Raw genomic sequence first — 57,671 nt, forward strand, 5'->3', positions numbered from 1 at the left:
TGTATTAGGCACGCCGCCAGCGTTCGTCCTGAGCCAGGATCAAACTCTCCATTAAAGACCAACCGAAGTTGGTATATAGAAAGAGCGATATGCTCATTTTGAAACTGACGAGATAAAATATCTCTTTTACACTCCGATTTCATACAACCTTGCGGTATGCACCGAAATCTTCGCAGTTGATTTTGCGAACAAAATCATTTACTCACTCGTTGTTCAGTTTTCAAAGATCAAACCTACATGATGTCTTGCTTTCGCCTTACTTCGTTTCACCACCGCATCTCAGCGGCGACTTAAATAATATATCATGTTTTCCAAAGCTTTGCAACACTTTTTTTCAAGAGAATTTTTTAAACATTTTCATTCTGCTTTGTGTTGCTAACCATCTCAGAAAAGACAGCTATAAGAATATATCATATTATGCTTATACTTAGCAACACCTTTTTTAAATTGGTTTCCTGTACCCAAATTCGCTTGCTGCTAATCGAAAAAAAGACCGTCATTCCGTTTCTAAGGAATAACAGTCTCTCTATTTTATCATTTCACTCTTTTAGGTTAATCATAGGCTGATTTCCCCTTCATAAAGGTTATCTCTACTTTTAAATTCCCTTTTGTCAGTCCTTAATCCAGGGATTTCTGCGAGAGTGGGAACTGCTGGTCGAAGAATGGGAAGCTGCCGCTACCGTCTTGCGGGACTTTTGATTTTTAGCAGTACCATTTTTACCCGAAACCTTGACTTTGGATGTCTCTTCTTTGGCCGTACTGCCCGAGGTGTCTTTTCCCTTGCCTTTACGCACGTTGCTATCTTTATGCTTGGCAGAAGCAGAATTAGCTTCGTTTTGGGTTCCGATATTCAGACTTTTTCCATCTCCCTGCGTTCCCGAGAATGCTGGTACTGACTCCACATTCCCCTCCCGGCAACCACAGTCAGGCAAAAACATATAAGGGGTGGTATATCCCTCTAAAGGATACACAGGTGCATTCTCATGGGCGAACGAATGATGCGGTAGATTCGCCGACTGTTGTCCTTGTAGCTGGCTATAGTCGGATATATACCCACCTGTAGGTAGACCGTGTTGAGGTGGTCCCCATTCATGTCCCCACTGACTACCTTGGACTGCGCTCTCAGGATGCTGCGGGTAACCTTGATGGATAAATGGAGGATAGACAGGATAGGATGCATTCTCAGCCGCTTCATAGCTTGGATGATACCCCGGGGATGTGCAGTCCGGATAAACAGGATATGGTGTCGGTTGGACATTTATAGGCGCTGTTTGTACAGATCCCCAACTCCATGGGTGTTCACAGTCATGCTGATATCCCTGGTTAGGGGCTACGGAAGAAGACCATTGCTCTACAAAGGAAGTATTTACTGGAGCATTCTCCCATGGCTGGGCAGCCCCGATGCCCGGGTACCATGAGTTTGGTCCCGTACTTGCTGGTGAGTTGTAATCATGCGTCGGCTGTTGTACTGACCATTGGGAATTGGTCGCTACTGATTCCGAGTTCGTGCAACCGCAAAATTTTTCAGCTACAGGCTTTAGCTCAACATTTGCAGGCAACTGGGGCTTGGGCTGAACCGGTTGGTAAGCTACAGGTTGAGGTGGAGCAGGATTCACAGGTGCCACAGGCATAGGTACCTCGGGTAGCTTTAATTCGGGAAGCTTGGGAGGATTCACGGTTTCATTAGGCTGCGTCCACTGCTCGTTAGGCTTAGGCACGTTTTCCATATTCGGCTGAGTTAGTTGCTCTTTTGGTTGAGTGAGTTGTTGTTTGTTTGACGGCTCTGCTGGTGACTCGTGCTTTGGTTGCATCATCTCTTGTTTGACTCCGGTATTTTTTTTGTCTGTAGCAGGACTGGATGATTCCCCTTTGTATTGAGGAATATTGACGGTTTCTCCGACCAGTAGAGCGTTCGGGTTTTTAAGTTGGGAATTGGCATCAATAATTAGCTTGAGCGGGACTCCCCATGCCTTGGACAACTTCCACAACGAATCACCCTGCTTGACTTTGTGCTGATAAACCGTTGATGGCTGTTCTTGCATCGCAACAGGGTCTGCCGGAATTTTGATTTTCTCGCCGATACTTAACTGATTCGGGTCAGCCAATTGGGGATTGGCCGCAATCACTTTTTCGAGTGACACATTATATTTCTGGGCAAGCAAGTACAGTGTGTCGCCTTTCTTGACGATGTGTATTTTCACAGGTCACAAACCTCCTAGACATTCGTTCGGGCAGGATAGGTAAACGCCCGGCTTCTGTTATTACATCCTATGCACTTCCCGGGCGAATGACCCCATACAAACAAAAAAATCCTCTCAACCGGATTCCCTTGCGGGCATCCAGTCAAAAGGATCCACTATTTTTAGTCCTGCCACACTTTATAACCGTCTTGATCCACGATCTTGCGGAACTCGGCCAATAGCTCCAAAGTCACCGGACCCGCAACGCCGGAACCAATCGTACGACCATCTACTTCATAAGCAGCAATAACTTCTGCTGCAGTTCCCGTAAAGAACACCTCATCAGCGACATACACATCATGCAGCGTAAAAGGCTGTTCCTTGAGCGCATAACCAAGCTCGGCGCACAAGTCGATAATAGCATTGCGCGTGATACCCTCAAGCGCTCCCAGATAGCAAGGCGGCGTATACAACACTCCGTTTTTGACGATAAAAATGTTGTCTGCGGAACCTTCCGTCACATAGCCTTGGGAATTTAGCATAATAGCCTCCCCCACACCAGCATAGTTAGACTGGATTTTCACCAGGATGTTGTTGAGGTAATTCAACGATTTGATTTTCGGATTCAAAGCATCTGGAATGTTGCGACGCTGAGAGACGGAAATCGTCTTAAGCCCGGTCAGATAAGCTTCCTCGGGGTAGATGGCGAGTTGCTCCACGATAATGATAATACTTGCTTTCGGACAGCGAAGAGGATCAAGCCCAAGATTTCCAGCACCACGCGATACAACCAGACGAATGTATCCATTACGCATCTCGTTAAGACGGATCGTTTCCGCCATCGCTTCCAGCATTTCATCAGGAGACAGCGGAATGTTTAACTGAATTGATTTTGCAGAATCGTACAGACGGTCCAAGTGCTCTTTGCATTTAAAAATATTACCATTGTAAATGCGAATGCCTTCAAATATCCCGTCCCCGTACAAAAACCCATGATCATATACCGAAACCTTTGCATTTTCCTTAGTTACATGCTGTCCATCTAGATAAATCCATTGCTCTGCCATTAAGAACTGCACCTCCGATTATTGTTCTTCTAAAATAGGTTCGATCGCTGCTTCAACATACTTGTAGCTTGGATAGGAACCAAGGATACGCACATGACATCCCAAAGCCTCAATCTCTGCAAATGCTGCGGGAAGCAGGACGGAATCCAGAGATTCCAAAATTTCAATGTAAAAATAGTAGTTCCCCAGTTGCTTTTTGGTCGGGCGCGATTCAATCCGTGACAGATTCAACCTGCGCCACGCAAATGCAGATAATACCTGATGCAACGCCCCTGGAAAATCCTGCGGTGGTGTCACCAAAATACTGGTCCGTTGACCTTCAGGTTTACGCGGGAGGCTGATAGGCTGATGGCCGATCAGGACAAAGCGGGTAAAGTTATTATCGTGATCCGTCACCTTGCTGGCCAAAATATCCAATCCGTGCTTGGAAGCCGCAAGCTTGGTTCCCAAAGCAGTCCAGCCTTTGCCCGGGTTATGTTTAACAATTTCGACGGCTTCCGCCGTACTTCCTGCACTCTCCAGCTCAGCCTGAGCAGCCGTAGTCTGTATGAACTCCTTACACTGGGGAATCGCCACGGGATGAGACATAATTTTGACCACTTTGCTCAAATCCAGCTCGCCCCGGTCATTGGTAAATTCATTGCGATATCCAATGAGGTTTTGAATAGAAGGGTACACCCATTCCGCCTGCATCTGAATGTTCACTTCATGTACAAGCCAATCCATATGCAGACTTACAGAGCCATCAATTGTATTCTCAATCGGAATTACACTGTAGTCAGCCTTTCCCTTGTCCACAGCCTGAAATACATCTGCTATATACTTATAAAACAGCAATTCATAGGGCGTATCCCCTATCAGATAACGAATCGCTTCATGGGAAACGGTCCCCTCCGGAAGAAGTGCAATTCGTTTCATATCGTAATTTCCCCTTTAATCATGTCCATAAAAGGAATCTCTTTCTCATCAGTATATACTTTAACGCCTTCGCTCTCTGGGCGCAATTTTAAAATAGATGCAGTGATTCCTTCCTTGCTCATCGTTTCGGTTAAATACTGTTCCAGTTCCGCTCTCCGATTCTCCCGGCGATCCGCCAATGCCAACAATGTCGGTCCGGCTCCGCTAAGAGCCACCCCCAAAGCACCATAATGATGTGCATCCTGCAAAATCTCTGCCATACCCGGCACAAGAGCCGCCCGATAAGGCTGGTGAAGCCGATCCTGCATCGCCTCGGCGATCAAATCGGTTCGGCCTGATGCCAATGCCGCTACGAGCATCGAAGCATGGCTCACATTGTATACGGCATCTTTCAAGGATACATGCGCGGGTAGAACCTCTCTGGCCTTGGAGGTAGACAATTGGTAATCCGGAATGATTACCAGAACCTCCAGATTTGCATCCGGCTCAAGCCGTAAATGCTTGGCATGTTTGCCATCCCACATCGCTGTAATAATGCCGCCAAACAAGGAGGCTCCCACATTGTCAGGATGCTTTTCAATAGCACTTGCCATGTCAAACAACTTGGAGTCTGACAAAGGTGAGCCAATCAGCGTATTTGCAGCCACAAGCGCACCCACAATGGCTGAAGCACTACTACCTAAACCGCGGGTAAGTGGAATATCCGAATACATCGAAATATCCAGTTCAGGAACTGATACCCCGGCCTCCCGAAAAACCATTTGTGCTACTTTATAAATCAGATTCGTTTTATCCTGGGAAATACCGTTCATTTCATCCCCGTATAAATGGAAAGCCGTCTGTCCGGCCTCTTTCAATTCAACCCATGCATACAAGGACAACGCCATGCCCAGTGTATCAAAACCGGGGCCTAAATTGGCGGTACTTGCAGGCACACGCACTCTTGCAGTTTTCAAAACGGTCATACAGACAATTCCCCCTGCTTTTTTGAACTATCCCTCTACCCGATACACACTCTTGATACCGCGAATGACATCCAGAGATTCAAAATGCTCCAGAACCTTTTTCATACTTGCCTTACTGGCCAAATGGGTTACGATAATAATTTCAGCATCTGGATTGACCTCATTTGGTTGCTGCACCACAGATGCCAGACTGACGTCGAATTCAGCAAATACCTGTGTGATCTGCGCCAATACTCCGGCCTTATCATCTACATGCAGAAGTACGAAGTTTTTGAAATACACGTCCTCGTCACTGCTGATTTTTTTAGGGTTATAAGGTACGATGGCCTTAAGCCCATTCACGCCGAGCTTGAGGTTCTTCACTACAGCCACCAGATCGGCCACAACCGATGTAGCTGTTGGCATTTCTCCTGCACCCGCACCGTAGAACATGGTTTCACCCACGGCTTCACCGTGTACATAAACTGCGTTGAATACCCCGTTCACCGAGGCCAAAGGATGCTGCTTGCGTACCATCGTCGGCTGAACATTGATCGTAAATTCATCACCCTGACGCTCCGCAATGCCAAGCAGCTTCATTTCATAGCCCAGTGTTTTGGCAAAAGCGATATCTTCACTGGATACCTTTGTAATACCAGTAACGCTTACGTCCTTAAGCTCTACATCCGAACGGAAGCCGAGCGTACCGAGGATAGCCATTTTACGGGCAGCATCCAGTCCCTCCACGTCTGAAGTCGGATCAGATTCCGCGTATCCAAGCTCCTGCGCTTCCTTGAGAACTTCCTCGTAAGAAGCCCCCTCCTGACTCATTTTGGTTAAAATGAAATTGGTTGTACCGTTCACAATCCCCATAATGCGAGTAATGCGATCGGAGGAGAAGCCTTCAATCAGCGTACGAATAATCGGAATACCGCCCGCTACACTTGCTTCATAAAAAATATCACACTGCTTTTCCTGCGCCTTCGCCAGTACTTCAGAGCCGTGCAGAGCCATTAAGTCCTTGTTCGCTGTTACGATATGCTTGCCGCGCTCCAGCGCTTCCAGAATGTACTTCTTCGTCTGATCCACGCCACCCATGACTTCGATAATAACATCAATCTCTGGATCACGGATGACCTCCCACGGGTCCTCTGTAAGCTTGGCGGGATCGACTTCAATGGAACGATATTTCTCTATATTTTTAACAGCTATTTTTTCAATAATGATCGGCGAACCGACTTGTCTGCTCAAATCTTCTTGATTTCCTTCCACGATTCGAACGACTCCCGTTCCTACCGTTCCTAATCCTAACAATCCTACTTTGACCGGTTTCATCCATTCCCCTCCTGCTAACTTATATCTAATGAGCTTTATAGCTCTTTAACCTTGCCCGATCAGGCGAACGCGCTTCACACCGGAGATGGTTTCCAGGCCCTCCAGCAGAACCCCAAGCTCTTCACTAAGTCTGGACATTTCTACCGAAATGACTACGTTAGCTCTGCCTTGCAGCGGAATGCTCTGCTGGATCGTTAGCACATTGCCTCCGTAATCTGCCACCCTGCCAAGTACTCTGGACAGCATGCCGGATTGATGCTCCAAATCAATGGAGATATTGACAATTCGCTCACGCTCCAGTTGGTTTACCAAATGAATGCCATCCTTATATTTATAAAAGGCGCTTCGACTTAGCCCGACTTGCTCCACGGCGTCATGCACGGTTTTAACATCTCCCGAAGCAAGCAGCAGCTTAACCTGGATCGTCTTAACGATAGCTTCAGGCAAAATATCTTCCCGTACCAAGTAATAGCGCTCTTTCACGAACGTCCTCTCCTCAAAGACTTATGTTTTTATATAGAGGACATTATATCGAAACTCCTGACAATCGGCAAGCTAACGGTACAAAAAAACGGCTACTGCCGTCTATAGAGTATCCTATAGCGTAGTAACCGTCCATACTTCAGACAAGTATTTCATTTTTAGTAATAGCTGCTGCCTTCCACGAATTCAAACTCGAAATCGGCAATGCGTACAGGCGTTCCATCAACAGCACCACGCTTGCGCAGCTCAGCATCCACACCCATGTGGCGCAATGTTCTTGCTAACTTTAAAATCGCATCGTGCGAATTCAGCTGCATACGCTTCATCATGCGCTCGATTTTGACACTGTGCACCACGAATGTATCGTTTTCACGTACAATGGTGAAACCTTCATCCTCTGCCTTATCCAGCTTAAACACCTTACGTTCATTCACTTCCGCTACTTCCTCAACAACTGGCTCGTCCGGTATTTGATCCAACAGATCAGCAGCCCGATAGAGCAGTTCCTTTACGCCTTGACGTGTCAACGAGGAAATGGGCATAATTTCGAGATCTGGACGAACAGAAGCGATTTGTTCCTTGAATTGAGCCAGATTTTCTTCCGATTCCGGCATATCCATTTTATTCGCCGCCACAATTTGTGGACGCTCGGCTAATGCCGCGTTATATTGCTTTAATTCGTCGTTAATTTTAGTCCAATCTTCAAACGGATCACGACCCTCAGAGCCCGCCATATCCACGACGTGGATAATGATACGTGTCCGTTCAATGTGCCGCAGGAATTCATGTCCCAGTCCTATGCCTTCATGAGCTCCTTCAATCAATCCAGGCAGATCGGCCATAACAAAGTTACGATGGTCGCCTACATCCACAACACCCAAATTAGGCGTAATCGTTGTAAAATGGTAGGCACCAATCTTCGGTTTTGCGGAAGATACTACCGACAGCAATGTGGACTTCCCTACGCTAGGAAAACCAACCAGGCCTACGTCAGCCATTACTTTAAGCTCAAGGGTAATATAACGTTCCTGTCCCTCTCCGCCGTTCTCAGCCAGCTCAGGCGCTGGATTGTTTGGTGTGGCAAAACGGATATTTCCGCGCCCCCCACGTCCGCCTTTGGCCACAATGACCTGCTGACCATGACGTGTCATATCTGCCACTACTTCACCCGTATCATCATCCACGATGACTGTACCCGGAGGTATGCGTACGATCATATGATCCGCATTGGCTCCATGCTGGCTTTTGTTGCGGCCTTTTTCTCCACGTTTAGCTTTAAAATGCCGCTGGTACCGAAAATCCATTAGGGTACGCAAGCCTTCATCGACGCGGAAGATCACGTCTCCACCGTTACCTCCGTCACCGCCACCAGGGCCGCCTTCAGGAACGTATTTCTCACGGCGAAACGCAATCAGCCCGTCTCCACCGTCGCCGCCCTTAACAAAAATCTTCGCTTTATCTACAAACATGGTTACACCTTCCTTATGTCTGACACTGCATCCGAATTTGAAGCATTTCTCCCGTAGGAAGCTTCTCTGTTCGAATGCGTTCACTTCCGTGTCCGGATCTGACCTGCTTTAACAAATTCAAATCAGCAGGTACGTCACTGCCTTCAAACCGGACGATAACATCATTCTCATCCATACCGAAATAAAGTGTTAATCTGCGCACTTCTCCCCAGGACGACCGGCCCCCGCCATATTGATACGCACGTACCGTTTCTATGACGGCCGAGGCAAGCGACTCGCCGTCTTCGGGAGACATGACAGCGTCCAACTTTAAGTGCTCCTCAACCTGAACCGACAACTGTAAATTTCCGGCGTTCACGCGAAAAGACTGCAAATAAAACACCAGCGAGGGAATACCCAGCTTGGATATTTTACTGTCCTCTGCTACCCGCCCTTTTATTGTTTCCACATAAGCAGCCGATTTATCATGCTTATTCATACGAATATAGCCATAAAGCACCTGCAAGTCATTCATCCAGTCATGCCGGTGATGATTGAGAGCTGCGATAGCTGTACGCTCCAAAGAACGCAAAGCAGCTTTCCGCTCAGCTTCAACCCGTCTCTGTATATACCACATGCTAAAACAGGCGGCAATAACAGACCACACGGCTAATATGATAATCGTTAGTGCTGCAGGATAGAGCAGTGAAAAAACCAAAGGAATCAGAATGGAACCCAACGCCAGATGAGGCGCTCTTATCCGCTGGAACATAGCTTCTCTCCGTTCTGCGATAATTAAAATGGATTAATAAAGAACCTTAATCCAGTATAGCACAGACTGACTTTCCAGTTCATTACCATCATACAAAAAAGCCTCCGACAAAATTGCCGGAGGCTTTTCAGCGTGTCTAAGCCGCTATTAAGCTTCTACAGTAGCTGCTACTGGAGCAACGTCGATCGGGTAGATGCTCACCTTTTTGCGATCACGGCCCCAACGTTCGAACTTCACAACGCCGTCCACTTTCGCGAACAGAGTGTCGTCCTTACCGATGCCCACGTTCGTGCCCGGGTGAATTTTCGTTCCGCGTTGACGAACCAGGATGCTACCGCCGGTAACTGCTTGACCGTCAGCACGTTTCACGCCAAGACGTTTCGATTGACTGTCACGTCCGTTTTTTGTGGAACCCACACCTTTTTTCGATGCGAATAATTGAAGATCCAATGTCAATTTCAACATGATGTCTACCTCCTTCTTTGTTTATTTTCTATTTGAATATACTTACCGTATGATTCAGCAATGCTTGTCAGCATAATTACCATGGATTCCAGCAACAGTTGTACCTGTGCGTTCGCCTCATGATGAATTTCAGGGGGAAGATACGCGCTCAAAAAGCCGTTTTCCATTTCCGATTCCATATCAACGTTTGTAAGAGCTCCAATCGAATTGACCGTGCCTACAGTTACCGCTGATACGCCAGCACATACGATATCCTCGCCAGATTTGGCGTAATTCGCATGACCTTTAATGGAAAATCCCTGTATGCTGCCATCCTCCAGTCGTGTAATACGCACGATAATCACTTATCGCACCCTCTTACGCTTGGATTTTTCCAATCGTCACTTTCGTGTACGGTTGACGATGACCTTGCTTCACATGGTAGTTCTTTTTAGGTTTGTATTTGTATACAATGACCTTTTGGCCTTGACCATGTTTCTCAACTGTAGCTGTTACAGTAGCTCCGGAAAGAAGCGGTGTACCTGTAGTCAAGCCATTGTCGCTAGATACTGCCAGAACACGGTTGAACGTTACAGTTTCACCATCGGTAGCTTCCAACTTCTCGATGAACAATACATCGCCCTCTTGAACTTTGTATTGCTTACCACCTGTTTCAATAATTGCGTACATTTGCTTGCACCTCCTTATGTCTCAGACTCGCCTAATCGCAGGTGACAACTTCCCTGAGGATGCTGTACTTCAGTACCTGATTGGAGCGGTTACAGCATGTGCAGCCAATCTTACGCATGACACATACTAAAAGATTGTAGCATAAGCTTCGTCCACATTCAACCTCTAGTTTAAAATGATTTTGGAAACGCAGTGCCTTATAAAATCGTCTTTTCCTCGCGTACCTTTTTTCGAGTCATCTCCAGAAGTCCTAGCCGTGTCCAGCCAACGACATATGATTTGGTTCGGTCTTTTTTCAGCCTAGACTCCAGCACAGAGGACACTTCACGTCGGTTCTCCTCTTGTTCCATGTCAATAAAATCAATAATGATAATGCCCCCGATATCACGCACACGCACCAGTCGGGCAATCTCTTCAGCCGCTTCGACGTTAGTCCGAGTCACCGTCTCTTCCAGATTGCTACCCCCCGTAAATTTCCCTGTGTTCACATCAATGACGGTTAGTGCCTCAGTATGGTCAATGACGATATATCCGCCGCCCTGGAGCCATACTTTTCGCGCAAAATCACGTTCCAGTTGCTCATGGATGCCATAGGCTTTAAATATGGTCTCTTCTGCACCACGAAATATGCTCACATGAGCCTTCTCCGGACTGATCTGACGCAGTAATATTTCCGCTTCCTTGGCCTGCTCCTCACTGTCAATAACCAGCTCATCCTGCTCCGGTGTAAACACATCCCGAATCAGACGCTGTACAATGCTCAAATCCCGGTGCAGCTCACATGGAGCCGAGTGTTCAGCAGCTTTACACTGAATGACTTCCCATTGCTGACGCAACTGGTTCAGGTCATTTTCAATCGCTTCTCTGCTCATTTCCTCCGAAACTGTACGGATAATGACTCCTTCTTCACCTGTTCGAAGCTGCTCTCCCATCGCTTTCAGACGAGCCCGTTCCCCCTCACGCTCGATCTTTTTGGATACAGCCACATAATCGGCGCGAGGCATGTATACGATCCAGCGACCCGGAAGTGAAAAATGAGTGGTTACTCTGGCCCCTTTGCTACCCACGGCCTCTTTCAACACCTGCACTACAATTTCCTGCCCCACCTTCAACAGCTCGGAAATGGAGGGCTTTACCTCAGGTTGCTTGTCCAAATGGGCGTGAAGTACGTCATCCACATATAAAAAGGCATTCTTTCGCTGTCCAATGTCAACAAAGGCGGCTTGCATTCCCGGCAGTACATTGACGACTCTGGCTTTGAAAAAGGAACCAAGAATTCCCCGCTTTCGCGGCAATTCAGCTGCATATTCTACCAATCGTCCCTCTTCCAGCAGTGCCATTTGGGTCATCTGCTGCTGGCATTGTACAATCATTTGCTTCATGGTTTTTCAACCTCTCTGGATACAGCCTCTTTCCTCAACTCATAAAAAACTGCTACTTTTCTATTTAGGTTTGGATTTTCCTCCATCCGGCGGGCGCGCTGCAAAATAAGAGCGAATAAGGCGTTGCTCTGGCAATACCGCTACAATCCGTCCCTGCTCATTCATGACATAAACCATATGGTATCGGTCCCTTTTGAAAAGACGCAAAACAGGCTCCAAATGTTTCATAGGCAAGGATACAATTGGCAAGGCAATACTTCCCTTAGCTGCCTCCCGGTAAAAGAGCTCGTCCCTTCCCAGCAAAAAACGTATAAAACGATAAGGGATATTCCGATAATCCACAATATTAGAATAAAGCAAAAAAATCCCTACCGCCAGCAGATTTAAATGCACAGGTCCATTTTGCCTTAATAACGGCGAAATACCATAGATACAAAATAGCAGGCTGGTCACGATGCTAGCTCGAAAAGTCCAAACAAGAGTACGGTGATACGGGATGGATAAGCTCATCAGCGCCTGCATTATTTTTCCGCCGTCCAGTGGTAAAATCGGGAGCAGATTAAACAGTGCAATGACCGCATTTCCCTGAATCATATAATTTATATATTCATGCTCCCCCCCGCTCACATTTCTCAGCAATAGAAGGATGACAATCATAATTCCGTTTTGCAGAGGGCCAGCCAGCGCAATGACAATCTCCTTCCACGCGTTGAGCTTTCCCTGATCGTCAATGACGGCCACTCCTCCAAAGGGTAGCATCTGTATGGTCAGCACCCGCGCCCCCAACAACGTGGCTGCTGTTGCATGCCCCAATTCATGAATGAACACCAGCGTAAACAAAGTCATGATCTCGATAAAATGTCCTGTCAACACAGAGGTTAGCATCACCAGTACAAACAGTGGATGCAGAGACAAAGTCACGCCCCGGACATTAATCAAGGGCTACCACTTCCGCCGGATCAATATACTGACTTCCTCTCTGCACCGCAAAAAACAGAGTCGCTGCCTCACTGCCACTATGGCCTGCTGGTAGCACACCGACCTCGTCCCCCTCCTGGACCCAATCGTTCACCTTTAAGGTAGAGCGGGATAGACGTCCGTACGTTACCGTGATACCGCCAGTGTGACGAATCGTAATTGTAATTCCACTTTCTGGGTGATTGAATATGTCCAGCACACGTCCAGCATCTATACTTTTGACAGCGATTGCCCCATTACCAGCAGCTTTGGGTGCAATTTCCACTCCTTTGAGGCTTAGCGCAAATGGCTGTGTTATATTCCCTTGAATTGGCGGAGTGCCCTTGCGGACTGCGTTCACCTTGTGTGTTTCAGGCTCCTCTCCAAAGATCGGTAAAAAGGATGGGGTCCCATCAAAATAAGTTTCATACCATTGTCCGGCGGCTGCAAAATCCATATCCTTATTTAAGGCATCCGCGATAAACATTCTCAAATTGACCGCATAGGGAACATCCCAGCGAAATAATCCCCACACCAGTCCAAACAGCACAGTAGCAAACACAGACCTGCGCCAAAAAGAAACCCAAAAAGACGGACCCCGGTTCTCCCCAAAAGATTGCTGCCAGCGTTGTCGTTCATTTTTCCATTCGGTTTCCGGGTCTCTGGGCCGGATCACTGCTGGCACCGGCTTCATTTCCCTGTTCCCGTGCCTGTCCTGATGCATGCCTGAGAAATATTCTTCAGCTTTGTTTCTCGCGATCAGCTGCTGTATGCGTTCTTCTCTGCGCTGCTTGATTCCGGAGTTTTTATTCATCCTGTTTCAGCCCCCCAGCGAGGTATGTTTGGTACATCTTATGAGGACGGGCTTCAACTTATGTTGTTCGGTTCGGGATTACGTATCTGAAAATGAAAAAAACCGGCGCAAGCGCACCGGATGTGATTGAATATATAGCAGCTATGTAGTGAGCCTTATATTAAGAACTAGGAATTATAGAAGTTAAAAAGACAAGCCAAAAACACTTAAATAAGTTTATTACTTATTTAAGTGTTCGTAATTAAGATGAAAGGACTAAGAAGTTTTAAAAAAGCATGCAATTCTTCGTACGTATCTTTCCTCTACATCCATTCTCTTACTTAAAAACAGTTTAGGAATTTGCGCAGGCAGTAGCGAAGCGGGTGATTTGAATCTGAAGAAATGAAGCGTTCGCCTTTGCCATGGGATTCTTACCACTAAATGTTTTACAAATAAAAGAATCCCGTGGCAACAGCGATCGTAAGATCAAATTACACGCGGAGCCGTCTACCAGCCATAACTCACTGTTTTCTTCATCCACCCATACCAAAAAATTTCTTAAACCGTGTCATCACGCTTTTCTTTTGATCCAGTTGCATGAGTGGTACTGTATCACCCAGAATCCGTCTAGCAATGTTACGGTAGGCAATCGCTGCCTGTGAATCCGGATTCATGACGGTAGGCTCTCCTGTATTGGCTGCCTTGATTACCATTTCATCGTCCGGCACAATCCCGATAAGGTCTATGCTAAGCACTTGTAAAATGCCGTCAATATCCAGCATATCCCCGGATTTGACCATGCTGTTGCGGATACGATTAACCACCAGTTTTGGTGAAATCACATGCGAGCTTTCCAGCAATCCGATAACCCGGTCAGCATCGCGCACAGCAGCATTTTCCGGTGTCGTTACGACAATCGCCTGATCCGCTCCAGCAATAGCATTTTTGAAGCCCTGCTCAATACCCGCAGGACAATCAATCAATATATATTCAAAATCCTTTTTAAGCTCCAAAATAATATCCTTAACCTGCTCCGGCGTTACGGCACTCTTGTCCTTGGTTTGAGCAGCAGGCAGCATATACAGCTCCTCAAAGCGCTTATCCTTGACCAAAGCCTGATTTAAACGGCAACGACCTTCCGCTACATCGACCAGATCATAGATAATCCGGTTTTCCAAACCCATAACAACATCCAGATTACGCAAGCCTATATCCGTATCCACTAAGCACACCTTTTTGCCGAGCAGTGCCAGCGCTGTTCCTATATTGGCTGACGTCGTCGTTTTGCCGACGCCGCCTTTTCCTGAAGTGACGACGATAGCCTCTCCCATGTGCTACACCCCTTTGAACACGTTAAAATCGCGGCCCAGACGCACAATATTACTCATTTTATCTATTTGCATGGCGCCGTCCTTGAGATACGCAAATTCCATTCCGGATTCACGCGTCTCCCATTCATCGGGCGGACGACTGATCATTTCGGAAATTCGCAGCTGTGTTGGTGCAAAATAGGAGGCCGCGATAATTGCCTCGCCATTTCCCTCCATCCCCGCATGCGCCATACCCCGCAGGGCACCAAGCACGTAGATATCACCAGTACACGTTATAATCCCACCGGGGTTCACATCTCCCAAAAAGAGTAAATTCCCGTTATGATGAAGCACCTGGCCTGAACGGATAATCCCTGTCACGGTGTGAATGGGAGCTTTTCCCTGCACCTCCGAAGGCAGTCCGGGCGATTCGACGGACCGTATGAGCAGATTCCCCTTCTGTCTCAAAATATCCAGAATACTTTCCTTTTGTTCCTCCGTCACTTCCCGGCTTCCCAGCTTAATATCCACATGAATAATCGGTCCGGTTAAAATATTTTGATGACTGTGCTCCAGCTTGAAACGCAGCTCGCCCAGCAAATCCTCAAACTCACATTGATCGTCCAGAAGGAATACCAGGCCGTCTTTGATGCCTTTAATCGTGACATGATTCGATTTCACCGCCATTAGCCTGTCCCTCCTATCTCAATCATTTCGTCCCCGGAACGTGAAATCCCTGCTAACCCGGACAAAATGTGTGTAAAAAGACCTAGACTTTCTCTTCCTTTTTCACACGAATACCCAAACGCTGCAATTGCTTGCGAACGGGGACGTAAATGATGAGGGCGAACAGAAAATGGATAAATAAATCAGGGATCATATATTGAGCCAACGCCCAGTCGAAAGTCTGATGGTTCAACTGGAACAGATGATCAATGGCAAAAAGCATCGAATCCAGCAGAAAACTGCCGATCAGCACAGCTCCCATCATAATAGGCATCGGCGCACGTCGAGCTGTAAATACCAGCCCCAGCAAATAAGCCGACAATCCCATTGCAAAAGAGTAAGGTCCGATAATAAACCCGTAATACACAACGTCATGAATAAGTCCAAGAACAATTCCCAGTACCAATGCCGTATGGCGACTATAATACACGGATACAAACAAAATGACGACATACACGAGATTCGGAACCATTCTTGGATGCCAACTATCCGGAAGAAGCCACGGAAGAATCGTTCCTTCAGCTATAAACAGTACAAACAGCAGCAGTATTAAAACCTGACCGCGTATCTTCATTATTCCGGTACCTCAGGAGTGTAAAGAACGAGCAATTCTTTCCAATCCACGAAGCTGGCTGCGGGTTTGATAATCGCTGTACGTGTTTGTCCGAACTCGCCAACCTGGATTTTTTCCACCGTACCGATCAACAGATTTTTACGGAACTTCCCGCCTGCTCCAGACGTAATGATCTGATCACCTTTTGCGATTGGATCATTTTCCTCAATGCGAGTCATTTGAAATCTGTTCGTAGCCGGATCATAGCTTTCAATCATACCGAACGAATTATTTTCCTTGCCCAGTGCTGTCGCTGCGATAGCATAAGAATTTGGATTTTTAGGGTCTAATGTAGTCAATAGCGTAACCGTAGAAGTGAAGTTCGCTGTGCGACTAATAACCCCCACAAACCCTTCAAGTGATCTGACTTCCTGACCAACCTTGGCCCCGTCCTTTTCACCAATATCAATGACAAGCGTTTTGGAATCATTACTGACGCTATTTACCTGTGCAATACGATAATCATATTGATTTTTGGACTTTTGCGTTTGGGTGAATTTCAGTTCTTGCTCAAGTCTGGCGTTTGTCTCTTTCAAGTTAGAAGTCTGAATCTGCTCAGCGGTTAACTGCGCTACGGCAATTTTCAACCGTTCATTTTCACTATAAATGCTCCGCATATTCCCGATATCTTCAAAGAAGCCCGCTATTGCTGAAGCGGGCCTGTAGAAGATACCTTGCACAAAGCCAATTGAATCTCTGGCGAACTTTTCCGGCCAGGTTAAGGAATTTCTCTGTCCAAGTGTGATCCCCATAAGGGCAATAAACAGAACGATTCCGATCAATAGAATAAATAGTCTTTTATTGCCGAACAGCTTAAACAGTTCCTACACCCCCGATTCAACGTCTGGAACGGACGGCGGAACTGCTGCGCGATTTGAACAAATGAATATTTTCCAGCGCTCTGCCTGTACCGATTGCCACGCAATCCAGAGGATTTTCCGCTACGATAACCGGCATCCCGGTTTCAGCCGCCAACAACTTGTCCAAGTTGCGCAAAAGTGCTCCGCCACCAGTCAATACGATACCTCTGTCCATAATGTCCGCCGCCAGCTCGGGAGGGCATTTTTCCAGTGTTACTTTGACTGCTTCCACAATTGCATTCACTGTATCAGACAACGCTTCACTGATTTCATCCGAAGTAATCGTAATCGTCTTCGGCAAACCTGTTACCAGATCACGTCCACGAATTTCCGACGTCTCCACTTGTTCCAGCGGCATTGCGGACCCGACTTCCATTTTCAACTGTTCTGAAGTCCGCTCACCAATCATCAGATTATATTGACGCTTCACGTATTGGATGATGGACTCGTCCATTTCATCACCAGCCACACGCACGGAACGGCTCGTCACAATCCCGCCCAGAGAAATAACCGCTACCTCGGTTGTACCTCCGCCGATATCGACAACCATACTACCCGTTGGCTCCCATACGGGAAGATCAGCGCCGATTGCAGCTGCAAAGGGCTCCTCAATCGTGTACGCTTCCCGCGCGCCCGCTTGCTTTGTTGCATCTTCAACAGCACGCTGCTCCACCGCAGTAATACCTGAAGGCACACAGACCATCACGTTCGGATGACGTGGAAACCAAGAACGTTGAGCTTGCGCCTGACGGATAAAATATTTGATCATCGTTGCAGTCGTGTCAAAATCCGCAATAACGCCATCCTTCATCGGACGGATCGCACGGATATTTCCCGGTGTGCGACCGATCATTTTTTTTGCAGATTCACCAACAGCTTCAATGGTTTTTGTGTCTGTACGTAATGCGACTACAGAAGGTTCACGAACCACAATCCCTTTTCCTCTTACGTATACCAGCGTGTTTGCCGTCCCCAAGTCAATTCCTAAATCTTTTGTAAAGCCACCCAGCATGATGTTAATCTCCTTTTCTCTTCCCTGAAATCTGTTATCCATGTATAAACGGTTTATTCAGGCCGGCCTAGCCGGTCGGATTTAAATGTTTGATTTAAATAGTATATTATATCAGACCTTGTTCCTTCAAACTTACGAAGGTTCCGTCCCCGATCACGATATGATCGAGCACGTCGATGCCCACGATGTTGCCCGCTTCCATCAGGCGACGGGTCAACTGGACATCCTCCGGGCTTGGCTTCGGATCACCGCTCGGATGGTTATGAGCGCAAATAATCGAAGCACTGCTGCATTTGATCGCTGCCCGAAATACTTCACGAGGATGTACGATGGCGGAATTCAGGCTGCCCATGGATAGCGTTTCCTGGGCAATGACATGATTTTTAGTATTCAGGAACAGGCATACAAAATGCTCCTTCTGCAAATAACGAAGCTGCTCAAACAGCAAATCTGCCACGTCCCGTGGACAACTGATCACCGGGGTCTCCAAATGGCGTGACAATGCCAACCGTCGCCCCAGTTCGATACCCGCTTTGAGCTGTATCGCCTTGGCATTGCCAATGCCTTTAATCTGGGTCAATTCGGTCATACTCATATCCACCAGTTGGCGCAAGTTCCCCGCCTGCTGCAAAATACGCTGCGCTAAATGCACCGATGACTCATTTTGTGTTCCCGTACGCAGCAATATTGCAAGCAACTCCGCGTTGCTTAAAGCTTCCGCCCCATATGTCATCATGCGCTCTCTTGGTCGTTCTTCATGAGGGAGGTCGCGAAGCATCAGTGTTGGCGACTCTAACATATGTTTATCCCCTTTAAGGTTGCAGCACGCTCACTCCGAATTCGGACAACATGTCCGACAGCAGGGAAAGCGGCAATCCTACGACGTTAAAATAACAACCCTGAATAGATTCCACCAGCGTAGCACCCAAACCCTGAATGCCGTACGCTCCCGCTTTGTCAGACGGTTCGCCCGTATTCGCATATGCCACAATTTGCTCATGGCTCAAAGGCTTCATCGTAACCTCCGTTTGGCGGTGTCTGACAAGCGTTTTGCCGGTTACGGTATGTATGCAGGCCACCCCGGTGAATACACGGTGGGTTCTTCCCTGCAATGCTGTCAGCATGCGAACCGCGTCCGCATGGTCGGCAGGCTTACCCAGTACCAAACCATCCAGCACGACTATGGTATCACTGCCAATTACCAATCCATCTTCTTCGGACTGGCTGGCAATGTTCACGACCGCTTCGGCTTTGCGTACCGCAAGGGCCTCCACAATTTGCTGAGGCGTCCAGCTCTCAGGCGTGCTTTCATCCGCATGACTCGGCATCACGTCAAAGGGCAGTCTAAGAAATGAAAGCAATTCCTTCCTTCTCGGTGAAGTCGATGCCAGAATAATGCGGGGCGTAATTTTCCCGTCCATAAGGGAAGCTCCTTTTCATCAGTTAGAGCCTGCGGTACAGCCAGAACGCGGCGATGATGCCGATCAGACTAAGCAGGCTCAATTCAAAATTTATCGTTATGTTGTAGCTGATAATATCCAGATCCGCTCTCGGCGACCAGGATATCGTAGTGGGGTGGGTCAGAAAGGAAAGGAATTTGATCGATTGAAGAGCTTTGGCAATCCATGCACCCAAGAGCCAACCGAGCAACAAAAACAGTATAAGCATTCCTACATTTTTTTTCATCCTGATCTTCCCTCGCCATTTTTTGACACCTTCATTATTATACGGTGATTTCAACCGCAATACAAACAGAAATCCGGCATGGGGAACTATTTCCAGTTCCTTGCCGGAAAACATTGAGAATCTATTGTTTTATGAATTGTATAAATTCCTTCTCATGTAAAACATATTCCATCATCGAAGACTGAATTTCCCAAATGTGCTCCTTGGCTGTGTTCTTGTTATATTCTCCAAGTGCCGAGACTGCACTGTTCATCGCCTTTTCCAGCATGGATACGGAAGCAGCCGCTTCCTTCGGCAGGCCGGAGGGAAGCGCAGCGATATTTTGCGTCCACTGCTGGTGCAGATCGTTCAGTTCCTTCATTTCGGCGGCATTCGCCTTACCTGATCCGCCTGCTTCAAGCAAGGATGAGGAAAGCCCGCTCAGCTTGCCGACCAATGTGCTGCTTAGCTGAAAAAAGGTAGTGAGCTTTTCGCCTTCGCCCCCATAAGCTGCTTTTTCGAATCCAGGTAGTTGAAGCTCACGGACATACAACTCGACTCCTTGTGTTTTCAGTTGATTGCTGAGCAACTTGGCCTGTTCCCTGTCCGGCGATATCCCTGCATAGACTCGGTTCTGATCCTCTGTGTCCCCACCAGCGGCAATGCCTGCCTTCAACAGCTCTTCCTTTGCTTGCAAAGCCCGTTCAGGGGTACTGAATACTCCGTATTGCAGCAGGTAATAGGTTTGGGAAGGGACCTGAGCCGCTACAACTGTGACAGGAGCAGAATTCTCTTTTACAGATGGTGTGTCTGTACTAACAGATTCTTTAAAGACCGGAATAGCCTCCTCTGTTGACGGAACTGATCCCGGGACAGCTCCACCTCCGTTAAAAAGCAGCAACATGATATATCCAAACATTCCCCCGGTCATCAACGCACTGGCTACTGAGCCAATCAGCTTCCATCTGGAGGGATGGGGCGGGCGCTTTCGGTACTCTTGACTGGAACGATGAGTTTCTTCTTCATCCTCTTCCGTACCATCTGGCAGAAAATCCGTATCTGACCAGGAAGCTGCTGACCGCCCAAACGGATCATCCCATCCTTCCTGCACGATGGGAGCGGGAGCAAAACGTCGCCTCGTGCCAGGTCTATTCACGCCCGGTGGCTCGTTAATTTCTGAAATTCGTTCAGTCTCGCTGTTTGCACCTATGCCGCTAATTCTTTCTGTTCTTTCATGCTGGTTAGCAGCTTGAGGATGTTTCTCGCTTTCATACCGTTCCGCTTTTTTATTTGTTTCACGCTGCTGGCTAGTTATCGGCCCGGTTTTGTACGGAAGCACCTGTAGCCTTTCCTCTCGGCTTGCCTCCGACGTCTGTTGATCGAACCGGAATGTCATCTTTGCCTTGTTCACGGATGCACTCCCTCCTTGTCCCATACTTCCTCATAGTCTGTTGTATGAGTCAGGAAGTGAAAATATGCCCCGGGCACTACAAAAAAGGGTATCCCGAGGACACGTTTCGTGTTCGGGATACCCTTGAATGGTTGTATTTCATAGGCATAACGCCTTATAGATACTTATTAGACTTGCCGTTCGCGCAGAAGGCGTGCCAGTGTGTCGCCCACTCTCCAGATATCTCCCGCGCCCATTGTCAGCACAAGATCACCCGGCTGAAGGCGATCCTTCAACTCGTCGATGACAGCTTCCTTGGTTGGCAGATAAATGGCATTCGCGTTGCTGTTCTGGACAATTAAATCCACGAGCTTGGAAGAATGCACACCTTCAATTTGTTTTTCTCCCGCCGGAGAATAAATGTCGGTAATAATGACTTCATTCGCCTCGCTGAAAGCACGACTAAACGCATCCAGCAGGAAAAAAGTACGGCTGTAGCGTTGCGGCTGGAACACGGCAATAATACGCTTTCCAGTCACTGTAGCTGCACTAATCGTAGCCTCAATCTCTGTTGGATGATGGGCATAATCATCAATAACAAGAATGTCATTGCTTTCGCCAAGCACCTGAAAACGACGCTTTGCTCCGTGAAACTCCACAATAGCCGCAGCAATTTGCTCAAATGGGATACCTGCTTCCAAGCAAGAAATCACACTAGCCATAGCGTTGTACAGATTATGTTTACCCGGTACAGACAATTCGATGGTTCCAAGCGCCGTCCCTTTGCGGTTCATGGTAAAGCTTAATCGACGGTCACCCAACTGGATATCCGTTGCCGTATAATCTGCTTCATGCTCGACTCCATAGGTAATGACTCGAGTCTGAATCTGAGGCAGCATTTCCCGTACGTTCTGATCATCAGCACATACGATAGCCGCGCCATCCGGCCGGATTTGACTCAAGAACTGTACATAGGCACTTTTCAGACGATTAAAGTCGCCATCATAGTTTTCCAAATGGTCGGCTTCAATGTTGGTCACGATACCTTGCCAAGGATGATATTGCAGGAAAGAACCATCGCTCTCATCCGCCTCGGCAACGACAAACTCGCTTTTGCCTGCTTTGGCATTCGTCCCCAAATTCGTGATTTCGCCGCCAATAATGTATGTTGGATCGACATTACATCTCTCCATGACCAGAGCGATCATCGAGGAGGTTGTCGTTTTCCCATGTGCTCCCGCAACAGCTACTCCCTTACGCTCGTTAAGCAACCTTGCGAGCATCTGGGAACGATGCAGGGTCGGAATATTCAATTCCTCTGCTGCCACCCGCTCCACATTGTCACGGGACAGTGCCGTCGAATAAACGACGATGTCCGCCCCTGTAACGTGCTCAGGCGTGTGCCCGAGGTATATTTTTGCGCCTTTCGCCGCCAGTTTTTCTGTCAGCTCCTGTGATGCCACATCTGAGCCTGTCACGGTATATCCCATCTCCAGCATGACCCGAGCAATCGCGCTCATCCCGTAACCGCCGATACCGATAAAATGAACATGTTCCGAAGTAATCAACAAATTTCACCAACCTTTTTCCGAATCGGTTTGATACATAAGGGTAGCCCGTACATCCGCAATGAGATACAGTGTTCCGGACACCACCCCCAGATCTTCCGCTTCCGTATGTGACTGAAGCAAGCGAAGAGCCTTTTTCCAATCACCTTCTACAATAATTTTCAAATCCGTTTTGGCATAGGACGGCCGCAGCTTCTCCACGAGATGAGCCAGTTCAGCGGCATTCATTTTGCGGCGAAAATCGGGCTCGGTCAGGATAAGCGTATCCACTAGTGGCAGTATATGCTGCAAGTATGCTTCATGATGCTTGTTTGACAGCATACCCATCATTAAAACCATTTTTCGGTACGAATACAGTTGGGGAAGACTCTTTGCCAGCGTCTGCGCCCCTTCTGGATTATGAGCACCGTCAATAACAATTCGCGGCGAACTGCTGACCTGTTCCAGACGACCTGCCCAGGCCGCTTCTCTAAAGCCCTCCAGTAGTTCAGCGTCATCCAGCACAAAAGCCATATACTGACGAAGCACCTCAAGTGTCATCAGAGCTCCTGCCGCATTAGCACATTGATGCTCGCCTAACAACGTGATGCCGATTTCCATGTGTCGGAAAGGTCCCGCAAACGAAAAAGTCTGTCCTGTTTCGTCCCCATTCAGCCGTTCATACGTAAACTGTTCTCCTGCCAGATACAAGGTAGCTCCCTGCTTTGCCGCCGTTTCCCGTATAACCTGAATAGCCTCTGGCTGAGATACACAGCTAACAACAGGTACGCCTGGCTTGATAATTCCAGCCTTTTCGCCTGCGATCTGTTCGAGTGTATCCCCTAAAATATCCGTATGGTCATAGCCTACATTCGTAATGACCGAGACGATAGGGCTCACGATATTAGTTACATCCATCCTTCCCCCGAGGCCCGTCTCCCATACCACAACATCTGGAAAAGCCACCGTTGCATAATATAAAATAGCCAACGCTGTCGATACCTCGAACATCGTGGGTGATCCCAAATCACTGGCCGCGATTTCCTTGACCAACGGATACAAACGATTGGCAAGCAAGACCAGTGTATCATCGGGAATATCTGTCCCGTTGAATTGGAATCGGTTCGTAAACCGGGTGATATACGGAGACGTAAAGGTTCCCACATCATAACCGCATTTCAGCAGGACAGAGGTCAAGAAAGCACAGGTCGAGCCCTTGCCGTTGGTTCCCGCAATATGCACAAATTTAAGATGCCGTTGCGGATCACCCAACATGTTCATTAACTGCTCAATCCGTTCCAGTCCGGGTCTGATTCCGAACGGAATCAGACCGTTAATCCATTCCACTGCTTCATCATAGCTTTGTAAAGGAGCCGCTCCCCCGCCCCTGATCGTATCTGACATCCTCTTCACCTTCAGGTCATTTTATAGTTAGTGGAATTATCCCTTGAGTTCTTCAATCCGTGCGATAACTTTGGCGCGCTTATCCGAATAATCGGCTTGCTTGGCCTTCTCTTCCTCGATGACTTTGGCTGGTGCCTTCGCCACGAAGCCTTGGTTGGACAGCTTTTTCTCCACGCGCTCCACTTCACCGTTCAAATGCTGAAGCTCTTTTTCGAGTCTGCTAATTTCCTGGGCAATATCAAGCAGCCCGGCTAACGGCAGGTATAGCTCTGCTCCGCTGACTACAGAAGTCATGGCTTTATCTGGAACAGATAACTCCAATCCCGCGTCAAATTCAGACGTATTACAGAATCGACGTACATATTCCCCATTGCGGCTAATGATATCGAGAACGGCTTGATCGCCGGGTTTTACGAGCAATTCGATCTTTTTACTCATCGGCACGTTCACTTCAGCCCGGATATTCCGCACAGCGCGAATCACGTCGATCAGCAAATTCATTTCAGCTACCGCATCCTTGTCCTCGAAAGCCGGATCATAGACAGGCCAAGCGGCCAGTGTAATCGTTTCGCCTTCATGCGGAAGATGCTGCCATATTTCCTCGGAGATAAACGGCATGAACGGATGAATCATGCGCAGTGTCCGGTCCAGCACATACGCCAGTACGGACTGTGTTTTCTTTTTCGCCTCTGCGTTTTCACCATACAGGGAAAGCTTCGCAAACTCGATGTACCAGTCGCACAAGTCATCCCAAATAAAGTTATACAGAAGGCGGCCTGTCTCGCCAAATTCATAAGCATCTATTAGACGCGTGATATCGCGTGAAGTTTCGTTCAAACGGTGTAGGATCCAGCGGTCAACTGTGCTCAAGTCACCAGTAATGTCGATATCCGTCGCAGTAACCCCTTCCAGATTCATCAGCGCAAAGCGTGACGCATTCCAGATTTTATTGGCAAAGTTACGTGCCTGCTCTACCCGTTCCCAACGGAAACGAAGGTCCTGTCCAGGCGTGCTGCCTGTAGAAACCATATAACGCATGGCGTCCGTACCGTATTTGTCGATTACGTCGAGCGGATCTACACCATTGCCGAGGGATTTGGACATTTTCTTTCCATCCGCATCACGAACCAGTCCGTGCATCAACACATCCTTGAACGGAATTTCCTCTGTGAACTCCAGGGCTGTAAAAATCATCCGCGACACCCAGAAATAAATAATGTCATAGCCTGTAACCAAGACATTGGTCGGGTAGTAGCGTTTGAGATCCTCAGTCTGCTCAGGCCAGCCCAGTGTCGAAAACGGCCACAAGCCAGAGCTGAACCATGTATCCAGCACGTCCTCATCCTGTTTCAGCTTTCTGCCAGCATATTCAGGCAAGGTTGTAGGGTCCTCCACCGATACAATAACTTCTCCGGTTTCTTCATCGTACCAGGCAGGAATACGATGTCCCCACCACAATTGACGGGAAATACACCAGTCACGCACATTTTCAATCCAGTGCAGATAAGTACGCTCAAAGCGATCCGGGACAAAGTTTACGCCATTGCCAGCCTTCTGCACTTCAATCGCTTTGGCTGCCAGAGGCTTCATTTCCACGAACCATTGTGTAGACAGATAAGGCTCTACAACCGCACCTGTACGTTCGCTGTGGCCCACCTGATGCACATGCTCCTCGATACGGATCAGGACGCCCTGCTCTTTCAGATCAGCGACGATTTGCTTGCGGCAATCACTGCGGTCAAGGCCCTGATATTTGCCTGCTTCGGCATTCATCGTACCTGTTTCATCCATAACAGTAATCTGTGGCAACTGGTGACGTTGGCCCATTTCAAAGTCATTCGGATCGTGAGCAGGTGTAATTTTAACCGCACCGCTACCGAAGTCTTTTTCTACGTAGTCGTCCGCAATAACCGGAATTTCTCGTCCGATAATCGGAAGTACAAGTGTTTTGCCGATCATATGCTTGTAACGTTCATCCTCAGGATGTACGGCTACTGCTGTATCGCCCAGCATGGTTTCAGGACGCGTGGTGGCTACAGTGATAAACCCGCTGCCATCTTGAAGCGGATATTGCAGGTGATACAGATTGCCGTTTACCTCTTTGTATTCCACTTCAATATCTGACAAAGCCGTACGTGCAGCAGGATCCCAGTTAATGATGCGTTTACCGCGATAAATCAGGCCCTTCTTGTACAGCTTGACGAATACTTCGCGAACAGCTTGAGACAATCCGTCATCCAGCGTAAAACGTTCACGTGAATAATCGAGGGAGAAGCCCATTTTTTCCCATTGATTATGGATATTGTCCAGGTATAGATCCTTCCATTCCCAAACCTTCTCCAAAAATTTCTCGCGTCCCAGATCGTAGCGCGTCAAGCCTTCCTCACGCAGCTTCTGCTCTACCTTCGTCTGGGTGGCAATGCCCGCATGGTCTGCTCCTGGCAGCCACAATGCGTCATAGCCCTGCATCCGCTTGGTGCGAATAATAATGTCCTGCAAAGTAAAATCAAGAGCATGTCCAATGTGCAGCATGCCTGTAACATTCGGCGGTGGAATAACGATCGTAAAAGGTTCTGCCTCTGGAAGTCGCCCAGCGCGGAAATACCCTTTCTCCATCCACGTTTTGTACCATTTTTTCTCTGTCGATTTTGGATCGTACGTTGTCGGCATTTCCAAGGTTGTCTTGTTGTCTTGTTCTGACATATCAGGATACCTCCATGATTTTTCAATTGGCAAATAAAAAAAGCCCTTCATCCTCAAAGGACGAAAGGCTGTTCTCTCGCGGTACCACCTTTGTTTCACCCCTAGTGTATGTATCCACTGATCCATTACACATGGTGTGACACTTATGCAGATAACGGCTGCGGACCGGCCTTATTCTACCGTGAACCTCGTACCTTCCGTTGGGATTAAATGAGGGACCGTTCGAACAGACGACTCCCGGGTGACTTCGGCCAGTAGCTTCCTGCGGAACCTCACAGCGCTGCAATTCCACTCTCTGAAGGGCTTGCTGCCTACTCTTCCCGATCTCAGTCTTTCAATAGCTATACCACATCATACATTTCCCATTGACTATAGTCAACACCCGTTGCTCATTTTCCAATGACCGGGTTAAGGGATGTACAATACCTGCCCTTCTTCCACATGTTGCTCTGCCAGCCTGTTATACAATTGAAGCTCCCGTATGCTGAGTTGGTAGCGGTCAGCGATGGTTTCCAGCGTATCTTCACGCTGCACGATGCATAGTCGGACCTTGCGGAAAGACGTTTCATCCTGTGTATGGAAAAAAAGGTTTTTCCACTTGGCATCCTCACGCTCTTCTTCGGCCTCCTGCGCCTGGCCCTGCGGTTCTTGCTCCAGTTGCTGCTGGTATTCCGCTTCCTTCACCGAACGACTGGATTGGAGCAAAGATGAGTAGACCACCTGGTCCGGCTCGTCTGCTTTTTCGTCCTTTTTGCTGTTCAACGCCACGCGCATCTCCGGCTTATCGTCGGCAACAGTATCATGGAACGCACCGTCCACCTGCTCTAATGTCTCAGGTCTAAAATCATTCACCTGACCTGCTTCAAGCTGCGGCTCCAAATAGATCTCCGACTCCGTAGCATGATGCGGTTCAGCAAGCAAAGGATCATAGACCACATCGGGAGCGGTGGAGGATATTTTCGGGTCACTTCCCGTCCATGCTTCCTCTTGCTGAAATCCCCATACTTCCGGTGTCTCATGCTCATGCTTTACCCCGGAAGTGCTATCTTCAACAGCTTTACTCGCCCAAGGCTCATAGATCCGGTTCGGGTCTACAGGAGGCTCATAACCTTGCTGTTCCGATGATGACTTCTGTTCCCCATACTCCTGTGACGGCTGTTCCCAGGAAGCGTACTCCTGCTGAGCCGGTACCCTGTATGAAGATTCAGACTCCGTCGTGTGATTGAATACAGAATCCTGGGTGGCATAAGTTTCTTCCTGACGCTGCTCTCCATTCGTGGAAAAGGGTTGAGCGGGATGTTCAGGTGCGTGCACCACCGTAAATTCCTCATCCAGCCAAACCGCTGTCTCCTCCGCATGGGAGCTTTCCACCCCGTGCAGGGAGAGAACACCAGTAATATTCAGACTACGTAATGACAGCAGGTCCACATCAAAATTCTCAATCTCAACAGAGATGTCTTCCAACCTTCCTACCCGATTCAGTGGAATCGTAATTTCCACAGGGATCAAATGATGAAGCTCGTTCGTTACCTGTTCAGGTGTGCGGTACACGCCCTCCAGCAGCAAATGCCCTCGCAAAGCGGCATGGTCGCCGTGGGTTACAACCTGAATGCGTGGCAGAAGCTCAATTTCCTCCAACTCAGCAATCCCGGCAGCTTCCTCCGTCAAATGAATGCGTTCATAAATATCAAAACGCAAGCCTTGCGGCTGATCATTCTGTTGTTTGTTCAAGGATGGCATCCTCCTTTGGGCAGCCTCCGCACATCCTCTGACTCCTGTCAGGCGCACGGAAACTCCATATTGCAAACCGTTTCTAGGTTCAAGTATATGCGCCAAAATAGAAGGCATGCCATCTTTTATAGCTGTTTATGCAGCTTTTGAAAATCATCCGGCCAAGCATCTTCCACAGTAATCGTTTCTCCGCTCAGCGGATGACGGAAGGTAAGACGCTCTCCGTGCAGCGCCTGCCTGCCAAAATCAGCAGCCCGTCCCCCGTATAATACATCCCCCAATAACGGATAGCCCGCATGGCTAAGATGAACGCGAATCTGGTGCGTTCGGCCTGTTTCCAGTGTTAAATATACGAGGCTAACCGCCTTTTGACCGCTCCCCCACACTTCACCAAGTTCCACATGGGTAACCGCGCTCTGTCCGGTCGGAGAAACACGGCGACGCTGCTTGTGATGCCTGTCCTTGCCAATCGGCCAATCCAGCGTCCGCAGTGATGAAGGGACTTCACCCCGTACCAAAGCCACATAACGGCGACCGATATCCTTGGCCCGCATCTGCTCGTCCAGCTTGAGCAACGCGAATTCATTTTTGGCATACAGCACCGGGCCTGTCGTATCCGTATCCAAACGATGCACATGCCGTACTGCCGCATGGATGTCATTCATCTCATAATACGATGCGACCGCATGATCCAACGTCAGTGGACCCTCTTTTACAGCTCCGTCCGGGTGTACCGCCATACCCGCCGGTTTGTGTACGACCAGGCAAAAATCATCCTCATACAACACCTTCAAATCGTACCAGCGAGGGGTCACGCCAAGGTCCGTAACGGGAAAAAGGGCCAGCCGCAGCCGGTCCCCCGCAAGTTCGATCTGCTTTTCGTGTCGCAGTCTGCGCCACAGCTTTTCCGGTAGCTCCAAACGGTTCAGCAACCAGCGATCTACAGCATCGGTGCGATGTTCACCCTCTGTGATTTCCCGTCCCGGTGTGACTTCCAGCCACGGTCCCCGTCTTTTCCAGCCGCCTTGCCAGCTCATAGACGTTTGAGCGCGCGATAGTTCGCTTCAATGGTAGCATCAATATCTTCCACCGTATGCACACCTGATACAAACATGCCCTCAAATTGGGATGGCGCCACACTGACTCCCTCGTTCACCAATTCGGTAAAGTAACGACGAAAGTGGTCCTGATTACTTGTTTTAGCTGTATCAAAATTGACAACCTTCTCTTCAGTGAAAAATGGACAAACCATGGAGCCTACACGGTTGATCGTGACAGGTATGCCCAGCTCACGTGCATTACGTTCAAATCCGGCCTGAAGCCTTGCTGCCCGTTCTTCCAGTCGATCATATACTTCTGGCGTCAGCAATTTAAGCGTCGAATAGCCTGCTGCCATAGCCAGCGGATTTCCGCTAAGCGTACCCGCCTGATAGATCGGACCAGAAGGTGCAATCTGTTCCATAATATCGCGACGTCCGCCATAGGCACCTACAGGCAGACCTCCGCCAATGACTTTACCCAGGCATGTGAGATCCGGGGTTACACCAAAGCGACCTTGAGCTGAATGAAGTCCTACCCGAAATCCGGTCATGACTTCATCAAAAATCAGCAGGCTTCCATACTGCCGGGTTACCTCACGCAAACCTTCCAAAAATCCAGGCTGTGGCGGTACAACTCCCATATTTCCAGCGACCGGCTCGACAATAATGGCGGCAATTTCCTCGCCAAATTTTTCAAAGGCCAGTTTCACAGAAGCCAAATCATTATAAGGAACGGTGATCGTATGTGTGGCCACGGCTTCGGGTACACCCGGACTATCGGGCAGACCCAGTGTTGCCACGCCAGAGCCTGCTTTAATCAGCAAGCTGTCCGCATGACCATGATAAGAGCCTTCAAATTTAAGGATTTTGCTGCGGCTCGTAAATCCGCGTGCAAGTCGAATCGCGCTCATCGTCGCCTCGGTTCCCGAGTTGACCATACGAACGATATCCACGGAAGGAACACGCTCACAAACGAGCTTCGCCATTTCGGTTTCCGCCAACGTTGGCGCTCCGAAGCTGGTTCCTTTGACAACTGCAGCCTGTAGAGCCTTAACGACCTCAGGATGCGCATGTCCCATAATGAGCGGTCCCCATGAACAAACATAGTCAATATAGGATTGACCGTCGATATCATATACTCGTGATCCTTCGCCACGGTCGATATATACAGGTGTAATCCCAACAGCTTTAAAAGCCCGAACCGGACTGTTTACGCCACCCGGAATATATTGCTTTGCCTCATCAAAGGCTACTTTAGAGCGCGCATCCTCGCGCACCGTTCGTTGTTCGTTGATCATTCTGACCACTCCTGTCTTCTAAAAATACACTTATTGCTTCAACCATCTTGCCGCATCCTTGGCGGAATAGGTAATAATCATATCTGCACCCGCACGCTTCATGCTTGTCAAAATCTCCAGCACCATCGCTTTTTCATCAATCCAGCCTTGAAGAGCTGCCGCCTTGACCATCGCGTATTCACCGCTGACGTTGTAAGCCACCAGAGGCAAATCAAACTGGTCTTTAATTGTACGCATCACGTCCAGATAAGAAAGGGATGGCTTCACCATCAGCATATCCGCACCTTCCAGCACATCAGATTCTGCTTCTCGCAACGCTTCACGTGCATTGGCAGGGTCCATCTGATAGGATTTGCGGTCACCAAACTGCGGCGCAGAATCTGCGGCTTCCCGGAAAGGGCCGTAAAAAGCAGACGCATATTTGACGGAATACGACATAATCGGAATATGTGAGAAGCCCTCCAGATCCAGTCCCTGCCGAATCGCCTGTACAAAACCGTCCATCATATTGGATGGCGCGATAATATCAGCGCCCGCTCTGGCTTGAGAAACGGCTGTACGGACCAGCACCTCCAGAGATTCGTCATTCAGCACTTCACCACATACCTCACCATCATGCTCATGCATGTGGACCATGCCGCAGTGCCCATGATCCGTAAACTCGCATAAACAAGTATCAGCCACAACCAGCAACTCGGGATAACGCGATTTGATCAGACGTGTAGCTTCCTGAACAATACCGTCGTCCACAAAAGCCGAAGTCCCCAAGCTATCCTTCGTCTCCGGTATGCCAAACAGGAGCACGGCAGGAATGCCAAGCTCACTAATTTCTTTCAGTTCTTCTTCCAGTTGATCCAGAGAAAAGCGGTACACACCGGGCATGGAGCTAATTTCCTGCTTCACTCCTGTACCGAATGTTACGTAGATCGGCTGGATAAAATCAGCCGGATTCAATACCGTCTCACGCACCATGCTACGGATGGCAGCAGATTGACGCAAACGGCGATGTCTGGTAAAAGGAACACTCATGATTGCAAACCTCCAGTTTTTATACATTCATTTGGTAAAATAAAATTATGATGTCACAGCATTCGATTGTTTCCAGTCACATAGCGATTGGATCAGACTTCCAATAGTTGCCTTTTCCGCCATGAAACTGACGGTCAGGCCCGCCTGGGTCGCTGTTTCTCCAGTGAGAGGGCCAATCACAGCGATCGTCACTCCCTCCAGCAGCGACAGCGGATCTTCGACTCCCATCTGCCTGAGTGCTTCCAGAAAAAAGGTGACTGTTGAGGAACTGGTAAAAGTAATCGCATGGATGGCACGTTCCTCAAGCAGCTTGAGCAGTTCATCATCCTGTGCGTTTGCGGCCAGCACGGTTCGATACAAATCGGCCTCAGTCACCTCAAGTCCCAGCTCTCTCAGCTTCTCCGGCAGCCAGGTTCGGGCAAGATCTCCTCTTGGCAGAAATACGTTCTGACCTGCCTGCAAATCCTGCTCAAACGCTTCGAGTAAGCCCTCTGCCTGAAAAGGGCCTTCGATCTGCTCCGCTTCAATTCCGTGCGTGCGAAGTGCCGCCGCTGTAGCCGGTCCGACTGCGGCAATACGCGCCTTAAATAGCGAACGAACATCCTTGCCTTGTTCCTTCAGATGAGTGAAAAAGTATTCCACTCCGTTAACGCTGGTAAAAAACACCCAGTCGTATTCAGGCAATCGTGCAAACGTCTCAGTAATTTGTCGTTTCGTTGGCTCGTCCGTTGGGACAACCGTCTGGATGACGGGAAATTCATAAGGCTCGCCGCCAAGCTCTTCAATCCGATGAACCAGACTGCTGGCCTGTGCGCGCGCACGTGTAACCAAAATCCGCTTGCCGAACAAAGGCATATCCTCAGCCCATTTTAACTGTTCACGCTGATTAACCACTTCTCCGACGACGATGACGGCGGGAGGCTGAAAATTCGCGGCTTTCACCTTGGCCTCAATATCTACCAGCGTACCCACCAGTGTATCCTGCTCCGCACGGGTTCCCCAACGGATCAAAGCAACGGGTGTGCTAGGCGGCTTGCCGTGCTTCATCAGTTGCTCACTAATATAGCCGATCTTCGCCACACCCATCATAAAGATCAGTGTGCCCGTTGCGTTCGTTACTTTATCCCAATGAATACTCTTGTCGAGCTTGTCTGGACTTTCATGACCCGTAATGATAGACAGCGATGAGGCCATATCCCGGTGTGTGACCGGAATGCCCGCATAGGCAGGTACACTGATCGCTGATGTAATGCCGGGTACGATCTCATAGGAAATACCGTGTTTGCGCAGCAGTCCGGCTTCCTCGCCGACCCGGCCAAAAATGGTGGGGTCCCCGCCTTTGAGCCGGACGACCGTTTTTCCTTCCATAGCCAGATCCACCAGCAACCGGTTTATTTCCTCTTGCTTCATGGTGTGACGATCCGGCAGCTTGCCGACATATATTTTCTGAGCACCTGGCTTCATCAAACCTAAAAGTCGAGGGCTTGCCAGTCTGTCATAGACAATCACATCACCCAGTCGAATGCATTCCCAGCCCTTGACCGTAATCAGTCTTGCGTCTCCGGGTCCTGCGCCTACTAAATATACCTTTCCCGCCATTCCATCATCCCCTCACCTGCGCCAGAATCTGTTCCGCTCCTTTGGCGATCAAGCTAGCCGCCACCGCTTCTCCCAGCTTTTGCGGATCATTTCCCTGGAGCGTTTCCTTCAAAATAACCTCGCCATCCGGCGAGCCTACCATACCCGTGAGGCGGATCTCTTGATCAACCCAGACTGCGTGGGCCCCGATCGGCACCTGGCATCCCCCGTTCAGCACGCCAAGGAAGGTTCGTTCTGCCGCAACCGTAGCCGAGGTATCCCGGTCGTTGTATAGATGCAGCAATGCGAGTAGCTCTTCATCATTGGCGCGACATTCAATACCGAGCGCTCCCTGCCCAACTGCCGGCAAACAGTCTTCCTCTGGTATATAGGACGTAATTCGGTCTTTCCAGCCCATCCGGTGCAAGCCTGCAGCCGCCAAAATGATGGCGTCAAAACCTTCAGTCTCCAGCTTTTTCAGACGGGAATCAATATTACCGCGCACAGGCTCCAATTGAAGATCAGGTCGTAATGACTTGATTTGACTGGCTCTGCGCAGGCTGCTCGTACCGACCTTTGCCCCTTGGGGCAGGTCGTCCAAGCTCTTGGACCCCAGAGTAACGAAACAATCCCGCGAGTCCTCCCGACGCGGTACCGCGCCGTTCACCAGCCCTTCGGGCAATTCTGACGGCATATCCTTCATACTATGTACTGCCATATCAATTTCACCTGCCAACATGGCCTGTTCAATTTCTTTGACAAACAGCCCTTTGCCACCCACCTTGGACAACGTTACATCCAAAATCCGGTCGCCCTTGGTCAATATTTTTTTTACGACAAACTGCATATCCAGCCCATGCTCCGCGCACAGCACGTTCAAATCCTCAATGACATGCCCGGTCTGAGTTAGCGCAAGCGCGCTCTGTCTGCTACCTACCACAATTGTTCGCATGCTATTCCTCCTGATTTTGCGCAATCCATATGTCCATCTCTTCTTGCGTCCATGCCGTAAATTCCTGACGTCGTATTTGCTCCAAAATTCCGCTGCTCGCCAAACGTCTCAGCAGTTTCGCCCTTTGCTGCGGGGAAGATATGGTACGTTTAATCGCCTGCCTCATATCGTACATGAAATCCAGATACGGCTCGTATTCGCTACCAAACAGCGTATCCAAAGCCGATGTAATTTCGGATGTTACTGCTGGACCCGCACCTGCGGTGGATACGCTGATCGTTAGCCTACCCCGTCGGATGATGCCCGGCGTTATAAAGTCCGCATCTTCCGAGCGGTCCGCCACATTTACAAGTATACCCCTTCGCACAGCCTCATGCGCAACCGTATTGTTCACTTCTCTCCGGTCGGTCGCCGCATATACAAGAAAGGCCCCCTGGAGGTCACCCTCGCGGTATACGCGATTTACCCAGTGGAGCTGCTTATGATCGGCCAGAACCTGTAAATCCGGCGTTATATTCGGACTGATGACGGTAATGAACGCCCCGCTTTCCATCAGTCCCTTTACCTTGCGTTCCGCTATCCTTCCTCCGCCCACAATACAACAGAGCTTATTTTTACAATTCAGCGAAATCGGCACAAAATGTTGCAAATGGCCATTCACTCTCCCGTCCACTGATGAAATACAGACCAGGAATTCAGCAAAAAGTTAAGAATCAATAGCGTGTAGCCCACCAATGCCCACTTCGCCATCACGAGGCCCGACTTCTGATTGAATCTTTTGCTCACTAAAAATACAATATACACGCACAGGGCTATCGCTGTCATCAATACTTTAGTATCCAGTAGCAGACGCCAGCGTTCTTCAGCAATAATAGAAATGACGGCAACTACAATGGAGACCCCAAGCAAAGGAGTACCAATCAACAGCGCCATATGGGTATACCGATCCATCATTTCCAGACTCGGCAGACGCCGGATCGTATCATTCCATTTCTTGACTTTCAATTTACGATGCAAAAACAGATAAAGCCCCGAAAATACAGCTGCTACCGTCATGGCTACAAAGCCAAGATTGGCCAAAGCGATATGGATGAGAAGCAGCCCATGCACCGTATGCCAACTTCCAAGCGGATTGTTGGTGGGCTCCATCCATATATTATTGAGCACAAGAACCGCAAAGCTAATAATGTTAAGCAGCAATACCGCAAATTCCGACCGCTGATAGCGTGAGAGAATTAAAGAAATCAGGACCAAAATAAATGAAAACAGAAATAAAAAATCGTAGGTTACAAAAATAGGAAGATGTCCTTCGTTCCAGGTTCTTATTCCCATATATACAAGCTGGAGCACAAGAACGACAGCAAGAAGCCCTGTACCTGTCCGTTTGGCACTCGCATTACGGCGAATGCCATCCGAGAATACAAACAGAAGGCTCAGGGCAAAAACGTAAATCATCGAATCATATATAAGCGTGCTTAAAGCCACGTTCACTCACCCGCCTTTACATGCCAGCCGGCGCAAACGACGCTGGCAAGGCTTGGACCTGACCAGATTTTTCATGAATACCGGCCTCCGGTTTCATTAACGCGGATGCATCGCTTTTATCTACTTTCTGAGCGGCGTCCTCCAAACGATCCTCCAGAGCAAAAATGTGGCTAAACAGTTCAAGCGCCTCATTCCCCTGCCTTTGGACAGCCAGTTCCTTCACCGAATTGATCGGATCATGCATCATCTGGTTCAGCATACTCTTCGTCAAGCGGCTAATCACTTTGCGTTGTCGTTCATCCAACTCGGGAAGCTTGTTGAACAAGCTTTCAAGCGTATCCTGATGCACGGTCTCTGCTTTTTCCTGTAAAGCACGAATCACCGGACGCACTCCCATCGTTTTTAACCATTGATAAAAGTCGCCAAGTTCTCCTTCGATCATATGCTCAATTTTGGCAGCCTCAGTACGGCGCATTTCCAAATTGCTCTCCACGATGCCTTCCAGATCATCAATATCGTAGAGAAAAACATTCTGCAATTCACCAATAGCCGGGTCCAAATCACGTGGAACCGCAATATCAATCATAAATAAAGGACGGGACCGACGACGTTTCATACTGGCTTCAACCCGCTCGCGATCCAGAATATATCCTTGTGCACCTGTGGAGCTAATGACAATGTCCACATCCGCCAACCGATTCATACCTTCCTCCATCGTGACCGGCGTTCCATGAAACTTGGAAGCCAAATCTTCCGCTCTGGATAAAGTCCGGTTCGCCACAATGACCTCGGCTGCTCCACCGCTGTACAAATGCTTAACGGTAAGCTCGCTCATTTTACCCGCGCCGAGAATCAGCACTTTTTTATCGGTAAACAACCCAAAAATTCGTTTGCCCAGTTCAACTGCTGCATAGCTGACGGATACGGCGCTTTCTCCAATGGACGTCTCAGAATGGGCACGCTTGCCCAATGTGACGGCCTGCTTAAACAGCATATTAAACCACGTTGCCGTAATTTTCTGGGATTGAGCCTGAAGAAAAGCGTTCTTCACCTGTCCCAAAATTTGTGTTTCCCCGATTACCATAGAATCCAAACCACAAGTCACACGGAACAAATGCCGGATGGCCTGCTCGTCCTCATATATATATAGATGCTGTGTAAATTGATCGCGAGGAATGCCGAACCATTGCTCCATAAAACTGCGTATAAAATAACCGCACATGTGAAGGCGGTCCACCACGACATAAATTTCAGTCCGATTGCAGGTTGCGACAATTACGCCCTCCAACACACTTTTGGTGAGTTTGAGTTGTTCCAGCGCTTTTGGTAAATCTTGTTCTGCAAATGTAAATCGCTCTCTGACTTCCACAGGCGCCGTACGATAATTCAACCCAACAACGACGATGTGCATTGCAAATTCACCTGCCTAAACTGTAATAAGAATAACCACTGTTATCATAAACTATGTTAATTATATCACAGAAGTCCGAATCTCCTCCGGCTGTTTTATGAATTGTTTATGAAAATTGGATGGCAAACTCGAACATCCAATACGTCTGTATCGTTTGATATAGTTTGAGCCATTTTTAAAGCAAATAACCATGGATTAAATCCATGGTTATTCTTCGCATATGTCTTTTCCGATAGAACGCCCTCCATGGACGTCCTTCTTCTTAGATTTCCGGTTGTTCCTCGTCTTCGTCGTTCTCAATATAGCTGGAGATGACCGACCATAGCTCATCCTTACCCATGCCTTCTTCAGATGAAAAGGGGATAAACAAACCCCCAGGAAGTATTCCGAGTTCCTGCTTGATTACTTTATAATGCTTCTCCCGCCGTGTTTTGGGGATTTTATCTGCCTTCGTGCCTACAACGCATACCGGGAGTCCGTTATGGCGTAACCAGTCATACATCATGATATCATCCTTAGACGGTGGATGACGCAAATCGACCATTTGAAGCACCAGCTTGAGCGGCTCCCGTTCCAGCAAATACGACTCAATCATTTGCCCCCAGGCTTTACGGGACGTTTTGGATACCTTTGCGTAGCCGTAACCCGGAAAATCGACGAAATAGAGATCATCATTAATTCGGTAATAATTGAGCTGCTGTGTTTTACCCGGCGTAGAACTGGTGCGCGCCAAGTTTTTACGACTAATCAACCGATTAATCAGTGACGACTTCCCTACATTGGAACGCCCCGCCAGAGCAATCTCCGGCAAAGCGTCCACAGGGAACTGATCGGGGCCAACCGCGCTAATAATAAATTCTGCTTTTGTTACTTTCATCGTGTCCTTAATTCCTCTCTAATGTACCCTTGCCTGCTCAACCAAAGCATGCTTTAGCACCTGATCCATATGGGCAACGGGAACAAATTCAACATCCTGCCTGATACTGTCGGGAATATCTTTTAGATCCCGTTCATTATCCTTGGGAAGCAGAATTTTTTTGTAGCCTGCCCGGTGGGCTGCCAGCGACTTCTCTTTTAATCCACCAATCGGCAGCACGCGGCCGCGCAGGGTAATTTCCCCCGTCATAGCCACATCTTTGGATACATGACGGTTGGTCAGCGCTGAAATCAACGCTGTAGCAATGGTAATTCCCGCCGATGGTCCATCCTTCGGAATCGCTCCCTCCGGAATGTGGATATGAATATCATTTTTCTCATAAAAGTCCGTATCAATGCCCAGCTCAACCGCTTTGGAGCGAGTGTAGCTAAATGCGGCCTGCGCGGATTCCTTCATAACGTCTCCCAGCTTACCTGTAAGAATCAGCTTACCGCTGCCGGGTACGACCGTCACTTCAATCATCAGCGTTTCACCGCCGACCTCTGTCCACGCCAAGCCTGTAACCGTACCAATCTGGTCTTCCAGCTCCGCTACACCGTAACGGAATTTGGCGACGCCTAAATAATCTTTCAGATTGTCCGGTGTAATTTGAATCGGGCCTTCTCCACCGGATACCACTGACTTCGCAGCCTTGCGGCATAAAGAAGCCATTTGCTGTTCGAGATTCCGCACGCCGGATTCACGGGTATATTCACGGATAACACGCAGCAGCGTATCCTCCCCGATGTCCAGTTGCTCCTCTTTCAAGCCGTGCTCTCTCTTCTGCTTGGGCAGGAGATAACGATTAGCGATTTCGAGCTTTTCCAGCTCGGTGTAACCCGGAATGTACAATGTCTCCATCCGGTCCATCAGCGGACGCGGAATATTATGCGCGGCATTGGCTGTCGTCACGAACATCACATTGGACAAGTCAAAGGGCAGCTCGACAAAATGGTCACTGAACGTATTGTTCTGTTCGGGATCAAGCACCTCCAGCAGTGCCGCCGAAGGGTCACCACGAAAATCCGAAGCCATTTTATCAATCTCATCCAGCAAAAAGACCGGATTAGACGTTCCAGCCGTCTTCATTCCCTGAATGATGCGACCTGGCATCGCGCCTACATAAGTCCGGCGATGACCACGAATTTCCGCTTCATCCCGCACGCCCCCAAGAGAGATGCGGACAAATTCTTTCCCCATGGACTTGGCGATGGAACGAGCCAGTGAAGTCTTGCCCACCCCCGGTGGACCTACGAGACACAGAATTGGCCCCTTAATGGTCTTCACCAGCTTGCGTACAGCCAGATACTCCAGCACCCGTTCCTTCGGCTTATCCAGTCCGTAGTGATCATCATTCAGTATCTCTTCAGCCTTGACGATATCCAGATCATCATCCGTAAACTTGTTCCATGGCAAGCTTAACAGCCAATCGACGTAATTACGGATCACCCCGCCCTCGGCAGAGCTTGCAGGCATCTTCTCCAGACGGTCAATTTCCTTCTCGACCTTCTCCTTTACAGGAGCGGGCAGTTCCAGCTCACTTAACTGATTGCGCAGCTCTTCTACTTCTCCTGCGCGACCTTCCTTCTCGCCAAGCTCTTTCTGGATCGCCTTCATTTGCTCACGCAGGTAATACTCCTTCTGCGTTTTCTCCATCTGTTTCTTCACGCGCTGGCTAATTTTCCGTTCCAGCTCAAGTACCTCACGCTCATTGTTCAAAATATCCAGAAGCTTCTCCAGACGTTGAGCTACGTCGATCGTCTCCAGTATATCCTGCTTCTCCTTGATTTTGAGCGTCAGATGACTTGTAATCACGTCAGCAAGCCGTCCGGGCTCCTCAATGTCGGATACCGCAGCGAGAGTTTCGGGGGTTACCTTTTTGGACAAGTTGATATAATGCTCGAACTGGGTCAAAACAGTACGCATGAGCGCATCCGTCTCGGGATGCACGTTTTCTGCCTCATGCAGCTCCTTTGCCAGTACCTCGTAATATTCCTCATTGTCCATATATTGAATAATCTCGGCACGTTCCAGCCCTTCCACCAGCACCCGAATCGTTCCGTTGGGAAGCTTGAGCATCTGGCGTACTTTGGCTACCGTGCCGACTCGAAAAATATCCTCTTGTGCGGGTTCTTCAATATTCACTTCTGATTGAGAACACAGGAGAATCAAATTATCTTCAACCATCGCTTTTTCCAAAGCCTTGACCGATTTTTCTCGGCCCACATCGAGATGCAGAACCATGCTCGGGTAGACCAGAAGTCCTCTTAAAGGCAGCAAAGGAAAACGACGACCTTTTGTCTTGTTGGGTCCCATCGCTTTCGCACCTCCAGTGATTCTCAAGTTCCGGATTTTACAATCCTTCAAGTTGTTATCTTTCATATTTTATCAAATGTTTTATGAAAAAACCAATGAAAGGGTAGTTCATTAGCAAGATCCTGTGTCCGATATCGTCCCGTTATGCGTCCCATCGGCCTGCAACAGGGAAGATTGGGATGGGCGAAAAGTCTCAATTGGCGTGTGTACAGGTAAATCTGACGTCAATTCCTCTCCAAATACGTGCTGGAATACTTCCGTAACCGACTGCACCGGAATGACTTTCAAGCCTTCAATGCTGTCAAAAAGAGACTGCCAGTTGTCCTGCGGGATGATCACCTTTTTAGCCCCTGCCTGAAAAGCAGCCTCAATCTTGGCTAATACGCCGCCAATCGGTTTAACACGCCCGTGAATGCTAACCTCTCCGGTCATCGCAATTTCGTGATCCACCGGAATTCCCCGCATTGCAGAAGCAATAGCTGTTGCCATAGCAATACCTGCCGACGGGCCATCTACTGGTGTTCCTCCGGGGAAATTAATATGCAAATCGTAATTCGACGGCGATAAACCGAGTGTACGCAAAACGGTCAACACATTTTCCACAGAGCCTTTGGCCATACTTTTACGCCGTAGCGTACGGGAGCCACCGCCAATCTCTTCCTCATCAACTACACCCGTAATATTATAGGTTCCCTTTCCCGCAGGAACCGGAACTGCTGTAACCTCAATCTCCAGCAGCATACCCATATTCGGGCCATATACGGCCAAACCGTTAACAAATCCGATTTGTGGCAGACCCGGTATTTTCCGGTCAGGACGCGGTTGAATTTGGCTGCTGCCTGCTACCCATTCCACATCCGAGGCGTTTAGACATTCCCGTTTCTCCGTAAGTGCCAATCCAGCAGCAAGCTGAATCATATTGACGGCCTCCCGGCCATTTGTGGCGTAACGCTGTACAACTTCAACCGCCTCCGGGCAAGGACCAAAGCCCAGCTTGTGGACGGCATCCTCAGCAATACGAGCAATTTCCTGCGGCTGGAGAGCACGGAAATAAATTTCCATGCACCGGGAACGAATGGCAGGCGGCAGCTCATGCGGCGAACGGGTCGTCGCACCTACCAAACGGAAATCGGCAGGCAAACCATTTTGAAAAATATCATGGATATAAGCAGGAGTATTCGAATCCTCCGAGTTGTAGTACGCGCTCTCCAAAAATACTTTACGATCCTCCAATACTTTCAACAACTTATTCATCTGTGTAGGGTGCAACTCACCAATTTCATCAATGAACAGCATGCCACCATGTGCCTTCGTTACAGCTCCGGGCTTGGGCTGCGGAATACCCGCCACCCCCATCGCTCCAGCACCCTGATAAATCGGATCATGCACCGAACCAATCAACGGGTCTGCAATACCCCGCTCGTCAAAACGGGCAGTCGTCGCATCAATCTCCGTGAATTTGGCGTCTCCCTTGAACGGGGAGGACAGGTTTTTCTTAGCCTCTTCCAGCACCACGCGCGCAGCAGCCGTCTTGCCCACTCCTGGTGGCCCATAAATAATAACATGCTGGGGGTTCGCACTGCATAACGCTGCCTTGAGCGCACGCAGTCCGTCCTTCTGACCGACAATATCCTGTAATGTGGCGGGACGAGTGCGTTCAGCCAGCGGTTTGGTTAATGAAATGGAACGCAGTTTGCGCAGTTTATCCAGTTCCTTGCGGGATTCCCGGTCCACTGCGCTGCGGTTCGTCTTCTGACTCCGCAAAAGATTCCAGAAATACAGACCGATGACAATCCCAAAAAACATTTGCACCAACAACAAGATCATAGTAAAGTCCATCGTATTTCCTCCGTTTCTCATCTCAGCATTTTGAAAAATGCCGCTAAAATGCCGTCTATGAAAAACAGTATTTCCTTTTCCCCAATAGCTAAACGGTAGTCTTCCAAAAGATCAGAGAGAAAATACAAAAACACCGTGAAGAACAGTTCTGTAGCAGAGCTGCCCTCCACGGCGTTTAAATGATGGCAATAGAATATGATTATGCCTCTTTATGGGAATCGATTTTGTCTATACCTTCTCGGCTGTATGACGTTCCTCGCGACCCGGAATTTTACCCGTCTCTTCATACGCCTTGACGATGATGTCAATTTCTTTTTTCAATTCGTCAACCATGTCAGCCTCGGGAACTTTGCGAATCATTTTTCCGTAACGGAACAGAAGTCCTTCCCCACGCGCTCCGGCAATACCGATATCGGCTTCCTTTGCTTCCCCCGGACCGTTCACCGCGCAACCCAGTACCGACACTTTAATCGGCACCTTGAGTTTCGCAATATAGTCTTCGACTTCGTTGGCGATAGAGAACAGATCAATATCCAGACGTCCACAAGTCGGACAGGAAATCAAAGTCGCAGCATTCGTGATCAGCCCAAAGGTTTTGAGCAGTTCCCGCGCAACCTTCACTTCTTCAACTGGATCGGCACTCAGCGAAATACGCATGGTCGAGCCAATGCCCGCTGCCAGCAAGGCACCCATTCCCGCTGCACTCTTAACGGTTCCGGTAAAAAGCGTACCCGCTTCGGTAATACCCAGGTGTAGCGGATATTTGATGATTTCGGCCGCCTTCGTATAAGCAGCAATCGCCATAGGCACATCAGATGCTTTCAGCGACACGATAATATCGTGAAAATCAAGCTCTTCCAGTATACCGATATGGTATAGTGCACTTTCTACCATCGCTTCTGGGGTAGGATAGCCGTACTTATCCAGCAAATGCTGTTCCAATGACCCGGCATTCACACCGATCCGAATCGGAATTCCCTTTTCCTTGCATGCCTTAACCACAGCTTCCACTTTTTCACGACGACCAATGTTGCCGGGATTGATACGAACCTTGTCAATTCCGTTTTCAATCGCCAGCAAGGCCAGCTTGTGGTTAAAGTGAATATCCGCTACGAGCGGAATATGGATCTGTTTTTTGATTTCCTTAATGGCTGCGGCAGCTTCCTCATTGTTGACGGTGACCCGTACAAGTTGGCAACCCGCCTCTTCCAAACGGAGAATTTCAGCGACGGTAGCTTCCACATCTGCTGTTTTGGTCGTACACATGCTTTGGATGATGACTTCATTGCTGCCGCCAATCGTCAGGTTCCCGACTTTAACGGGACGTGTGTCTTGTCTTAAGAACATGTACTTTTCTCTCCCATTAACACCAAACCTCCACCCCATAAAACCTCATATGGGTTTAGTGAAGTGGAGATCCGGCTTCTCATGTTTTAGAGATCGCGAAGTATCAATCCTTAGGCGCTCTCTTCTTGTTTTTTATCCTTATCTGTACCACCGAGTTCCGGTGCGATTTTATCTTTTACAACTTGCTCATTAATGACGCAAGTCGTGATATCATCACGGGAAGGAACCTCATACATCACATCCAGCATAATGCCTTCAATGATCGCACGAAGACCACGGGCACCCGTGTTACGCTTGATGGCTTCACGGGCAATGGCTTCCAGAGCATCTTGCTTAAACTCCAAAGTAACATTATCCAGTTCAAGCATCTTCTGATACTGCTTGACTAAAGCATTTTTCGGCTCAGACAAAATACGAACCAATGTGTTCTCATCAAGCGGCTCCAGCGTAGAAATAACCGGCAAACGTCCTACAAACTCCGGAATCAGACCGAATTTCAAAAGATCCTCAGGCAATACCATAGAAGTATATTCACCCGGTTTCAAATCCTTTTGATCTGTAGTCGCATTAAAACCAATGACTTTCTTACCAACACGACGTTTGATCATTTGCTCCAGACCGTCAAAGGCACCACCGCAAATGAACAGGATGTTCGTCGTATCAATTTGAATGAACTCTTGATGAGGATGCTTACGACCACCTTGTGGAGGCACAGAAGCAACCGTGCCTTCCAAAATTTTAAGCAATGCCTGCTGTACACCTTCACCCGATACATCACGTGTAATGGATGGGTTTTCGGATTTGCGGGCTACTTTATCAATTTCGTCGATGTAGATAATGCCACGTTCAGCTTTTTCCACATCATAATCGGCAGCTTGAATCAATTTCAGCAAAATGTTTTCAACGTCTTCGCCCACATAACCCGCTTCCGTAAGGGAAGTAGCATCTGCGATGGCAAAAGGAACGTTCAAAATTTTAGCCATGGTTTGCGCAAGCAACGTTTTACCTGAACCTGTAGGTCCGAGCATCAAGATGTTACTTTTTTGCAGTTCCACATCATCAATTTTGTTTTGCGTATTAATACGTTTGTAGTGGTTATACACCGCTACGGACAATGATTTTTTCGCTTGATCCTGACCAATTACATATTGATCGAGAATGTCACGGATTTGCATTGGTTTCGGAATGTCTTTCAGATCTACTTCTTCCTCATGACCCAGTTCCTCTTCCACGATTTCCGTGCACAACTCAATGCATTCGTCACATATATATACGCCTGGTCCGGCAACTAGCTTGCGAACCTGATCCTGAGATTTACCGCAGAAGGAACATTTCAGTTGTCCTTTTTCATCATTAAATTTAAACATAGAGCCACCCCTTTACAGATTAATCGGTCTAGACAGCACCTGGTCAATGATACCGTATGCTTTTGCCTCTTCCGCTTCCATGAAGAAATCCCGGTCAGTATCACGTTCGATTTTTTCGAGGGGCTGACCCGTACGCTCTACATAGATTTGATTCAGCTTGGCACGCGTTTTGAGAATCCAGTCCGCATGGATCAGCATATCGGAGGCTTGCCCCTGAATGCCACCCAACGGCTGATGGATCATGACTTCGCTGTTAGTAAGCGCATATCTCTTTCCTGGAGCACCTGCTGTGAGCAGCAAAGAGCCCATACTTGCAGCCATGCCTACACAGATCGTCGATACATCCGGCTTAATGAATTGCATTGTATCATATATACCCATGCCCGCAGTTACAGAACCGCCCGGCGAGTTAATGTACAAATTAATATCCTTCTCCGGATCTTCCGCAGAAAGGAACAATAGCTGTGCAATGACGAGATTGGCGACATCGTCATCAATTGGGCCACTCAGGAAAATGATGCGATCCTTAAGCAACCGCGAGTAAATATCGTAAGATCGTTCTCCTCGATTCGTTTGTTCCACAACCATAGGGACGAGACTCATCACGACCAACCTCTTTTCTTTATTAAAATGAACACCAGTATTCATCCACTTCCTTAAGTCCCATTAAAACGGAAGTACAAGCATGAAACGGGAACACCTTACAAAATATTTTAACATGTTCAGAGTCTCGTGTCATATTTGCATCCGCTCATATATGCAGTGCGGGCTGTTGTACAACGTACTTAGCCGAGACCTTCTCATATTTAACCATGTTTCGTATGTATGTGCAAATGTACAGCAGTGACTTAAGTACAACAATAAAGCGCAACTCACAGCACTTTCCATAAACGACTAAAATATGGATTGCCCAAGGTAAAAATAAGGCACGTAACTTTCACTACGTGCCTTATCCCTATCTAATTGCTACGTTGCAGCCTGTTCGGCATACCCCGTATATTTTATCGTTTGAATTACTCGGCAGCTTCAGCTGGCGCTTCAACTTCTTTGCTGTTTTCCAACAACAAAGCGATCGTTTTGCGCAGTGAAATTTCTTCTTTCAGGTTTGCGAACGAGCCGTTACCTTCCAGAATACCGCGAATTTCTTCAACCGAACGTTTGTAAGCTTCAGCCATGTTTTTCAGCTCTTCATCAATTTCCGCTTCGGAAACTTCGATGTTTTCCGCTTTTGCCACTTGCTCCAGCACGAGGTTGTTGCGTACACGCTTCTCAGCATCCACTTTCATTTGCGCTTCCAGATCTTCCTGGCTTTGGCCGGAGAATCCGAGGAACATTTCAAGATTCATGCCTTGGCTGCGCAGACGGTTGTCGAAATCGCGAACCATATTTTGCACTTCACTTTTGATCATGGCTTCAGGAATGTCGATTGTTGCGTTATCAGCAACTTTCTCAACTACCGCACCCTCACGGGCAGCTTTAGCTTCGTTTTCCTTACGCTCCAGCAGTTGCTTTTTCAAGTCTTCCTTGAATTCACCCAGTGTATCAAATTCGCTTACGTCTTTAGCAAATTCATCATCCAGCTCAGGAAGAACTTTGCGTTTCAGTTCATGAACTTTCACTTTGAAGACTGCTTGTTTGCCAGCGAGATCAGCCGAATGATAGTTCTCAGGGAACGTTACTTCAACGTCCTTGGAATCGCCTGTGTGCAAACCGATCACTTGCTCTTCAAAGCCAGGAATGAACGTATTGGAGCCCAGCTCCAGAGAATACTTCTCAGCTTGTCCGCCTTCGAATGGAACGCCATCCACGGAACCGTCAAAGTCGATAATAGCCGTATCGCCGGATTGTGCAGCATCTTCATCAACGACAACCAGCTCGGCATGACGTTGTTGCAAACGCTCCAGCTCTTGAGCCAGCTCTTCGTCAGTTACTTCGAGTTTGCTTACAGGCACTTCTACACCTTTGTACTCACCCAAAGTCACTTCAGGCTTAACAGTAACCTTGGCTTTGAATTTGAAAGATTCGCCTTTAGCGAATTGATCAATTTCAACGTCAGGGCTGTCTACCGGGAAAATATCCGTCTTTTCTACAGCTTGGCTGTAGGCTTCTGGCAGCAGAAAGTCAATTGCATCCTGATACAAGCTTTCAATACCATAACGCTTTTCAAAAATAGGACGTGGTACTTTACCTTTACGGAATCCTGGTACACTTACTTGTTTAGCCACTTTATTAAAAGCTTTGTCGAGTGCAGCGGCTACACGATCCGCGTCAACCTCAACTTCAAGAACCCCAAGGTTCTTCTCTATTTTCTCCCAAGTTGCTTTCATTTTATGCTTTCCCCTCCAACAAAATCTTCACTTAGTTTTCATACGATCAACGCACACAAAATAACCACTATAGTATATCTAACATTACTATCTTTTTCAAGGGCAGCCCCTTGAATGCTTCACAAGTAACCGTTTCCGGCCGTTATGGAGTGTTCATTCCCGCCGCTACGAATAGACGCATCGACCGATATACCTGCTCAAAACGGAAGCGCAACGCATCGGTAATGCCATATATAGCACGGGTTTCTTCCTCATCCTTGTTGCCGCTCAGACTCTCCGATACCGTCTGATGGAGTGCTGCCGCCCAAATATCCGGCATCCCGTCCTCCTCCACCAGCATTGACCTGTAATCTTTCGTACCGTACACCGCCATCACAAACTGCGACCATAGCTCCTGCGCAAAATAGAACAGCGTAGGCTCATGCACTTCAGTCTGATCGGCCACCCGCTCCAGAATACGCATAATCGGTTCAGGAAATTCATCCGGCCGCAACGGAATAGACTCAATCTCGATTTCTGCCTTCTCATCTCCCCGGCTGATTTCGATCGTCCCTTCCATTCCGCGTCGTCGTAGTGTCTGCAAAACACGGAATTGAAGCAGAGGGTGGATTTCCCGTTCCTTAATCCAGTTAAGCAGCGCATCGTCGATTTCCGGCAGATCCAGATAAGACAGTTGTTCCAGCGCTAAAATCGTCTGTTCCGACAACGGTTCATCCATAGCCATACGTAGCAACTTGTTGCCGTAGCCTGCATCCTGCTCCTGCTTGAAGCGCGCATTTCGGCGGGCCAGCTCTGCTTCACTGACCTCATCTTCTTCCGCAGCGTCCGTTTCCGCCCCTCTGTCGGCATATTGTGGAAACGCGGCTTCCAGCCATTGTAAAAGGGCATCCCACTCTTCGTATTGCTTCTGTTCCTGACCCTGACATTGCATCAAAAAACGCAGCATCGCCATCGCCTCTCCGTAACGTTCGTTTTCAAGCATCACAGTGAGTTGAATTTGATAGTAATCCAGTGTCTTCGGAAACAAAACAATATTATTTTCTTTTGTCGTCACCTTGGAGTCCTTTATTAAAGGCACCCCCTCTCCACCGCAAGCTAAAGTATTTGTAGATTATATGAGAAACAGCGGCCGAAGTCCAACCTCTCGTCTTCCACATATTCACCTGTATTCTAACATACCCTTTTATGAGGCGAAAAAAACGATAGCTACCTTGATTTTTATGCTAAAGAAAGCCTGAATTCCGGATATATGCGAAATAAAGCTTGAATCTTTTTTATCCATGTGATATATTAATCTTCGCTTGAATTTTATGTCCCAGTAGCTCAGCTGGATAGAGCAACGGCCTTCTAAGCCGTCGGTCGGGGGTTCGAATCCCTCCTGGGACGTTATCGTGAGAAGCTTCCGTAAGGGAGCTTTTTTTCGTTTCACAACCCCCGCACAAAAAAATATATTCTATTCTAATGTAGAAAAGTTCGTATCCACTTCAAAAAAACGCTGAGAATGCTATCATCTAATGTTAAATATTTTCCGACGAGCATGAACTGACGAAGTGCCACAGAAATAAAGCAGTATGCTTACATGTTTGGTACGGCAAGGGAGAATTAATAAATGAAAATCATATCTTGGAATGTCAATGGTTTAAGAGCTTGTGTGACCAAAGGATTTTATACCTATGTAAAAGAAACAGATGCCGATATATTTTGCGTGCAGGAAACCAAGCTTCAAGAGGGACAAATTGTCATGGAGAACATGGAGGAATACACGCAGTATTGGAATTATGCCGAAAAAAAAGGATATTCTGGCACTGCTATTTTCACCAAAATCAAACCGCTTTCCGTACATTATGGCCTGGAGGAAAATGAAGAGCCGGAAGGTAGAATCATTACTCTGGAATTTGAGAAGTTCTATCTGGTCAATGTGTACACTCCGAATACCAAACGGGATTTGTCCAGACTGCCTTACAGACTGGAATGGGAAGACCGATTCCGCAGCTATCTGCAACAGCTGGATACGTTGAAGCCTGTCATTGTTTGCGGCGATTTGAACGTGGCTCATCAGGAAATTGACCTGAAAAATGCGAAAGCCAACCACGGAAATGCCGGATTTACGCCTGAGGAACGTGACAGAATGTCGCAGTTGCTGAGCGCTGGATTTATAGATACTTTTAGACACTTTTATCCCGACCGAACGGATGTTTATTCCTGGTGGTCCTACATGCCGAAGGTGAGAGAACGGAATATCGGCTGGCGAATCGACTACTTTCTCGTCTCGGACAGACTTCGCCCGTTGTTGTCAGATGCGAAGATTGATTGCCATATTACAGGCAGCGATCACTGTCCCGTTATACTAGAATTTCAGGATATTTGAGCGTAATTCCTCTTTAAAACTATGACAAAGGCCGCTCTGCAAAGAGCAGCCTTCTTTTTCACGGTTACAACACTCATTTGTAGGCCATCGTCGCATTCACGGCCTTTTTCCAGCCCTCATACAAACTGCTGCGCGTTTCTTCATCCATAGCGGGGGCAAAAGACCGCTCCACCTTCACACGCTTGCGCAGCTCATCCATGCTCTTCCAATATCCAATCGCCAAACCTGCCAGACATGCGGCTCCGAGTGCCGTCGTCTCATGGATCACAGGCCGTTCTACTGTGGCATCCAGAATATCGCTCTGGAATTGCATCAGGAAATTGTTCAGCACGGCTCCCCCATCCACCCGTAACGTCTTCACTGCAATACCGGAGTCAATTTCCATCGCGGCAAGCACGTCTTTCGTCTGGTAAGCAAGTGCCTCCAGTGTTGCGCGGATAAAATGTTCCTTTGTCGTGCCCCGTGTCAGGCCAAACATCGCTCCACGCACCTCGCTATCCCAGTAAGGACTGCCTAGTCCGACAAAAGCAGGTACCAGATACACCCCTTCCGAAGAGGGAACGCGGGCTGCATAGGCTTCACTGTCTTTGGCTTCACGGAACATACGCAGACCGTCACGAAGCCACTGAATCGCCGAACCCGCTACAAAGACACTCCCCTCCAGCGCATATTGCACCTTGCCTTCCTCCAGCCCCCAAGCGATGGTCGTAATAAGTCCATGCTTGGACTCCACCGGTTGATCGCCCGTGTTCATCAGCATGAAGCAACCTGTGCCGTAAGTATTCTTGATCATCCCTTTTTCGTAACAAGCCTGACCAAATAGAGCCGCCTGCTGATCACCCGCTGCGCCTGCAATCGGTATATTTTGACCAAAGAAATGATAATCCACCGTATGCGCATATACCTCGGAAGAAGGCCGTACCTCAGGCAGCATGTTTTTTGGCACACCGAGAATGTCCAGCAGTTCTTCGTCCCACTTTAGCTCATAAATGTTATACATCAGTGTTCTGGCTGCGTTGGAATAATCGGTCACATGCGCCTTGCCGCCGGATAGCTTCCAGATCAGCCACGAATCAATCGTACCGAACAGCAAGTCGCCTCGCTCTGCCTTTTCCCGCGCACCTTCTACATGATCCAGTATCCACTTCACTTTTGTGCCTGAGAAATACGGGTCAATCAACAGCCCTGTTTTACTGTGGAATAGCTCCTCATGCCCTTGCTGCTTCAGTTCTTCGCAGATCTCGGAGGTTTGGCGCGACTGCCATACAAGTACGTTATACACAGGAAGTCCTGTATTTTTGTCCCACACGGCTACCGATTCACGCTGATTGGTAATGCCGATAGCGGCAATTTGGTTCGCTTTTACACCGGATTCGGATAGACAGGATGCAATGACCCCAAGAATGGAACTCCAGATTTCATTCGCATTCTGTTCTACCCAGCCGGGATGAGGAAAGTATTGCGGAAACTCCCGCTGAGCCGAGTACACCACATCCCCTTTACTGTTAAACAAAATCGCTCTTGAGCTTGTCGTTCCCTGATCCAGTGACAAAATATATTTTTCCATCGTTGATCTCTCCCCCTGTAATCCGCTCATTTTATGCTGTTATTTTATTAGCTTTATCACTTTTATAAGTACGGCTGAAACGAAAGGTAATCATAAGTACCACTACAATCATACCCAACACAATCCAGAAAGCTGGAGTCATATTCCCTTTAAATACGGTCTGGTAAAACAACCCTCCGAAAGAGCCCCCCAGCAACGGACCTACAATTGGCACCCAGGCATATTTCCAGTTAGATGTGCCTTTACCGGGAATCGGAAGCAACCAGTGCACAAGACGCGGGCCCAAATCTCTAGCCGGATTAATAGCATAACCTGTCGTCCCGCCCAAGGACAAGCCGATACTGACAACCAGAAAACCCACAATAAGTGGTTTCAGTCCCTCAGTAAAGGAGTTGGCACCGAATGACTGCAAAGCAAGAACAAAGATGAAAGTACCGATCATTTCACTAAGCACGTTGGCAAACGGATGATCCATAGCCGGTCCTGTAGCAAATACACTGAGTTTGGTTGCTGTGTCCTCCGTCTCTTTCCAGTGGGGTAAATAATGCAGAACCACGATCACGGCACCCGCCATGGCCCCAAGAAGCTGAACTGTAATATAGCCCGGAACATCCCTCCACGGAAAAGCTCCCTGAAATGCAAGCGCCAGCGTCACCGCCGGATTCAAATGTGCTCCGCTGATCTGGCCAACCGCATATACCGCAACGGCGACCGCGAGCCCCCATCCGAATCCGATCACAATCCAGCCAGAGCCGTGGGCAAATGATTTTTTCAGGGACACCCCTGCGCACACTCCGCCACCTAGAGCAATAAGGATCATTGTCCCTACGAATTCGGCTGCGTATGGCGACATACAACCTACCTCCTCAATAGATCAACCGATTTTTAATCGCTTTCACCGCGCACAAAAAAAGAAAAGCCATCACAAACCGCCCCCTGTGCTCTTGCATGGGATGTCTGCGTGGCTCTCTTGTCTCCGTCACGATTATTAACTTAAATTTGATATTATATAAGCTTGTAAGCGATGTCAACTGCGGATTTACGATTTCTTATGTACTAAAATAATCGTTGACCGTGTCAGATTTCCCGATTTATGATGTAAAAAAATGGGCGGAAATAAGGATTTCAGGATGGTACGACGCTCCCAAACTCGACGAAGAAGGGAAGAATGTTATGCTGATATTTCTGCAAAAAATTGGCAAGTCGTTAATGCTTCCAGTAGCCACACTACCCGCCGCAGGGATTTTACAAGGATTGGCTCTGATTAACTATGAAACGGATATACCGCTTGGTCCCGAAGTGGGCGGATTTCTGAATCATTATGTCACTCCTTTTCTGAACGAGGGGGCGGGTGCCATCTTCGGCAATCTGGCGTTAATTTTTGCCATCGGTGTTGCTATTGGCCTGGCCGGGGACGCTGTAGCCGCACTATCAGCAGTCATTGCCTACATGGTGCTGACCCGCATTTTGGCGGCAGTACCGGGCATATTTGCATACATCCCGGATGACGTCAAGCTAGACATGGGCGTACTGGGTGGTATTTTTATCGGTGGATGGTCTGCTTTCCTGTTCAAAAAATATCACAACATCCAGCTTCCGGATTGGCTCGGTTTCTTCTCGGGCAAACGTTTCGTCCCTATGATCACGGCCTTCACGACCATGTTTCTGGCCATTCTGCTTGGTATGATCTGGAGTCCGATACAAGATGGGATTGCAGCCTTCGGCAACTGGATTGTCGGCTTTGGCGGAATCGGGTCGATGGTATTCATGATCGCTAATCGGCTGCTGATTCCGCTCGGTCTGCACCATGTACTAAACTCTATCGCGTGGTTTCAGATTGGAGACTACACCAATGCGGCAGGCGAGGTCGTTCATGGTGACCTGACACGTTTCTTCGCAGGCGATAAATCGGCAGGAATGTTTATGTCCGGCTTCTTCCCCATTATGATGTTCGCTCTGCCTGCGGCTGCCCTCGCGTTTATTCATACGGCCAAACCGGAAAAACGTAAAGCGGTCGCTTCCATCTTCATCGGTTCTGCGCTGGCATCGTTCCTGACCGGAATTACCGAGCCCCTCGAATTTTCCTTTATGTTCGTTGCACCGTTGCTTTACGGCATCCATGCACTGCTTACAGGTCTGAGTGGCCTGATCATGTACCTACTGGATGTCAAACTCGGCTTTTCTTTTTCGGCAGGACTCATTGACTATCTGGTCAATATGAAGCTCTCCACCCACCCATTGCGAATGATCCTGGTCGGGCTTGCTTTTACCGTCGTATATTACTTCCTGTTCCGATTCATCATTCTCAAATTCAACCTAAAAACTCCTGGACGTGAAGACGATGCAGAAGACAGCCTCCTGTCTGACACTAACAAATCCGTACCCAGCGAAAAGGCGGGTGCCGCATCTGACAGTCAATCCAGTCATGCAGTCAAGGTGCTGACCTATCTCGGCGGTTCAGACAATATCCAAAGCATCGATGCGTGCATCACACGGCTGCGTCTCGTCGTCAAAGACGACAAAACGGTTAACGACCAAGCTCTCAAGCAGCTCGGAGCGTCGGGAGTCATCAGGCTTGGCAGCGGTACTGTACAGGTTATTTTCGGTACGCGATCCGAAATTCTGAAAGATGAAATACAACGGTTGATGTAATGATCTGCCCTCTGGACTTAAGCACGTGTGATCTTCATGCAAGAGACGCACGTGCTTTTTAAGTCAGCATTTTGCATAATTCGATTTCCAACGCTCGAAAGTACAATATATAGACGAACTAAACCGTTTCGATCTATAAATTTCTGATTTGAAATCGCTCTTGGGATTGTTGCAAAATGCTCAAGTGGATATATGTTTCAAATTTTTTGTTTTTGGTTAAGGCATATGCACATAAATGGATAACCGCTTCATATGATGGAGCTAAACCATTTACAACTTGTTCAGTGGGTAGACCATCTCAGATAGCAAGGAGGGAAATGATGTGAAGACAGTGCGATGGCTGGTGTTATATCTTGCTTTCCTCACGATGATTAGTGGTTGTAGCGGCCCTCTGTCCTCTGAAGGCCGTTCATCTGAAGGCAATTTGTCAAACCACAAAAAGATAACGCTTACATTATGGTACTGGAACCGTTCGATTGACGATGAATTGCTCGCTCGTGCCGAAAAACAGTTTCCCGGCATTGAATTGATCACCCAAAAAATCGGCGGTGATTTCAAAGCCAAGCTCAAGACGACTCTGGCAGCCCGTTCCGGTGAACCGGACATCGTAGCTTTAAACGACTGGATGGTAGAGTTGTTTCCCAGTGCGGATCGTTTTTATGATTTGAGGACATTGGGAGCCGATCAGTTCAAGGATCAATATTTGGAGTGGAAATGGAATCAGGGCGTTACCCCTGACGGCAAAATGATTGCTTTTCCGATGGATACAGGTCCCACTGCCCTCTTCTATCGCAGCGATCTCTTTGCGCAGGCTGGTCTGCCCAGTGATCCTGAGAAGGTCAGTGCTACGATTCGCACATGGGACGATTATATGGCCGCCGGAGAACAGCTTCAGCAAAAGCTCGGCAGCCGTTCGTTTTTAGCCGACAATATTGTAAACGTTTACAATCAAATACTTGCCCAAAATACAGACCTGTACTTCAAGCCGGACGGCAGCTACATCGGCAATCAATCCCCTCATATCCGTTTGGGCTGGCAAACCGCCGTGGCTTTTCACAAGAAGCATCTACTCGCCAATGCGGATGGCTGGACCCCTGAATGGAATGCTTCGGTCAATAACGGAAAAGTCGCCTCTTTTGTAGGCGCAATCTGGATGAAGCAGGTTCTCACGGAGGCTGCACCGGATACTGCGGGCAAGTGGAGAGTCGCCCGTGCCCCTGGAGGGGACGGCAATTTGGGTGGATCTTTCATTTCCATCCTCAAATCCAGCAAACATCCCAAAGAAGCCTTTGAAGTGCTGACCTGGCTGCAAAACCCGGAGCACCAACTGGAAGCCTACCAAAAGATCGGGCTGTTCCCGTCCACTCCCGGCGTCTATGGCGACCCTGTCATGGAGACACCCGAACCTTTCTTTGGCGGTCAGGCCACCGGACTGATCTTTGCCGCCTCCGCACGTAATGTCAAAAGCAGCTATTTTGGTGAGCGTTATCCTGTCATCCACGGCATTGTGACCCGCCGCCTTGCCAATGTCGCCAAGCAGAATGCCGATCCCGATGCATTATGGACGGAAACGATGGATCGAATCGAACGGGAATTACAGCGGTAAAAAATCAAAAATTCAAAAAAGGCGTGTGGTCAATATGCTGAAAGAAATCTGGAAGCACCGTGCCGTATATGCCGCAATCTCGCCGTTTTACCTGCTGTTTGGCATCTTCGGCTTGTTTCCGATCTGTTTTTCATTATATCTGGCGTTTCATAAATGGGATGGTATCGGAGACATGACCTATAACGGCTGGGGTAATTTTCGCTACCTTGTGACAGATAACGAATTTTGGCAGGCTGTGGGCAATACCTTTGTGATCTGGGTGTACTCGACGATTCCGATGTTATTTTTTGCGCTGATTATTGCCTTCCTGCTTTATGCACCTTTTGTCAAAATGCGTACCCTGTGGCGGGTGGGATTTTTTCTGCCGAACGTGACATCCATTGTGGCTGTTGCCATCATCTTTGGCGCTTTATTTGCCAATAATTTCGGATTTCTCAATTACCTGCTGCAACTCCTGGGCTTGCCTATGATCCAGTGGCTTAATGTGCCGTGGGGAATCCAAATCGCCGTTTCCTCCATGGTCGTATGGAGATGGACCGGCTACAACGCGATCATCTATCTGGCCGGACTCCAGAGTATTCCGCATGTGCTGTATGAGGCTGCGAAAATAGATGGAGCAACTGGAGCGCAAGCTTTCTTCCGCATCACCATTCCCATGCTGCGTCCGGTCATCCTGTTTACCGTGATTACGTCCACCATTGGCGGAATGCAGTTGTTCACCGAGCCGCAGGTGCTGGTCGGTAATGACGGTGGTGCCGGAGCAAGTGGCATGACCATTGTGTTGTATCTGTATCGTGAATCGTTCATTAACAACTATTTTGGATATGGTGCAGCCGTCGGATGGGGCATGTTCCTCATTATTGCCCTGTTCTCCATCGTGAACTGGAAACTCGTACAAGGCAAAAAATAACGGCAGGAAGGGGGTTTACAGCATGATGCAGGCACGTGTAAAATCCGTTATTTTATATACCGGGCTGTTGGCGGGAATGATCCTGTCGATGTTTCCTTTTTACTGGCTTATCGTCATGGCTACCCGTACCACTTCGGACATCTATCGTTTTCCACCACAGTTGTGGTTTGGAAGCCACTTCTGGAGCAATGTGACGAGAGTATTGCAGCAGATTGATTTTGCCGGAGCCTTTTTTAATACGCTTTTTGTAGCCAGCTCCGTTACCCTGTTGGTGCTGTTTTTCGATTCACTGGCCGGTTTTGCATTTGCCAAATTTGATTTTCCGGGCAAAAAGGCATTATTCATCATCCTGCTGGCTACGATGATGGTCCCTTCCCAACTGTCGCTTGTCCCCTCCTTTGTCATGATGGCTACCTTTGGATGGGTAGGTACGTTCAAAGCACTGATCATTCCGGGGATGGTGAATGCCTTCGGCATCTTCTGGATACGCCAATATGCGGAGGAATCCATTCCAACGGAACTGCTGGATGCGGGGCGGATGGACGGATGCAGCTTTTTTCGGTTGTATTGGAATGTGGCCCTCCCGATTCTACGTCCTGCGTTCGCTTTTCTCGGCGCATTCACCTTCATAGGAGCATGGAATGATTATTTATGGCCGTTAATTGTATTAACCGATGCGCGCAAATTTACGCTCCAGATTGCATTGTCCCAATTGAACGGGATTTACAATACGGATTATGCGATGGTCATTGCTGGCACCCTGCTGGCTGTACTGCCGCTCATCATTTTGTTTCTTTTCATTAGCCGCCAGTTTATTTCCGATCTTGCCGCCGGAGCGGTCAAAGATTAGATTTACTTAAATCCCACCAAATTAATTTTTGGAGAAAATCATATGATGAGCCACGTGTTTGAGCAGTATTTTCACAATGTCAAAAATACACCTTTGCAAGATCGCATATGCTTTTCCGTACTGCAAACCGTCATTGAAACTGCGCCTAAGCTGCTGGAGGATCTGCACAGCTACGAGCATCGCTATAAACATCCGATTCCGTTCCCAAGGCTGCCATGCTCCTGTAATACGGGCATGACAGCCTTTTTAGTGTGGAATGCCTGTTCTTGTCTTGGTGTGAGAAATGTGATGAGTGTCATTGCCAGCTCTTCATCTAAAAGCCATCATTGTAGAGTTGTCATCTCGGACTGGTGAACAGATCAGCCCAGAACAATATTTACAACAACAAAGGATGTGTAACGAATTCATGACACAGAACGTGCAATGGAAGCCTTCGCGT

51 protein-coding genes, 1 tRNA gene, 1 pseudogene and 1 other annotated feature (1 of these 54 running past the window's edge) are annotated in these 57,671 nt (G+C 48.3%); of the genes and pseudogenes, 8 read left to right on the forward strand and 45 right to left on the reverse strand.

The features are described from left to right. Positions 1-611: 611 nt before the first annotated feature. From E0698_RS21285 to E0698_RS21495, 43 genes are all read right to left on the reverse strand, one after another. Positions 612-2,201, reverse strand: a complete 1,590-nt coding sequence (locus E0698_RS21285) for a LysM peptidoglycan-binding domain-containing protein (protein WP_192512844.1) — start codon at positions 2,199-2,201, stop codon at positions 612-614. Positions 2,202-2,362: 161 nt separating this feature from the next. Beyond that, positions 2,363-3,247 (reverse strand): branched-chain-amino-acid transaminase, encoded by an 885-nt coding sequence (gene ilvE / locus E0698_RS21290; RefSeq protein ID WP_149094823.1) that lies wholly within the window; start codon positions 3,245-3,247, stop codon positions 2,363-2,365. Positions 3,248-3,265: 18 nt separating this feature from the next. Next, entirely contained in the window at positions 3,266-4,165 is a 900-nt protein-coding gene (pheA, locus tag E0698_RS21295) for a prephenate dehydratase (protein WP_192512845.1), read from the reverse strand. After that, positions 4,162-5,130 carry a homoserine kinase gene (thrB, locus tag E0698_RS21300; RefSeq protein ID WP_192512846.1) on the reverse strand — a complete coding sequence of 323 codons (969 nt, stop codon included), beginning with the start codon at positions 5,128-5,130 and terminating at the stop codon, positions 4,162-4,164. The genes pheA and thrB overlap by 4 nt, the downstream gene beginning before the upstream one ends. Before the next feature lie 27 nt (positions 5,131-5,157). Continuing rightward, entirely contained in the window at positions 5,158-6,444 is a 1,287-nt protein-coding gene (locus E0698_RS21305; RefSeq protein ID WP_192512847.1) for a homoserine dehydrogenase, read from the reverse strand. A gap of 45 nt (positions 6,445-6,489) precedes the next feature. After that, entirely contained in the window at positions 6,490-6,927 is a 438-nt protein-coding gene (locus tag E0698_RS21310; protein ID WP_007431685.1) for an ACT domain-containing protein, read from the reverse strand. Between the two features lie 158 nt (positions 6,928-7,085). Continuing rightward, positions 7,086-8,396: a GTPase ObgE gene (obgE, locus tag E0698_RS21315; protein ID WP_192512848.1), complete on the reverse strand. Its 1,311-nt coding sequence runs from the start codon at positions 8,394-8,396 to the stop codon at positions 7,086-7,088. Positions 8,397-8,409: 13 nt separating this feature from the next. Next, on the reverse strand, positions 8,410-9,147 hold the full coding sequence (locus E0698_RS21320; protein ID WP_134913041.1) for a Spo0B domain-containing protein: 738 nt from the start codon (positions 9,145-9,147) through the stop codon (positions 8,410-8,412). Positions 9,148-9,294: 147 nt separating this feature from the next. Next, on the reverse strand, positions 9,295-9,612 hold the full coding sequence (gene rpmA / locus E0698_RS21325; RefSeq protein WP_014277581.1) for a 50S ribosomal protein L27: 318 nt from the start codon (positions 9,610-9,612) through the stop codon (positions 9,295-9,297). A 5-nt stretch (positions 9,613-9,617) separates the two neighbouring features. Continuing rightward, positions 9,618-9,956 carry a ribosomal-processing cysteine protease Prp gene (locus E0698_RS21330; RefSeq protein WP_025682922.1) on the reverse strand — a complete coding sequence of 113 codons (339 nt, stop codon included), beginning with the start codon at positions 9,954-9,956 and terminating at the stop codon, positions 9,618-9,620. A gap of 13 nt (positions 9,957-9,969) precedes the next feature. Beyond that, positions 9,970-10,281 carry a 50S ribosomal protein L21 gene (gene rplU, locus E0698_RS21335; RefSeq protein WP_014277583.1) on the reverse strand — a complete coding sequence of 104 codons (312 nt, stop codon included), beginning with the start codon at positions 10,279-10,281 and terminating at the stop codon, positions 9,970-9,972. A 13-nt stretch (positions 10,282-10,294) separates the two neighbouring features. Next, positions 10,295-10,382 (reverse strand) — a sequence feature (ribosomal protein L21 leader region). A gap of 96 nt (positions 10,383-10,478) precedes the next feature. Next, positions 10,479-11,663 carry an Rne/Rng family ribonuclease gene (locus tag E0698_RS21340; protein WP_149094818.1) on the reverse strand — a complete coding sequence of 395 codons (1,185 nt, stop codon included), beginning with the start codon at positions 11,661-11,663 and terminating at the stop codon, positions 10,479-10,481. Positions 11,664-11,723: 60 nt separating this feature from the next. Then, on the reverse strand, positions 11,724-12,602 hold the full coding sequence (locus E0698_RS21345) for a M50 family metallopeptidase (RefSeq protein ID WP_149094817.1): 879 nt from the start codon (positions 12,600-12,602) through the stop codon (positions 11,724-11,726). Continuing rightward, positions 12,595-13,434 carry a M23 family metallopeptidase gene (locus E0698_RS21350; protein WP_192512849.1) on the reverse strand — a complete coding sequence of 280 codons (840 nt, stop codon included), beginning with the start codon at positions 13,432-13,434 and terminating at the stop codon, positions 12,595-12,597. Before E0698_RS21350 ends, E0698_RS21345 begins: the two co-directional genes overlap by 8 nt. A gap of 512 nt (positions 13,435-13,946) precedes the next feature. Continuing rightward, positions 13,947-14,744: a septum site-determining protein MinD gene (minD, locus tag E0698_RS21355; RefSeq protein ID WP_013311596.1), complete on the reverse strand. Its 798-nt coding sequence runs from the start codon at positions 14,742-14,744 to the stop codon at positions 13,947-13,949. 3 nt (positions 14,745-14,747) lie between these two features. Further along, positions 14,748-15,410: a septum site-determining protein MinC gene (gene minC / locus E0698_RS21360; RefSeq protein ID WP_134913039.1), complete on the reverse strand. Its 663-nt coding sequence runs from the start codon at positions 15,408-15,410 to the stop codon at positions 14,748-14,750. A gap of 82 nt (positions 15,411-15,492) precedes the next feature. Beyond that, positions 15,493-16,023 carry a rod shape-determining protein MreD gene (mreD, locus tag E0698_RS21365; RefSeq protein WP_134913038.1) on the reverse strand — a complete coding sequence of 177 codons (531 nt, stop codon included), beginning with the start codon at positions 16,021-16,023 and terminating at the stop codon, positions 15,493-15,495. Further along, positions 16,023-16,850: a rod shape-determining protein MreC gene (mreC, locus tag E0698_RS21370; RefSeq protein ID WP_327204664.1), complete on the reverse strand. Its 828-nt coding sequence runs from the start codon at positions 16,848-16,850 to the stop codon at positions 16,023-16,025. The genes mreD and mreC overlap by 1 nt, the downstream gene beginning before the upstream one ends. Before the next feature lie 49 nt (positions 16,851-16,899). Continuing rightward, positions 16,900-17,934 (reverse strand): rod shape-determining protein, encoded by a 1,035-nt coding sequence (locus E0698_RS21375; protein WP_134913037.1) that lies wholly within the window; start codon positions 17,932-17,934, stop codon positions 16,900-16,902. Between the two features lie 106 nt (positions 17,935-18,040). Next, entirely contained in the window at positions 18,041-18,733 is a 693-nt protein-coding gene (gene radC / locus E0698_RS21380; RefSeq protein ID WP_192512850.1) for a RadC family protein, read from the reverse strand. A 13-nt stretch (positions 18,734-18,746) separates the two neighbouring features. Further along, positions 18,747-19,355: a Maf family protein gene (locus tag E0698_RS21385; protein ID WP_192512851.1), complete on the reverse strand. Its 609-nt coding sequence runs from the start codon at positions 19,353-19,355 to the stop codon at positions 18,747-18,749. 22 nt (positions 19,356-19,377) lie between these two features. Then, the gene (locus E0698_RS21390) at positions 19,378-19,620 is read right to left on the reverse strand and encodes a DUF4321 domain-containing protein (protein WP_044645689.1); all 243 of its coding nucleotides are present in this window, start codon (positions 19,618-19,620) and stop codon (positions 19,378-19,380) included. 121 nt (positions 19,621-19,741) lie between these two features. Further along, entirely contained in the window at positions 19,742-21,010 is a 1,269-nt protein-coding gene (locus tag E0698_RS21395) for an SPOR domain-containing protein (protein WP_192512852.1), read from the reverse strand. Between the two features lie 167 nt (positions 21,011-21,177). Then, on the reverse strand, positions 21,178-22,557 hold the full coding sequence (murC, locus tag E0698_RS21400; RefSeq protein ID WP_134914574.1) for a UDP-N-acetylmuramate--L-alanine ligase: 1,380 nt from the start codon (positions 22,555-22,557) through the stop codon (positions 21,178-21,180). 6 nt (positions 22,558-22,563) lie between these two features. Continuing rightward, a complete protein-coding gene (locus E0698_RS21405) occupies positions 22,564-23,940 on the reverse strand; it encodes a bifunctional folylpolyglutamate synthase/dihydrofolate synthase (RefSeq protein WP_149094812.1) in 1,377 nt (458 codons plus the stop codon). Positions 23,941-23,976: 36 nt separating this feature from the next. Beyond that, entirely contained in the window at positions 23,977-26,643 is a 2,667-nt protein-coding gene (locus E0698_RS21410) for a valine--tRNA ligase (RefSeq protein ID WP_192512853.1), read from the reverse strand. 408 nt (positions 26,644-27,051) lie between these two features. Beyond that, positions 27,052-28,374 carry a LysM peptidoglycan-binding domain-containing protein gene (locus tag E0698_RS21415; protein WP_192512854.1) on the reverse strand — a complete coding sequence of 441 codons (1,323 nt, stop codon included), beginning with the start codon at positions 28,372-28,374 and terminating at the stop codon, positions 27,052-27,054. Positions 28,375-28,499: 125 nt separating this feature from the next. Continuing rightward, positions 28,500-29,411 carry an RluA family pseudouridine synthase gene (locus E0698_RS21420; RefSeq protein ID WP_192512855.1) on the reverse strand — a complete coding sequence of 304 codons (912 nt, stop codon included), beginning with the start codon at positions 29,409-29,411 and terminating at the stop codon, positions 28,500-28,502. Next, positions 29,408-30,712 (reverse strand): glutamate-1-semialdehyde 2,1-aminomutase, encoded by a 1,305-nt coding sequence (gene hemL, locus E0698_RS21425; RefSeq protein WP_192512856.1) that lies wholly within the window; start codon positions 30,710-30,712, stop codon positions 29,408-29,410. The genes E0698_RS21420 and hemL overlap by 4 nt, the downstream gene beginning before the upstream one ends. 30 nt (positions 30,713-30,742) lie before the next feature. Further along, positions 30,743-31,741 (reverse strand): porphobilinogen synthase, encoded by a 999-nt coding sequence (gene hemB, locus E0698_RS21430; protein ID WP_149094808.1) that lies wholly within the window; start codon positions 31,739-31,741, stop codon positions 30,743-30,745. 45 nt (positions 31,742-31,786) lie between these two features. After that, positions 31,787-33,340 (reverse strand): uroporphyrinogen-III C-methyltransferase, encoded by a 1,554-nt coding sequence (gene cobA / locus E0698_RS21435; RefSeq protein WP_192512857.1) that lies wholly within the window; start codon positions 33,338-33,340, stop codon positions 31,787-31,789. A gap of 4 nt (positions 33,341-33,344) precedes the next feature. Next, a complete protein-coding gene (hemC, locus tag E0698_RS21440) occupies positions 33,345-34,271 on the reverse strand; it encodes a hydroxymethylbilane synthase (protein ID WP_192512858.1) in 927 nt (308 codons plus the stop codon). Between the two features lies 1 nt (position 34,272). Beyond that, positions 34,273-34,920 (reverse strand): precorrin-2 dehydrogenase/sirohydrochlorin ferrochelatase family protein, encoded by a 648-nt coding sequence (locus E0698_RS21445; RefSeq protein WP_134913025.1) that lies wholly within the window; start codon positions 34,918-34,920, stop codon positions 34,273-34,275. 8 nt (positions 34,921-34,928) lie between these two features. Further along, a complete protein-coding gene (ccsA, locus tag E0698_RS21450) occupies positions 34,929-35,756 on the reverse strand; it encodes a cytochrome c biogenesis protein CcsA (RefSeq protein ID WP_192512859.1) in 828 nt (275 codons plus the stop codon). 16 nt (positions 35,757-35,772) lie between these two features. Next, entirely contained in the window at positions 35,773-37,167 is a 1,395-nt protein-coding gene (gene hemA, locus E0698_RS21455; protein ID WP_192512860.1) for a glutamyl-tRNA reductase, read from the reverse strand. 262 nt (positions 37,168-37,429) lie between these two features. Next, on the reverse strand, positions 37,430-38,044 hold the full coding sequence (yihA, locus tag E0698_RS21460) for a ribosome biogenesis GTP-binding protein YihA/YsxC (protein ID WP_044645655.1): 615 nt from the start codon (positions 38,042-38,044) through the stop codon (positions 37,430-37,432). Between the two features lie 18 nt (positions 38,045-38,062). Beyond that, on the reverse strand, positions 38,063-40,399 hold the full coding sequence (lon, locus tag E0698_RS21465; protein ID WP_192512861.1) for an endopeptidase La: 2,337 nt from the start codon (positions 40,397-40,399) through the stop codon (positions 38,063-38,065). A gap of 111 nt (positions 40,400-40,510) precedes the next feature. After that, the gene (lonB, locus tag E0698_RS21470; RefSeq protein WP_149094803.1) at positions 40,511-42,238 is read right to left on the reverse strand and encodes an ATP-dependent protease LonB; all 1,728 of its coding nucleotides are present in this window, start codon (positions 42,236-42,238) and stop codon (positions 40,511-40,513) included. Positions 42,239-42,466: 228 nt separating this feature from the next. Then, positions 42,467-43,585, reverse strand: a complete 1,119-nt coding sequence (gene ispG, locus E0698_RS21475) for a flavodoxin-dependent (E)-4-hydroxy-3-methylbut-2-enyl-diphosphate synthase (protein WP_134913021.1) — start codon at positions 43,583-43,585, stop codon at positions 42,467-42,469. 110 nt (positions 43,586-43,695) lie between these two features. Further along, complete coding sequence (clpX, locus tag E0698_RS21480; protein ID WP_025684004.1) at positions 43,696-44,952, reverse strand: ATP-dependent protease ATP-binding subunit ClpX; 1,257 nt, start codon at positions 44,950-44,952, stop codon at positions 43,696-43,698. A 12-nt stretch (positions 44,953-44,964) separates the two neighbouring features. Beyond that, entirely contained in the window at positions 44,965-45,555 is a 591-nt protein-coding gene (clpP, locus tag E0698_RS21485; protein ID WP_044645652.1) for an ATP-dependent Clp endopeptidase proteolytic subunit ClpP, read from the reverse strand. A 410-nt stretch (positions 45,556-45,965) separates the two neighbouring features. Then, on the reverse strand, positions 45,966-47,279 hold the full coding sequence (gene tig / locus E0698_RS21490) for a trigger factor (protein WP_149094801.1): 1,314 nt from the start codon (positions 47,277-47,279) through the stop codon (positions 45,966-45,968). 142 nt (positions 47,280-47,421) lie between these two features. Next, complete coding sequence (locus E0698_RS21495; protein WP_192512862.1) at positions 47,422-48,357, reverse strand: hypothetical protein; 936 nt, start codon at positions 48,355-48,357, stop codon at positions 47,422-47,424. 234 nt (positions 48,358-48,591) lie between these two features. Between E0698_RS21495 and E0698_RS21500 the strand changes: the two genes are divergently transcribed. Both E0698_RS21500 and E0698_RS21505 read left to right on the forward strand, forming a co-directional pair. Then, positions 48,592-48,665: transfer RNA gene (locus E0698_RS21500), tRNA-Arg, on the forward strand. 223 nt (positions 48,666-48,888) lie between these two features. After that, entirely contained in the window at positions 48,889-49,647 is a 759-nt protein-coding gene (locus E0698_RS21505) for an exodeoxyribonuclease III (RefSeq protein WP_192512863.1), read from the forward strand. 73 nt (positions 49,648-49,720) lie between these two features. Here E0698_RS21505 and glpK read toward each other — a convergent pair whose 3' ends face one another. After that, complete coding sequence (gene glpK, locus E0698_RS21510; RefSeq protein WP_192512864.1) at positions 49,721-51,214, reverse strand: glycerol kinase GlpK; 1,494 nt, start codon at positions 51,212-51,214, stop codon at positions 49,721-49,723. 31 nt (positions 51,215-51,245) lie between these two features. Further along, the gene (locus E0698_RS21515; RefSeq protein ID WP_192512865.1) at positions 51,246-52,067 is read right to left on the reverse strand and encodes an MIP/aquaporin family protein; all 822 of its coding nucleotides are present in this window, start codon (positions 52,065-52,067) and stop codon (positions 51,246-51,248) included. Positions 52,068-52,387: 320 nt separating this feature from the next. On the opposite strand from E0698_RS21515, the gene E0698_RS21520 reads away from it, so the two are divergent. From E0698_RS21520 to E0698_RS21545, 6 genes and pseudogenes are all read left to right on the forward strand, one after another. Then, positions 52,388-53,866 (forward strand): PTS transporter subunit EIIC, encoded by a 1,479-nt coding sequence (locus tag E0698_RS21520; RefSeq protein WP_192512866.1) that lies wholly within the window; start codon positions 52,388-52,390, stop codon positions 53,864-53,866. A gap of 322 nt (positions 53,867-54,188) precedes the next feature. After that, positions 54,189-55,472 carry an extracellular solute-binding protein gene (locus tag E0698_RS21525; protein WP_192512867.1) on the forward strand — a complete coding sequence of 428 codons (1,284 nt, stop codon included), beginning with the start codon at positions 54,189-54,191 and terminating at the stop codon, positions 55,470-55,472. A gap of 34 nt (positions 55,473-55,506) precedes the next feature. Beyond that, on the forward strand, positions 55,507-56,382 hold the full coding sequence (locus E0698_RS21530; RefSeq protein WP_192512873.1) for a carbohydrate ABC transporter permease: 876 nt from the start codon (positions 55,507-55,509) through the stop codon (positions 56,380-56,382). A gap of 22 nt (positions 56,383-56,404) precedes the next feature. Next, entirely contained in the window at positions 56,405-57,232 is an 828-nt protein-coding gene (locus tag E0698_RS21535; protein WP_134913014.1) for a carbohydrate ABC transporter permease, read from the forward strand. Between the two features lie 36 nt (positions 57,233-57,268). Beyond that, positions 57,269-57,415 (forward strand): annotated as a pseudogene (locus E0698_RS21540) (NADH-dependent alcohol dehydrogenase); the annotation flags it as partial. Between the two features lie 223 nt (positions 57,416-57,638). Then, positions 57,639-57,671, forward strand: the 5' end (the start) of a protein-coding gene (locus E0698_RS21545; protein ID WP_192512868.1) for a radical SAM/SPASM domain-containing protein. 1,323 nt of this gene lie beyond the right edge of the window; only the first 33 of its 1,356 coding nucleotides appear in the window; the start codon lies at positions 57,639-57,641; its stop codon lies off the right edge, out of view.

The organism is Paenibacillus sp. 23TSA30-6, assembly GCF_014858585.1.
In the GTDB taxonomy this organism is placed as follows: Bacteria; Bacillota; Bacilli; order Paenibacillales; family Paenibacillaceae; genus Paenibacillus.

Bases quoted from the DNA above. Each gene is read 5' to 3' on its own strand.
- ilvE (WP_149094823.1), bottom strand. From the start codon at position 3,247: ATGGCAGAGCAATGGATTTATCTAGATGGACAGCATGTAACTAAGGAA.
- pheA (WP_192512845.1), bottom strand. From the start codon at position 4,165: ATGAAACGAATTGCACTTCTTCCGGAGGGGACCGTTTCCCATGAAGCG.
- thrB (WP_192512846.1), bottom strand. From the start codon at position 5,130: ATGACCGTTTTGAAAACTGCAAGAGTGCGTGTGCCTGCAAGTACCGCC.
- E0698_RS21305 (WP_192512847.1), bottom strand. From the start codon at position 6,444: ATGAAACCGGTCAAAGTAGGATTGTTAGGATTAGGAACGGTAGGAACG.
- obgE (WP_192512848.1), bottom strand. From the start codon at position 8,396: ATGTTTGTAGATAAAGCGAAGATTTTTGTTAAGGGCGGCGACGGTGGA.
- E0698_RS21320 (WP_134913041.1), bottom strand. From the start codon at position 9,147: ATGTTCCAGCGGATAAGAGCGCCTCATCTGGCGTTGGGTTCCATTCTG.
- rpmA (WP_014277581.1), bottom strand. From the start codon at position 9,612: ATGTTGAAATTGACATTGGATCTTCAATTATTCGCATCGAAAAAAGGT.
- rplU (WP_014277583.1), bottom strand. From the start codon at position 10,281: ATGTACGCAATTATTGAAACAGGTGGTAAGCAATACAAAGTTCAAGAG.
- E0698_RS21340 (WP_149094818.1), bottom strand. From the start codon at position 11,663: ATGAAGCAAATGATTGTACAATGCCAGCAGCAGATGACCCAAATGGCA.
- E0698_RS21350 (WP_192512849.1), bottom strand. From the start codon at position 13,434: ATGAATAAAAACTCCGGAATCAAGCAGCGCAGAGAAGAACGCATACAG.
- minD (WP_013311596.1), bottom strand. From the start codon at position 14,744: ATGGGAGAGGCTATCGTCGTCACTTCAGGAAAAGGCGGCGTCGGCAAA.
- minC (WP_134913039.1), bottom strand. From the start codon at position 15,410: ATGGCGGTGAAATCGAATCATGTCACGATTAAAGGCATCAAAGACGGC.
- mreD (WP_134913038.1), bottom strand. From the start codon at position 16,023: ATGAAGATACGCGGTCAGGTTTTAATACTGCTGCTGTTTGTACTGTTT.
- E0698_RS21375 (WP_134913037.1), bottom strand. From the start codon at position 17,934: ATGCTGGGTGGCTTTACAAAAGATTTAGGAATTGACTTGGGGACGGCA.
- radC (WP_192512850.1), bottom strand. From the start codon at position 18,733: ATGTTAGAGTCGCCAACACTGATGCTTCGCGACCTCCCTCATGAAGAA.
- E0698_RS21385 (WP_192512851.1), bottom strand. From the start codon at position 19,355: ATGGACGGGAAAATTACGCCCCGCATTATTCTGGCATCGACTTCACCG.
- E0698_RS21390 (WP_044645689.1), bottom strand. From the start codon at position 19,620: ATGAAAAAAAATGTAGGAATGCTTATACTGTTTTTGTTGCTCGGTTGG.
- E0698_RS21405 (WP_149094812.1), bottom strand. From the start codon at position 23,940: ATGTCAGATACGATCAGGGGCGGGGGAGCGGCTCCTTTACAAAGCTAT.
- E0698_RS21410 (WP_192512853.1), bottom strand. From the start codon at position 26,643: ATGTCAGAACAAGACAACAAGACAACCTTGGAAATGCCGACAACGTAC.
- E0698_RS21420 (WP_192512855.1), bottom strand. From the start codon at position 29,411: ATGAGCTGGCAAGGCGGCTGGAAAAGACGGGGACCGTGGCTGGAAGTC.
- hemL (WP_192512856.1), bottom strand. From the start codon at position 30,712: ATGATCAACGAACAACGAACGGTGCGCGAGGATGCGCGCTCTAAAGTA.
- hemB (WP_149094808.1), bottom strand. From the start codon at position 31,741: ATGAGTGTTCCTTTTACCAGACATCGCCGTTTGCGTCAATCTGCTGCC.
- cobA (WP_192512857.1), bottom strand. From the start codon at position 33,340: ATGGCGGGAAAGGTATATTTAGTAGGCGCAGGACCCGGAGACGCAAGA.
- hemC (WP_192512858.1), bottom strand. From the start codon at position 34,271: ATGCGAACAATTGTGGTAGGTAGCAGACAGAGCGCGCTTGCGCTAACT.
- hemA (WP_192512860.1), bottom strand. From the start codon at position 37,167: ATGCACATCGTCGTTGTTGGGTTGAATTATCGTACGGCGCCTGTGGAA.
- yihA (WP_044645655.1), bottom strand. From the start codon at position 38,044: ATGAAAGTAACAAAAGCAGAATTTATTATTAGCGCGGTTGGCCCCGAT.
- lon (WP_192512861.1), bottom strand. From the start codon at position 40,399: ATGGGACCCAACAAGACAAAAGGTCGTCGTTTTCCTTTGCTGCCTTTA.
- lonB (WP_149094803.1), bottom strand. From the start codon at position 42,238: ATGGACTTTACTATGATCTTGTTGTTGGTGCAAATGTTTTTTGGGATT.
- ispG (WP_134913021.1), bottom strand. From the start codon at position 43,585: ATGTTCTTAAGACAAGACACACGTCCCGTTAAAGTCGGGAACCTGACG.
- clpX (WP_025684004.1), bottom strand. From the start codon at position 44,952: ATGTTTAAATTTAATGATGAAAAAGGACAACTGAAATGTTCCTTCTGC.
- clpP (WP_044645652.1), bottom strand. From the start codon at position 45,555: ATGAGTCTCGTCCCTATGGTTGTGGAACAAACGAATCGAGGAGAACGA.
- tig (WP_149094801.1), bottom strand. From the start codon at position 47,279: ATGAAAGCAACTTGGGAGAAAATAGAGAAGAACCTTGGGGTTCTTGAA.
- E0698_RS21505 (WP_192512863.1), top strand. From the start codon at position 48,889: ATGAAAATCATATCTTGGAATGTCAATGGTTTAAGAGCTTGTGTGACC.
- glpK (WP_192512864.1), bottom strand. From the start codon at position 51,214: ATGGAAAAATATATTTTGTCACTGGATCAGGGAACGACAAGCTCAAGA.
- E0698_RS21515 (WP_192512865.1), bottom strand. From the start codon at position 52,067: ATGTCGCCATACGCAGCCGAATTCGTAGGGACAATGATCCTTATTGCT.
- E0698_RS21520 (WP_192512866.1), top strand. From the start codon at position 52,388: ATGCTGATATTTCTGCAAAAAATTGGCAAGTCGTTAATGCTTCCAGTA.
- E0698_RS21530 (WP_192512873.1), top strand. From the start codon at position 55,507: ATGCTGAAAGAAATCTGGAAGCACCGTGCCGTATATGCCGCAATCTCG.
- E0698_RS21535 (WP_134913014.1), top strand. From the start codon at position 56,405: ATGATGCAGGCACGTGTAAAATCCGTTATTTTATATACCGGGCTGTTG.